At 39.7% G+C, this 57,425-nt stretch carries 52 protein-coding genes and 1 CRISPR repeat array (1 of these 53 only partly in view); of the genes, 15 read left to right on the forward strand and 37 right to left on the reverse strand.

Annotation, left to right across the window (positions count from 1 at the left end):
• Together DYI81_RS06185 and tsaD are read right to left on the reverse strand one after the other, a co-directional pair.
• Positions 1–1,109: the 5' portion of an esterase-like activity of phytase family protein gene (locus DYI81_RS06185; protein WP_117007001.1), read on the reverse strand. It extends 415 nt beyond the left edge of the window; the window shows 1,109 of its 1,524 coding nt (coding positions 1–1,109); the start codon lies at positions 1,107–1,109; the stop codon falls past the left edge of the window.
• A 498-nt stretch (positions 1,110–1,607) separates the two neighbouring features.
• On the reverse strand, positions 1,608–2,624 hold the full coding sequence (gene tsaD, locus DYI81_RS06190; protein ID WP_117007002.1) for a tRNA (adenosine(37)-N6)-threonylcarbamoyltransferase complex transferase subunit TsaD: 1,017 nt from the start codon (positions 2,622–2,624) through the stop codon (positions 1,608–1,610).
• Positions 2,625–2,770: 146 nt separating this feature from the next.
• Here tsaD and rpsU point away from each other — a divergent pair, with 146 nt between their 5' ends.
• Positions 2,771–2,986, forward strand: a complete 216-nt coding sequence (gene rpsU / locus DYI81_RS06195; RefSeq protein WP_001136722.1) for a 30S ribosomal protein S21 — start codon at positions 2,771–2,773, stop codon at positions 2,984–2,986.
• Positions 2,987–3,025: 39 nt separating this feature from the next.
• Complete coding sequence (locus DYI81_RS06200) at positions 3,026–3,472, forward strand: GatB/YqeY domain-containing protein (RefSeq protein ID WP_106986031.1); 447 nt, start codon at positions 3,026–3,028, stop codon at positions 3,470–3,472.
• 185 nt (positions 3,473–3,657) lie between these two features.
• Here DYI81_RS06200 and DYI81_RS06205 read toward each other — a convergent pair whose 3' ends face one another.
• The 14 genes from DYI81_RS06205 to DYI81_RS06270 form a co-directional block, all read right to left on the reverse strand.
• The gene (locus DYI81_RS06205; RefSeq protein WP_117007003.1) at positions 3,658–4,020 is read right to left on the reverse strand and encodes a hypothetical protein; all 363 of its coding nucleotides are present in this window, start codon (positions 4,018–4,020) and stop codon (positions 3,658–3,660) included.
• A gap of 65 nt (positions 4,021–4,085) precedes the next feature.
• On the reverse strand, positions 4,086–4,457 hold the full coding sequence (locus tag DYI81_RS06210) for a GFA family protein (RefSeq protein WP_117007004.1): 372 nt from the start codon (positions 4,455–4,457) through the stop codon (positions 4,086–4,088).
• A 38-nt stretch (positions 4,458–4,495) separates the two neighbouring features.
• Entirely contained in the window at positions 4,496–5,905 is a 1,410-nt protein-coding gene (locus DYI81_RS06215; protein ID WP_117007005.1) for a M48 family metalloprotease, read from the reverse strand.
• Between the two features lie 112 nt (positions 5,906–6,017).
• A complete protein-coding gene (locus DYI81_RS06220) occupies positions 6,018–6,986 on the reverse strand; it encodes a D-glycerate dehydrogenase (protein WP_117007006.1) in 969 nt (322 codons plus the stop codon).
• Complete coding sequence (locus tag DYI81_RS06225) at positions 6,983–7,648, reverse strand: hypothetical protein (RefSeq protein WP_117007007.1); 666 nt, start codon at positions 7,646–7,648, stop codon at positions 6,983–6,985. Before DYI81_RS06225 ends, DYI81_RS06220 begins: the two co-directional genes overlap by 4 nt.
• A 175-nt stretch (positions 7,649–7,823) precedes the next feature.
• A complete protein-coding gene (locus DYI81_RS06230) occupies positions 7,824–9,713 on the reverse strand; it encodes a M48 family metalloprotease (protein ID WP_205669739.1) in 1,890 nt (629 codons plus the stop codon).
• Positions 9,714–9,805: 92 nt separating this feature from the next.
• Positions 9,806–11,347 carry an amidophosphoribosyltransferase gene (purF, locus tag DYI81_RS06235; protein ID WP_117007008.1) on the reverse strand — a complete coding sequence of 514 codons (1,542 nt, stop codon included), beginning with the start codon at positions 11,345–11,347 and terminating at the stop codon, positions 9,806–9,808.
• A 24-nt stretch (positions 11,348–11,371) separates the two neighbouring features.
• On the reverse strand, positions 11,372–11,962 hold the full coding sequence (locus DYI81_RS06240) for a CvpA family protein (protein ID WP_106986037.1): 591 nt from the start codon (positions 11,960–11,962) through the stop codon (positions 11,372–11,374).
• Positions 11,963–11,966: 4 nt separating this feature from the next.
• A complete protein-coding gene (locus tag DYI81_RS06245) occupies positions 11,967–12,968 on the reverse strand; it encodes a quinone-dependent dihydroorotate dehydrogenase (RefSeq protein WP_117007009.1) in 1,002 nt (333 codons plus the stop codon).
• A gap of 89 nt (positions 12,969–13,057) precedes the next feature.
• Positions 13,058–13,537, reverse strand: coding sequence for a type II secretion system protein GspM (gspM, locus tag DYI81_RS06250; RefSeq protein ID WP_117007010.1), 480 nt, complete (start codon positions 13,535–13,537; stop codon positions 13,058–13,060).
• Entirely contained in the window at positions 13,537–14,682 is a 1,146-nt protein-coding gene (gene gspL, locus DYI81_RS06255) for a type II secretion system protein GspL (RefSeq protein ID WP_117007011.1), read from the reverse strand. Before gspL ends, gspM begins: the two co-directional genes overlap by 1 nt.
• Positions 14,683–14,712: 30 nt before the next feature.
• Positions 14,713–15,168: a phosphoglycerate mutase family protein gene (locus tag DYI81_RS06260; protein ID WP_106986041.1), complete on the reverse strand. Its 456-nt coding sequence runs from the start codon at positions 15,166–15,168 to the stop codon at positions 14,713–14,715.
• A 72-nt stretch (positions 15,169–15,240) separates the two neighbouring features.
• Positions 15,241–16,314 carry an NAD(P)H-dependent glycerol-3-phosphate dehydrogenase gene (locus DYI81_RS06265; RefSeq protein WP_117007012.1) on the reverse strand — a complete coding sequence of 358 codons (1,074 nt, stop codon included), beginning with the start codon at positions 16,312–16,314 and terminating at the stop codon, positions 15,241–15,243.
• Between the two features lie 32 nt (positions 16,315–16,346).
• Positions 16,347–16,922 carry a nitroreductase gene (locus DYI81_RS06270; RefSeq protein WP_106986043.1) on the reverse strand — a complete coding sequence of 192 codons (576 nt, stop codon included), beginning with the start codon at positions 16,920–16,922 and terminating at the stop codon, positions 16,347–16,349.
• Between the two features lie 208 nt (positions 16,923–17,130).
• On the opposite strand from DYI81_RS06270, the gene DYI81_RS06275 reads away from it, so the two are divergent.
• Positions 17,131–17,520, forward strand: coding sequence for a hypothetical protein (locus DYI81_RS06275; protein WP_117007013.1), 390 nt, complete (start codon positions 17,131–17,133; stop codon positions 17,518–17,520).
• Positions 17,521–17,584: 64 nt separating this feature from the next.
• Here the strand turns inward: DYI81_RS06275 and rhlB are convergent, their stop codons facing one another.
• Both rhlB and DYI81_RS06285 read right to left on the reverse strand, forming a co-directional pair.
• Complete coding sequence (rhlB, locus tag DYI81_RS06280; RefSeq protein ID WP_106986069.1) at positions 17,585–18,736, reverse strand: ATP-dependent RNA helicase RhlB; 1,152 nt, start codon at positions 18,734–18,736, stop codon at positions 17,585–17,587.
• Between the two features lie 96 nt (positions 18,737–18,832).
• Positions 18,833–19,045: a cold-shock protein gene (locus DYI81_RS06285; RefSeq protein ID WP_005177104.1), complete on the reverse strand. Its 213-nt coding sequence runs from the start codon at positions 19,043–19,045 to the stop codon at positions 18,833–18,835.
• A gap of 386 nt (positions 19,046–19,431) precedes the next feature.
• Here DYI81_RS06285 and DYI81_RS06290 point away from each other — a divergent pair, with 386 nt between their 5' ends.
• From DYI81_RS06290 to DYI81_RS06320, 7 genes are all read left to right on the forward strand, one after another.
• Positions 19,432–19,668 (forward strand): sulfurtransferase TusA family protein, encoded by a 237-nt coding sequence (locus DYI81_RS06290; RefSeq protein WP_106986045.1) that lies wholly within the window; start codon positions 19,432–19,434, stop codon positions 19,666–19,668.
• Between the two features lie 141 nt (positions 19,669–19,809).
• Entirely contained in the window at positions 19,810–20,679 is an 870-nt protein-coding gene (gene rpoH / locus DYI81_RS06295) for an RNA polymerase sigma factor RpoH (RefSeq protein WP_106986046.1), read from the forward strand.
• Between the two features lie 123 nt (positions 20,680–20,802).
• Positions 20,803–21,315 (forward strand): hypothetical protein, encoded by a 513-nt coding sequence (locus DYI81_RS06300; RefSeq protein ID WP_106986047.1) that lies wholly within the window; start codon positions 20,803–20,805, stop codon positions 21,313–21,315.
• Between the two features lie 153 nt (positions 21,316–21,468).
• On the forward strand, positions 21,469–21,834 hold the full coding sequence (locus DYI81_RS06305) for a DUF423 domain-containing protein (protein ID WP_117007026.1): 366 nt from the start codon (positions 21,469–21,471) through the stop codon (positions 21,832–21,834).
• A 27-nt stretch (positions 21,835–21,861) separates the two neighbouring features.
• Complete coding sequence (thiS, locus tag DYI81_RS06310; RefSeq protein WP_106986048.1) at positions 21,862–22,059, forward strand: sulfur carrier protein ThiS; 198 nt, start codon at positions 21,862–21,864, stop codon at positions 22,057–22,059.
• Positions 22,060–22,070: 11 nt separating this feature from the next.
• Positions 22,071–22,853 carry a thiazole synthase gene (locus tag DYI81_RS06315; protein ID WP_117007014.1) on the forward strand — a complete coding sequence of 261 codons (783 nt, stop codon included), beginning with the start codon at positions 22,071–22,073 and terminating at the stop codon, positions 22,851–22,853.
• A 129-nt stretch (positions 22,854–22,982) separates the two neighbouring features.
• Positions 22,983–23,627, forward strand: coding sequence for a hypothetical protein (locus DYI81_RS06320; RefSeq protein WP_147316028.1), 645 nt, complete (start codon positions 22,983–22,985; stop codon positions 23,625–23,627).
• Positions 23,628–23,716: 89 nt separating this feature from the next.
• On the opposite strand, the gene DYI81_RS06325 is transcribed toward DYI81_RS06320, so the two are convergent.
• A complete protein-coding gene (locus DYI81_RS06325; RefSeq protein ID WP_106986051.1) occupies positions 23,717–24,328 on the reverse strand; it encodes a glutathione binding-like protein in 612 nt (203 codons plus the stop codon).
• A gap of 215 nt (positions 24,329–24,543) precedes the next feature.
• Here DYI81_RS06325 and DYI81_RS06330 point away from each other — a divergent pair, with 215 nt between their 5' ends.
• Both DYI81_RS06330 and DYI81_RS06335 read left to right on the forward strand, forming a co-directional pair.
• Positions 24,544–25,986, forward strand: coding sequence for a SulP family inorganic anion transporter (locus DYI81_RS06330; RefSeq protein WP_117007027.1), 1,443 nt, complete (start codon positions 24,544–24,546; stop codon positions 25,984–25,986).
• Between the two features lie 154 nt (positions 25,987–26,140).
• The gene (locus DYI81_RS06335; RefSeq protein ID WP_106986052.1) at positions 26,141–28,084 is read left to right on the forward strand and encodes an ATP-binding protein; all 1,944 of its coding nucleotides are present in this window, start codon (positions 26,141–26,143) and stop codon (positions 28,082–28,084) included.
• Between the two features lie 102 nt (positions 28,085–28,186).
• Here DYI81_RS06335 and DYI81_RS06340 read toward each other — a convergent pair whose 3' ends face one another.
• Positions 28,187–30,598 (reverse strand): ExeM/NucH family extracellular endonuclease, encoded by a 2,412-nt coding sequence (locus DYI81_RS06340; protein ID WP_240627354.1) that lies wholly within the window; start codon positions 30,596–30,598, stop codon positions 28,187–28,189.
• A gap of 284 nt (positions 30,599–30,882) precedes the next feature.
• On the opposite strand from DYI81_RS06340, the gene trmB reads away from it, so the two are divergent.
• The gene (gene trmB / locus DYI81_RS06345; RefSeq protein WP_106986054.1) at positions 30,883–31,599 is read left to right on the forward strand and encodes a tRNA (guanosine(46)-N7)-methyltransferase TrmB; all 717 of its coding nucleotides are present in this window, start codon (positions 30,883–30,885) and stop codon (positions 31,597–31,599) included.
• Positions 31,600–31,656: 57 nt separating this feature from the next.
• On the opposite strand, the gene DYI81_RS06350 is transcribed toward trmB, so the two are convergent.
• The 9 genes from DYI81_RS06350 to DYI81_RS06390 form a co-directional block, all read right to left on the reverse strand.
• Positions 31,657–33,117 (reverse strand): coniferyl aldehyde dehydrogenase, encoded by a 1,461-nt coding sequence (locus DYI81_RS06350; RefSeq protein ID WP_117007017.1) that lies wholly within the window; start codon positions 33,115–33,117, stop codon positions 31,657–31,659.
• A 95-nt stretch (positions 33,118–33,212) separates the two neighbouring features.
• On the reverse strand, positions 33,213–34,826 hold the full coding sequence (locus DYI81_RS06355) for a choline dehydrogenase (RefSeq protein ID WP_117007018.1): 1,614 nt from the start codon (positions 34,824–34,826) through the stop codon (positions 33,213–33,215).
• 135 nt (positions 34,827–34,961) lie between these two features.
• Positions 34,962–35,633, reverse strand: coding sequence for a class I SAM-dependent methyltransferase (locus DYI81_RS06360; RefSeq protein ID WP_106986057.1), 672 nt, complete (start codon positions 35,631–35,633; stop codon positions 34,962–34,964).
• 35 nt (positions 35,634–35,668) lie between these two features.
• Positions 35,669–36,466, reverse strand: a complete 798-nt coding sequence (locus DYI81_RS06365) for a Rossmann-like and DUF2520 domain-containing protein (protein ID WP_276310162.1) — start codon at positions 36,464–36,466, stop codon at positions 35,669–35,671.
• A gap of 345 nt (positions 36,467–36,811) precedes the next feature.
• Entirely contained in the window at positions 36,812–37,855 is a 1,044-nt protein-coding gene (locus tag DYI81_RS06370; protein WP_117007028.1) for a DUF1311 domain-containing protein, read from the reverse strand.
• Between the two features lie 105 nt (positions 37,856–37,960).
• Positions 37,961–39,418 (reverse strand): OmpA family protein, encoded by a 1,458-nt coding sequence (locus DYI81_RS06375; protein ID WP_117007020.1) that lies wholly within the window; start codon positions 39,416–39,418, stop codon positions 37,961–37,963.
• A 188-nt stretch (positions 39,419–39,606) separates the two neighbouring features.
• Positions 39,607–40,842 (reverse strand): dihydroorotase, encoded by a 1,236-nt coding sequence (locus DYI81_RS06380; RefSeq protein WP_106986060.1) that lies wholly within the window; start codon positions 40,840–40,842, stop codon positions 39,607–39,609.
• Positions 40,843–40,852: 10 nt separating this feature from the next.
• The gene (locus DYI81_RS06385; RefSeq protein WP_106986061.1) at positions 40,853–41,869 is read right to left on the reverse strand and encodes an aspartate carbamoyltransferase catalytic subunit; all 1,017 of its coding nucleotides are present in this window, start codon (positions 41,867–41,869) and stop codon (positions 40,853–40,855) included.
• Positions 41,870–42,156: 287 nt separating this feature from the next.
• The gene (locus DYI81_RS06390; RefSeq protein ID WP_322898940.1) at positions 42,157–42,522 is read right to left on the reverse strand and encodes a hypothetical protein; all 366 of its coding nucleotides are present in this window, start codon (positions 42,520–42,522) and stop codon (positions 42,157–42,159) included.
• A 250-nt stretch (positions 42,523–42,772) separates the two neighbouring features.
• Here DYI81_RS06390 and rlmKL point away from each other — a divergent pair, with 250 nt between their 5' ends.
• On the forward strand, positions 42,773–44,977 hold the full coding sequence (gene rlmKL / locus DYI81_RS06395; protein ID WP_106986063.1) for a bifunctional 23S rRNA (guanine(2069)-N(7))-methyltransferase RlmK/23S rRNA (guanine(2445)-N(2))-methyltransferase RlmL: 2,205 nt from the start codon (positions 42,773–42,775) through the stop codon (positions 44,975–44,977).
• Positions 44,978–45,130: 153 nt separating this feature from the next.
• Here the strand turns inward: rlmKL and DYI81_RS06400 are convergent, their stop codons facing one another.
• From DYI81_RS06400 to crp, 8 genes are all read right to left on the reverse strand, one after another.
• Positions 45,131–46,639 carry a nuclease-related domain-containing protein gene (locus DYI81_RS06400; RefSeq protein WP_171356321.1) on the reverse strand — a complete coding sequence of 503 codons (1,509 nt, stop codon included), beginning with the start codon at positions 46,637–46,639 and terminating at the stop codon, positions 45,131–45,133.
• A 50-nt stretch (positions 46,640–46,689) separates the two neighbouring features.
• Positions 46,690–47,082 carry a hypothetical protein gene (locus DYI81_RS06405; protein WP_106986066.1) on the reverse strand — a complete coding sequence of 131 codons (393 nt, stop codon included), beginning with the start codon at positions 47,080–47,082 and terminating at the stop codon, positions 46,690–46,692.
• 143 nt (positions 47,083–47,225) lie between these two features.
• On the reverse strand, positions 47,226–48,392 hold the full coding sequence (locus DYI81_RS06410; protein WP_106986731.1) for an N-acetyltransferase: 1,167 nt from the start codon (positions 48,390–48,392) through the stop codon (positions 47,226–47,228).
• An 8-nt stretch (positions 48,393–48,400) separates the two neighbouring features.
• Positions 48,401–49,945, reverse strand: a complete 1,545-nt coding sequence (locus tag DYI81_RS06415; RefSeq protein ID WP_117007022.1) for a GH3 auxin-responsive promoter family protein — start codon at positions 49,943–49,945, stop codon at positions 48,401–48,403.
• Between the two features lie 3 nt (positions 49,946–49,948).
• On the reverse strand, positions 49,949–50,779 hold the full coding sequence (locus DYI81_RS06420; protein ID WP_106986729.1) for a hypothetical protein: 831 nt from the start codon (positions 50,777–50,779) through the stop codon (positions 49,949–49,951).
• Between the two features lie 216 nt (positions 50,780–50,995).
• Positions 50,996–53,575 carry an ATP-dependent chaperone ClpB gene (clpB, locus tag DYI81_RS06425; protein ID WP_106986728.1) on the reverse strand — a complete coding sequence of 860 codons (2,580 nt, stop codon included), beginning with the start codon at positions 53,573–53,575 and terminating at the stop codon, positions 50,996–50,998.
• 427 nt (positions 53,576–54,002) lie between these two features.
• Entirely contained in the window at positions 54,003–55,052 is a 1,050-nt protein-coding gene (locus DYI81_RS06430) for an NADP(H)-dependent aldo-keto reductase (protein WP_117007029.1), read from the reverse strand.
• Between the two features lie 230 nt (positions 55,053–55,282).
• Entirely contained in the window at positions 55,283–55,993 is a 711-nt protein-coding gene (crp, locus tag DYI81_RS06435; RefSeq protein ID WP_106986727.1) for a cAMP-activated global transcriptional regulator CRP, read from the reverse strand.
• Between the two features lie 147 nt (positions 55,994–56,140).
• Between crp and DYI81_RS06440 the strand changes: the two genes are divergently transcribed.
• The gene (locus DYI81_RS06440; RefSeq protein WP_106986726.1) at positions 56,141–56,569 is read left to right on the forward strand and encodes an OsmC family protein; all 429 of its coding nucleotides are present in this window, start codon (positions 56,141–56,143) and stop codon (positions 56,567–56,569) included.
• Positions 56,570–56,688: 119 nt separating this feature from the next.
• Positions 56,689–57,316: direct repeats of the CRISPR family, unit length 28 nt; unit sequence TTTCTAAGCTGCCTACATGGCAGTGAAC.
• The last annotated feature ends 109 nt before the right edge of the window (positions 57,317–57,425 follow it).

Raw genomic sequence — 57,425 nt, forward strand, 5'->3', positions numbered from 1 at the left:
GTATTATCTTTATAAAAATCACCATCTCGTTCTAAAACCAAGAATGAAGTATTACTTAAGGCTGTAATGGCAGAGTTGGAATACGCCAATGCCCCACCTTCTTGTTTATACAGATACTGTTTCACTTTCTTTGTGGCCAAATCAATGGTCACAATACGTGTCAGATCTGATTTATTGACGGCAGAAGTGGGGTTATCCATCGTTGACTGCATAATTCCAACCAAGGTTTTACCATCTGGAGTGATTGTTAGCCCTTCCATGCCACGGTTTGGTCGACGATTCGCAAACTCTGCAGGCAACAAATACCCTCCCGTACGTCGACTATCTTGCTCAAAGGCGTTAATTCGATCGAGTTCAACCCCTTCCGAACTATAGTGAATAATATGTGGGCCATATTCATCACTGACCCAAAAAGTACCATCTTTGAGTGCGACTAAGCCTTCAGGGTCTAAGCCATATTCATCGCTTTGTTTGGCCAATAATTTGCCATAAATATCGTAAGCAGCTTCTTTGGTTGAACCAAAATTTGCATTAGGTAAGCCTGAAATATTGCTCCCGTTACGGTCTTTCAACAAAATTTCTTTAAGCTTAGTGACTTTACCATTTCCTTGTACTTCAAATAACCCAATACGTGGTACATAAGTAGGGTCTGGAAACATTTTGCCATTGTCTTTATTTAGGTTGTAATCGGCATTTGGGCCACGGTCAGTCAAAGCATAAAACTGATTTTTGTTGCTTGGATGTGCCACCATATCTGAACCAAAACCACCACGTCGCACTTCTAAATTATTGCCTGCTTTAGCCCCATCGGCTATCCCTTTTAAATTGTCCATGACTTCATAATCAAGACGAATACCATTGGCAAAGACATTCTTGCTCAAACAAATCGTTTCAGTTTTTTCAACTTCATTGTCATCGAGTACAGCATTATTATTTTTATCTATACCGCTACGTTTTTCAGTTCCACCCAACCAACAGGTAGCATTTCCAAAAGTTAATGTCTGCTCAGACTGCACAACAGTGCTTGGCACATTTTCATCTTTAGAACTACCACATGCTGTTAAAAAAAGTGCCCCACATATCGTTAAGCTCAAACTTATCTGTTTCATTTTTTATTCTACATTCAATACATTAGGTGCAAAGAATAAGCATGGTAAATGTAGAATTCATGACAACCTCATGAAACTTTTTTGAATATTAAAGATCGAACATCCCAAAAATAACCTTAAAAATAAATTCGCTTGCACAATGCGTGGTCATTGTGTGCCAACTCAACTGAAATTATTATCGCGGACAAAACACCTATTTAAGGCACGAAACTAAAAAATAAATAGGTTGCAAAAATGGCCAAATGTACAAAGCCTGGCAACAGGTATGGCCAATGACCATGCAGGATTATGCTGATTTATCATTTTTTGCTCTCTACTTTTCATTATTTGCAGGCATTGCTTATATAGCACGCATACATTTTTATATTTATTTTGAATATTTTAAGGACTAGCTTTATTCATATTGCCTTAAGTGATATGAATAAATAGATGTATTTTGTTATTTCCAAGCACAAAAAAAGAGGCACTTGGCCTCTTTTTGAACATTTGAACTGTCTATTAAAGTTCAGTAGGATTAGTTAACTCAGTCATCGGCCAGCGTGGTGTCGTCGTAACAGACAAACCATCATGCTGACCAGCTTTTAAACGCTGATAACCTGCAAAAGCAATCATTGCGCCATTATCTGTACACAATGCAGGTTCTGCATAATAAACCGATGCACGAATTTTGGCTAAATCTGCTTCTAAACGTTCACGTAAGCGTTTATTAGCACTCACACCACCCGCTATAACCAAACGTTTTAAACCTGTTTGTTTCAGCGCCTTCACGGATTTTTTTACTAAAGTATCTACAATTGCTTCTTGGAAACTTGCAGCAATATCCGCATCGCGGTTTTCATCGCCTATTTTTTTCATTTGTACCGATACGGCTGTTTTTAAGCCACTAAATGAAAATTCCAAACCTTGATGCAACATTGGACGTGGAAATGCAAACGCATTTGGATCGCCTTGCTCTGCCAATCTAGAAATATTTGGCCCACCTGGGTACGGCAAGCCCATCATTTTCGCGACTTTGTCAAACGCTTCGCCTGCCGCGTCATCAATGGATTCACCAAGTAACTCATATTGACCAATGCCGTATGCAGCCATTAGCTGTGAATGACCACCCGAAACCAATAGCGCTACAAATGGAAACTCTGGAGGTGTTTCTGACAACAATGGCGCCAACATGTGACCTTCCATGTGATGCACACCAATAGCAGGTTTATTTAAAGCGAAGGCTAAAGTACGACCAAATAGTGCACCTGTCATCAATGCACCCATTAAACCCGGACCACGGGTATATGCGATGGCATCAATTTCAGATTTTTTAATATCGCTGTCTGCAAGCAACTGCGTTAAAAGTGGAATTAACTTACGCACATGGTCACGCGAAGCCAGCTCTGGTACCACGCCGCCGTATTCTGCATGCAGTTTAATTTGGCTATATAAGACTTGCCCGCGTAAACCCAACTCGCTGTCATACAATGCGAGTCCTGTTTCATCACAAGATGTTTCTAAGCCTAAAACGATCATTAAACTGCCTATAACCTGTATCAATTCTATTGCGAAACCTATTATAGACTTGTGGTATGAGATGTAAATGAGTAAAATACTGACCTTCACTTGTGATCGAAGGCAATTCTGCCTAGATCTTATCCATAACTTAATGAGGATTCTTCATGCCACAAGTTAAATTGAAAGAAGGCGAACCAGTAGACGTAGCTATCCGTCGTTTCAAACGTTCATGCGAAAAAGCAGGTGTTCTTGCTGACGTTCGTAAACGCGAATTCTACGAAAAACCTACTCAAGAACGTAAACGTAAAAAAGCTGCTGCTGTTAAACGCTACCAAAAGAAATTGGCGCGTGAATCAGTACGTACGACTCGCCTTTACTAAGATTAATTTGTGATTGATTGACTAACCTGGACAAGATAAATGACTACTTTAAAAAACCAAATAACTGAAGTTTTAAAAGCAACTATGCGTGCTAAAGAAATGGATAAGTTAACGGTAATACGTAGTCTACAGGCAGCAATCAAGCAAATTGAAGTCGATGAGCGCAAAGAGCTTGACGATACTCAAGTTCTTGCGGTCATTGAAAAGCAAATAAAACAACGTAAAGAATCGATCAAAGCCTTTAGTGGCGCTGGTCGAGAAGATTTAGCTAGTAAGGAACAAGCCGAACTTGAGGTTTTATCTCAATTTCTACCAGAAGCTATGACTGAGGAAGAACTTGATTCCATTATTGCGCAAACAATAGCTGCGCAAGAAGCTACTAGCATGAAAGATATGGGTAAGGTGATGAACTCTCTGCGTCCGCTCATAGCCGGACGCGCCGATCCTTCTCAAGTTTCTGCAAAAATTAAAGCAAAACTTGCGTAATTTCCCAATCTGATTCTATTTCTTTACTGTTGAACTGTCTTTTAATTAAAAGCCAGTTCATAAGTAATTTATATTAAAATACGTCTATTTTAATATTCTGTAATAAAATAACTCTAAAAAAATTCTTCCTATCTATTGCATACAACATGCCTAAATAAAACCAGTACAACCCTTCACCACAACATTTAATTTAAAGTACACTGCACATTATATTGCTTCAACATCTGCATTTCTTTAGCGCTTAATACCTGCAGATTTACATCTTGCTTGGTCAAATTTGCATACTTTGGATCTAAAGCTGAACGGTTTTTATCGGCAGCCACATATAAGTCCTGAACATATTGCGCAACAATGCCACAAAATTTCTCTTGCTGTGCTGCACTAAAGCCACGTTGCATTGGATCTAAAGTCACAAAAAAATTACGCGTATCCTTTTTATAATTCTCATTAATTTTTTCTACCGCCATGACATATTGCTCAACACTAGCAGCCTGAACTACAGAAAAACTACCAAGCACTACACAGGCCAAAGCTACAATTTTTTTCATGAAGTAGAATCTTTATCAAAATAATATTAAAAAAATATTGTAGCATCAAAGCAAAGGATATTCATTTATTCAGCAGTAACACATAAGAAATGCGGTTGATTTTCCGTATATGCGAACTCTATAGGTGCAGGAATATCGCCCTCGGTCACTGTGCCCAATCTCAAACGCAAAATGTCAGGTAAATCCAAACGATAAGAATAAATTGGACTCGCACAATTCATACAAAATACCCGTGCTTTTTGGTGCGTATGAAAATATTCTTTCAGAAAATCTGCACCTTGAAGCAACTGGAAATTCTGTTTTGGGATCGGGCTATTCCATGCAAATACCGAACCCTGTGCCTGCCGACAATCCTGACAGAAACACAAAATACTCATCTCAATTTCTCGATGAACCTGATACTGCACCGCACCACATAAACATTGCCCACGGATCATATCGACCTCTTTTTTAATTATAATTAGCCTTCTAATTGTTAAATTTTAAGCATTCTTGCTTTTTGCATTTCAGTTAAACGAACTTTGACCGTTGCCACTAAAGATTTATTGTCTTTGGCTAAGCGATGCGCATGAATGAGTGACTTAATTGCATTTTCTTCATAACCAGACCAAAACTCAACTTCTGCACGATAACGTAAAACATTTACCGCTTTATATCGATCCTCATTATTCACATTGGCAGAGTTTTGCATTAAACGCCAACCACTCAGATCACGCGTATTGGCACGTAAAAACCGCATCACAATTGCTTGTGCTTCCGATATCTTATTTTGTCTAATCAATACTTCCGCATATTTATAATTTAAAGCTCGATTCTCTGGCATGATCACGGCGGCACTTTGAATCATCCGCTGTGCATCGTCTAATTTATCTCGCCCCAAATACACATCCGTTTGTAGCAAGGTCATTAATACATGCGATTTTTTCTGCTTTTTGGCTGCATCTAAGGCCTGCTGTGCAAGCTTATAATCCCCTTGTTGAATTTGATAAGCTGCCATTGCCAACTGACCCGCGAATTTATTTTGGTTAACCGCAGTTTGCAACTGTTGTTCTGTCACTTGATGAGACAATACACGCGTGTACCACTTAATAATGTCGAATTCTTCATCCAGCAAATTCGGTTTAACCGCAGGCAATTGATTTGCACGAAGGCGTGCCTCGCTCATTCGCTCAGAAGTTAAAGGATGGGTAAACCAAAAATCTGGTAAAAAACTGACCCGCGAAGACGCGCGGTTCATCACTTCAAAAAAATCTGCCATGCTTTGCGGATTATAACCAGCAGCATACATATATTGCATGCCAATTCGATCAGCTTCGCGCTCCTGATTACGGCTATAGCTGAGTTGCTTATCCATAATGGCCGCCTGCGAACCCAGCATAACTGCCGTCCCGACATCACTATCTGCTTTAGACGCAACCAATGCACCCACCAGCAAACCCGCCAAAGTTAAGAAGCCCTGCCCCTTAAACGCTTCTTGCGAGCGACTATAATGGCGCTGGCTCACATGAGCAATCTCATGTGCCATTACACCAGCAACTTCATCCATATTTTTAGCTGCATTAATCAGACCCGCATTCATTGCAAATAACCCACCAGGCACTGCAAAAGCATTGATTTGCGGATCATTAATAACCAACAAACCAATAGGCTGGTTGAGTTTAGTCTGACTCAATAAGTGGGTAAAAGTACTTAATAAACGATCTTCCAGCCAAGGATTATGCATAACTGGCATTTGCTTATTCACTTCACGATAAACTTTTTCGCCAATTTCAGTTTCTTTTTGTTGGTCGAGTAAGCCAATACCGCCACCAATATCAGGTACAGACATCGCAGGTGCTGTATTAAATTCAACAGTCTGTGCTTGTACTGCCCATGGAAGGGTCATTAAACCGCACGCCAACAAAAAACGTTTCAAAATTGACCCCTCAAAAGCCCAGAAAGCAAAAGACTATAACATTGAAAATAGACTATTTTTCTAAGTAAGTGTTATAAAATTATTATTGGTATAACGGGTTTACAACATAAGTCGGCTGTCGACCTGCCAATGCTTCAAGCAAATTCTGATAGGCTAAATCAGCCATTCGCTTACGCGTAGCAGCCGTTGCAGAACCCACATGCGGTAAAGTCACCACATTATCCAGCTCAAATAATTCAGAGTGCTGCAAAGGTTCTTTGGCATATACATCCAAACCTGCTGCAAATATTTGACGATTTTTAAGTGCATGAATCAAGGCTTGCTCATCCACCACTGAACCCCGTGCAATATTCACCAGCACAGCATGTGATTGCATTAACGCAAGCTCAGCTTCACCAATCAGTGCTTTCGAGTCAGCATTTAAATCCACCGCAACCACCACAAAATCTGAACGTTTTAATAAGCTGTTTAAATCACAGTATGTAGCATTGAGTGCACTCGCACGTGACGGATTTTCACTGCGATTATGGTACAACACGTTCATATTAAAACCATGAAAGCCACGACGTGCAATTGCCTCACCAATATGCCCTAAACCAATAATACCTAATGTTTTCCCGTAGATATCAACACCAAATTGCGCTTCAGACACCGTCCGTTGCCATAAACCCTGCTTGGTCCATGCATCTAAAGAAGCTACTTTACGCGCAGCACTCATCAATAAAGTAAAAGCCAAATCTGCTGTGGTTTCTGTTAAAACATGTGGGGTATGTGCCAACCAAATTTGCTGTTGATTTAAATATGCCAAGTCATAATTATCATAGCCCACGCTGACACTCGAAATTACTTTTAGCTGTTTCGCTTGGCTTAAATTCGTGGCATTTAATATTCTTCCCGCCCCGATCATGCCATCCGCATCTCGCGTTGCTTCTATAATTTGCTGTTGAACATCGCCTAGCTTGGGTGATATTTGAACCACTTGAAATTGTTGTTGTAGTTGATAAAGAATGCTTTGATCGATTTGACTAAAAACAACAACTTTTTGCTTCATGATGATTCTAAGTCCTTGGGCTTACTTTGCATAAACTGCCATAAGCGTTTTTTTAATTTGGGTTCATCTAACATTTCTTGTAATGATGCCAGCTCAATACACTCAGAAGATTCCAAATAAGGAATTTTACCCAAGCACAGGATGCTTTTATGGCCTTCACGCATGCCATCGATAAAACCTTGCACGTACGAACTCGCACCACGACTATCTTGAAATTTAAGCCATGCAAAAGGCCATTGCAACATTAAAAACTCAGAAGCTAATGCACGTTGAATATTCGACCAGAGCAATTGCTGTTCTGCTGTTAAATTGGCAGCATCTGTAAGCACCACACAATGTGCCATATTTAATGCCTCAACCACAAAAGCATCTATATTTAAGCTCGGGCGAACATCAATCTCTGGTTCAGGTGCCTGCTTGACAGGCTCAGCAACAACTACAGCTTCCTGCTGAGCAGGAACCAATACTGGACTAGGTGATATAACAACTGAAGAGCGTGCAACTAAATGAGGTACAATGATTTCGGATACGGTGTCCGAGATGATTTCTGCTGGTGCTTGATCACGCCAAAGTGTTGACTGATGTGGCTGACACACTTCAGCCTTGGGAATCCAAATATCCATTCCCAATGCAGCCAGTACGTCACGCTGATGCCCTATCATCTTTTCATCATCACCTATTTCAGGTTGGATATTCTAACGAGAATAAGCTCGCTTTGCTGAACTTTTTAAAGTATTCGGCCTAATGATTGCGCAAGCACTTTGATAACAATCAGATTCGGATGCTCAGCCCTCTATTAGGGTATTCAATTCAACATCATGGCTAAATTTTTATTTTTTAAATAATCATTAAACTATTTTTCTTCTGCATCAACTCCACCACATCAGCTGACTCAAAACCTAAACGCCAATAGAGTAGCGCCAAAACATCCAATTCATCTTGGGTAATAATTCGATCATTCCATAAACAAACTTCAGCAACCCCCAATATACTGATGCGTTCACGTAATTGCAGACCCGAAATATCATTTAAAATTTCCGCCAAATCAATCGGCTCATCTGAAATTTCACTATATAACTCTAGCTCCGTTTGGCTCAATATGCGTTTTAAAATTTTCTCTCGAACTTCAAGCTGACTATCACTATTAATTTGCTGTACGTGCAATAATGCATCAATTAAACGCACAATGGACGGCTTGACCTCTTCCAAAGCCGTAGGTGTATGTACAGGCATCAAATTTAACTCAAATTTAACCCGCTCAATCAACAATGCATCGAGTAATCCAATTTCACCATCTTCTTGAATAATTCGTGCCAATTTCATTAAAAATTGACGTGATACTGTGGCTGGCACCCCCCCTATATTCTTACAAGCTTCATGGAATATCGCGATATGCACTCGACCATCCAAGTTTAATAAAGCATCGACAATGGCACGACTCACTTCTGCTTCTGCTGGTATGAATTCACGATATTGACGAATCATTAAAATCGCCACCATCACTTCACGTGAGCCTGTCGAGGTTTGTAAAGCACGATCTATCAGTTCTGGGCGCTTCCAGTTATCACGAATTTCAGGGTTTAAAGGCTTAATTGCGTCTTTAATAGCAAAACTGATTGGTGAAAGCCTTAATAAAGGCAAAGGCTGTGGCGAACTCCAAGGGATTGAAAAATCCACCATAGATTCTTCTAAAGATCGGAACAAATTAAATAAAGGCTGATTTTTCAGTTTTTTCAGGTTTTCCAACTGTAACTCATGAATAATGCCTGGGTTTAATTCAAAAATTCGTTGCCCTACACTAGGATGAATATTCATCCAGTTTTGTGGACTTAAAGCATTAGCAAAACACATGTGAGAAATAGATTCAGCATACTCACTATGAATTTGTGAACCCGAATGATGTACATAAATACGCATTAAGGTTTGAATATTGGCATCATTTTGAATTAAGCGTTTGGTTTTTTGGTCATTTTTATAAGTACGACCACCTAAAGTCATAAACTTAATTAAACGCGTAATGAGTACACCTAAACTACCAATTAACCAAATAATGGCACCCAAAGAAACAAACAGCGTTTCAAATTTATTTTCATGGATATAGCCATTACGATAAAAACCACGTTTGGCTAATTTACTACCCCACTGACTAAAAGTTGTCAGACTACTGTACAAAATTTTTAAGCGGGTATTTTCTGCAGCTTCACCAGACAAAATTTTATTAAACTCATGACTTAATAAGCCATAAAGCTCAACTTCATCTAAATTTTGTAGCGCACCCCAAGTTAAAATAATGGCGGTATCTTTAGGATAAAAACCTGCCGTTAAGGCATTTACACCCTCTTCACTTGGCAAGACATATAAAGCTGGTGTATCAATAAGAAAAATATCCGAAAGTTGCTCGGTAATTTTAAGCGCTATACTTTCTTCAGGCACACTCTCAACCAAACTTAAGCGCCGAGCACCCAATTGTTTGGCCAGCGAATAGCCACCCGTTCTAAATATATAAAACTCATAGATCACTGAAAGCGCCATAATGGTCACTACCAGCGTAATAAGATAAGGACTTAACACATGCCAATAGATGGGCTGTCTATAATCGATATAAAACATTAAAAGACCAACAATGGCATTAATGATCACCACGGTCAGCAATACAGCAACCAAGCAAAACGTTGCTGGCCAAAACATATTTTTATTTTTTATAAATGCATAGCCCACTTTTCTCAATGCAAGTTCCTATCATTACATTGCCTTTTCTGTGCTCATCATAAATGAAAAAAGCGGGAAATTCCCGCTTTTTTCTTAGGCTTTACAAACCATTATTCTTCACGAACACCTGTCAAATCGACAGATGCTGCATCGATATTTACATCGATATATGCATCTTTCTTATCAGCCTTAGCAGAGTCATTACGCTTTTTCTCTAAAGCCTCTAAGTATTGGGCATTAATACCACCCGCAACATACACACCGTCAAATACTGAGCAATCAAAGTCTTGTAATTCTGGCACTTTGGTCGTGCGTACTGCTGCCTTTAAATCTTCCAAATCTTGGAAAATTAAGCGGTCAGCTTCGATAATTTCACGAATTTCTTCGACGCTACGCTCTGAAGCAATAAGTTCAGATTTTGCTGGCATATCAATACCATACACGTTTGGATATTTCACCATTGGTGCAGCTGAAGCAAAAAATACTTTTTTCGCACCCGCATCACGCGCCATCTGAATAATTTCATTACACGTTGTACCGCGTACAATCGAGTCATCCACCAACAGAACATTTTTGTCTTGGAACTCAAGCTCTACTGGGTTTAGCTTTTGACGTACTGATTTTTTACGCAATTGCTGACCAGGCATAATGAAGGTACGACCGATATAGCGGTTCTTCATAAAGCCTTCGCGGAATTTCACGCCAAGCACATTGGCAAGTTCAAGCGCTGAAGTACGTGAAGTATCTGGAATTGGAATCACAACATCAATATCGTGTTCTTCTCCCCATTCACGCAAGATTTTTTGCGCAAGTTTCTCACCCATTTTCAAACGTGCTTTATAGACCGAAATCCCATCAATGGTTGCATCTGGGCGGGCAAAATAAACATATTCAAAAATACAAGGACGATATTCTGGGTCTGCAGCACATTGCTTAATCGACATTACACCATCAGCAGTGATGTAAATAGCTTCACCTGGTGCAATATCACGTTCAACTTTGAAGCCTAAAGCTGTAATTGCCACAGATTCAGAAGCAATAATATATTCCACACCTTGCTCTGTTTCGCGTGAACCATAAATCAATGGACGAATACCATTTGGATCACGGAAGCCCACTAAGCCTTGGCCTGTAATCATTGCTACAACAGCATAACCACCTTTGCAACGCTCATGTACGCGCGATACAACATGGAAAACATCTTCAGCTGAAGGTGAAAGTTTGGCACGCTTTTGCAATTCATGTGCAAATACGTTGAGGAGCACTTCTGAGTCAGAATCAGTATTCATGTGGCGTAGATCTGTAGTAAACAAATCATCATGAATTTCTTCTGCATTGGTCAAGTTACCGTTATGCGCCAATGTAATCCCATAAGGTGAGTTTACATAAAACGGTTGTGCTTCTGCACTGCTCGAAGAACCTGCTGTTGGGTAACGCACATGACCAATACCATAGTTACCTTGTAAAGCACGCATGTGACGTGTGTGAAAAACATCACGTACCATACCTGTGTCTTTACGAAGGAATAAACGGCCCTGATGGCAAGTTACGATCCCAGCTGCATCCTGTCCACGATGCTGTAACATCGTTAATGCATCAAACAACATTTGGTTAACTGGTGATTTACCCGCTATACCAACAACTCCACACATAGCAACCTCGCAGACCCGCTAGGATTAATAAAAAGGATTATTCGTAGATTCACCCGAAGCACGTCCACTCTTTTGAGTTGCTTCTGGGGCGTGCTCTGAAGACACCGGCTTTGCGCCATCTTCAGACTGAATATGATGCATGGCTTGATTTGCAGCATCCTTGGACAATTGTGTTGCCCACGGTGCATACGGCATCAAAACCTGGATAAATTTCGATTGTTTCCAATGCGGCGAGCTTTCAACCCACGGGCCTACACCCTGAATAGTGATTAATACCACCAACAGCCCTTTTAAGCCCCCAAACACACCACCAGCTAAACGATTTAGCGGTCCAAGTTTAAGGCGCTTTAAAACGCTATTCAGTATATAAGTTGCAACCCAAGTCAAAACCACGATGATCAATACAATAAATGCAAAGGCCGCAATTTTCTGAACCACTGGATCTGTACTGAGTGAGATCATCGAAGGTGCTAAGACGGACGCATATTTTGCGGCAACAATCAGTGCAAAAATCCATCCTACCAAGTTCGCAAAGGCTTTAATTAATCCTTGACGCAAACCGTTGAGCCCTCCAATGAGCAAGACAATCAGAATAAAGATATCAATGGTGGTCATAGGCTTAAAGTGCGTCTACACAATCTTTTACGAGTTTAGGTCCTGTATAAATGAGGCCACTATAAACTTGTACAAGGGTTGCGCCTGCATTTTTTTTCGCCAAAGCATCTTCGCCTGACAAAATTCCACCCACACCAATGAGTGGGATTTGACCTTTTAATACCTTTGCAAATGCTGCAAGACATGCTGTGCTCTTTTCAAAAACAGGCGCACCAGACAAGCCACCCGCTTCATCACCATGTTGCAAACCTTCAACACCTTCACGAGACAGCGTGGTATTGGTCACAATTAAACCATCAATTTTAATTTCAATTAATTGTTGAGCAATAAATTGGATATCTTCGTCTGTTAAGTCCGGTGCAACTTTAAGTACTAAAGGTACATAATGTTGATATTGGTCTGCGAGTTCTAATTGGCGTTTCTTGAGGGTTTCAAGTAACTCCGTTAAAGCATCGCCACTTTGCAGGCTTCGAAGGTTTTTTGTGTTAGGAGAGGAAATATTGACTGTAATGTATGAGGCGTAGTTATAAACTTTTTCAAGGCAAATTAAATAATCCTCAACTGCTTTTTCAACAGGAGTGACTGCATTCTTGCCAATATTAATGCCAAGTACACCTTTAAATTTAGAGGCTTTTACATTTTCAATTAGCTGATCTACACCGTCGTTATTAAAGCCCATACGGTTAATAATTGCTTTGGCTTTTGGTAATCTGAACAAACGTGGCTCAGGATTTCCAGCTTGAGGCAAAGGTGTAATGGTGCCAATTTCGATAAAACCAAAACCTTGGCTCGCCAATGCATCAATATACGCACCGTTTTTATCTAAACCCGCTGCTAAACCGACAGGATTTGGAAATTCAATTCCCATGCAGGTCACAGGTTTAGACGCTACAGATTGATGCATCAGGCCCATTTTATGGGAAGATTTCAACATCGATAGTGTCAGCTCATGTGCACGCTCTGGTGCTAGTGAAAACAACAAAGGGCGGGCAAGAGAATACAACATATCTGAAAAAGTCACTGCTTGCTAAGTCGGCATATTATAGGCATAGCATCACAAAAACACCATGCTTAGCAGTTCTTTATTTTTACCGATTATCGTACAGCCGCTGTTAATTTAATCTGCCCACTTTCAGAACTAAGTTCCATTTTTTCAATACTTAAGCCCATTTGAACTAACTGAGTTAAAAAATTAGCTAAAACTGCATAGTTTTCATGGCTCACAGCAATGTTGATTTGCTCACCCATTGCTTGAGAGGCTACAGACAAACCTTGCTGCTGTGCAACACGTTGCACTTTATCTGCAACCGACAAACCATTTTCTGTTGAGGCTTTCATGGTGACTGCATTACTTTGCATCCAAACTATCGTGTCTTTTAAACCATTTAAACGATTTTGTTGAAACTCTGCGGCTTTATGCATGTAAAACAGCGATGCCCCTACAGCAGATACCAGCACAAAAATTGTGGTAAAAATCACCATTACGCGTTCACGTGCAGACAAATGTTCTAAATAGTCAGAAATCCGTTCAATTTGACGGTCTAAACCATTTTGCATATTTTCAAGTGCTTTCATTATTGTATTTTCACCTGTCCAACAGCGCCGTTATCTTTAGGCTGAATATTTCCCAATTCAACTTTAAAGCCTTGCTGATTCAATTGCTCTGTTAATTGTTGCAATACTTGTGCAGAGCTGGCCTTGAGTTCCATATTTAATACAGAGGCTTCATAGCTCACTCGATTTGCCACCACTTGATGCTGCATGAGCACAGGCCCTACACGACTCAACAATTGCAATGCTTGCGTATTTCCCGTTTGATTAAGACGTAATTGCGCTTCAAATTGGCTTTTTAGGGTTTGCTCTGTAACAGGATAGCTCTGACCAAACCAAGACTTAAACTGATCTACAGCTTGTACTGCAGTTAAATCGGCAACTTTTTTATTTTGATACCAACGAATTGCATCATAACCAAATTGCACAAATATAAAGGCACAAAGTACGGCCGCACAAGCTTTCCAATAACCCGAAACACCAGATTGATTTTTTGCTTTAGGTAAAATATTCCAAGGATGCGTTTGTGGCTTTTTAAATGCGGGAATCACATATTGAAATGACTCCACGTGATCCTGTGTTGCCACTGCATTTAAACTTTGCAATTGAGCATTATTTAAATGACTGACTTTGACTTTTGTATCTTCAGCAAGTGTTTGATAGTCCAAATATAAAGACAAATCATCAATGGATTGGCCCGCATATTTATTTTCACGCACCAACAAATGCCCTGCAATATCAGCAATGATCAGTTGATTTGGTTCTGGTTCTGGTAGCACTAAGAAATCTGGCAATAAAGCCTGCACCTTGACTGGAATTAATGCTAAAGCATGTTGCATCGTTTCAGCTGTGCTTTGTGCAACACCCATCACAGAAAGCTGTTCTGGGTTTTCAAAATGATGAAAGACCTTCATATAATCTAATGGCAGAATCACATATTCTTCCAATAGATATTTCACACCCTCTGGGCCTAATTTTTTGTATTGTGCTTTGGAAAATTGCTGCTGGATGAGCTGAATATCACAGCTTGGGAAAAACACGGTCGCGTCCTTGCCATGATAGTCACGAATATCTTGTATTAACTGCTCTAGGCTAGAAGCTTGTTGCCAAAACTCCCCTTTAGACCATTGCCAAACCCCATTGGCTTCAGGCATCCATATATACAACATCGATTATTTACTGCCGTTTTAATTAATTTATTATGCGTTTGGTACAATTGCTTTTTTTTGTGTTGATAAACCTGCCGCAATCACAGCCTGATCATAAATTCGCGCTTCAGCCAATGCAAATGGTTGAAATGATTCTGTAGTTAAAATAGATGCAATATGTGCAACCACATTCATGTGACACACCACAGTAATCGAATCATAAGGCAAATAAGACAGCCATTCCACTGCGACTTTTGCATCATCATCTGGCTTGATTGCATCACACACCACTACAGGTACATTCGGAAAATAACGTTGTAAATGTGCCAAAGTTTGTTGTGCGCGTAGTAATGGGCTTACCACAAATACATCTGGTTGGGTTAATGCGCTGACTGCTTCTGCTGTTTGCTGTGCTTGCAAGTGCCCTCGCTCAGTCAAAGGACGTTGCGTATCATTCCCCATTACAGGTGGCGCTGCTTCACCATGTCGAATTAAAGTCAGTTGCATACGATTTCCCTATTTTTATGCATCATTATATCTATCGCTCATGACAAAATGATGTGCCATGAGCGACTTAATTTAAACGTGTTGGTGCGGTAACACAAACTCTACATCGCTACGATGACCATTTTTCATTAATGACAGTGCAATACTTAAAGGTGGTGCGCCTTCAAAAATAACATCATATAAAGCACTGGTAATCGGCATATAAACGTCTAGTTCTTCAGAACGAGCTTTAACTTGCACAATGGTATTAATACCTTCCGCTGTTTGCCCTAATTCTGTGGTCGCCTGTTCTAAGCTTTTACCTGAGCCCAAAGCAAAACCCACTTGATAATTACGACTGAGCGGGCTGTTACAAGTGGCAAATAAATCACCCACACCTGAAAGCCCCAAGAAAGTAAGCGGGTTTGCGCCTAATTTAACTGCAAAACGACTCATCTCTGCTAAAGCACGCGTAAGGATCATACTTTTCGTATTTTCACCTACTTTATAAGCAGCCGCCATACCCATTGCAACTGCATAAATATTTTTTAATGCGCCGCCAAGCTCTACACCATGCACATCATCACTAGCAAAAACACGAAATAACGCGCTGTGTAAGGCTTGCTGTACTGCATAACGAACTAACTCAGATTCACTTGCAATCACTGTACCTGCAGGCTGACCCGCGACAATTTCTTTGGCTAAATTTGGCCCAGACAAAACCCCATAAGGTACTTCTGGCAAAACTTCACGAATAATGTCGCTCATAAAGCTAAACGTTTTAGCCTCAATTCCTTTCGTTAAGGACACCACAGCTTGCGCACTAATAAATGGCTTAATTTGCTCTAAAACACTTCGAAAAGAATGGCTTGGAATTGCAACAAAAATAATGTCACGATCACGCACGGCTTTTTCTAAATCAGAAGTCGCTTGTAATCCAGCCTCTAACGTAAAATCAGGCAAATAGCGTTTATTAATATGTGTAGCATTAATATCAGCAGCAATTGCTTCGTCACGAATCCAAATCATAGTTTCGCAACCATTACGTACCGCTGTATTGGCCATAGCCGTACCAAAACTACCACCACCCAATACAGTCACACGTAAAGCTGTCTTTTGATTAACGACAACAGGTTCCACCAAGTCTGAAAATTTCAAATCTGACATTTTTATTATTTCCTAATCTTCTTTTGTCTATATTATTTATGCCATTCACTGACAAATTCAGTAGTGTGAATTTCTGCACGTGGTGGAATTGCCTTCACTGCAGTACCAATATAAATAATGCCTGAAATTAAATCTGCTGATGTTAAACCCAATGCTTGCTTAAACAATTTAGATTCAACCACCGCACCACTACGCCACATGGTTGAATAACCATGACTTTGTAAAGAAAGTAAAAAGTTTTGTACTGCAGCACCTGAACTTAAAATTTGTTCAAAATGTGGCACCTTAGGGTGATCTTGTAATTTGGTTAATGCCAGTACCAACAATGGGGCACGAAAAGGATGGTTTTTAACACGCTCTAATTGTGCTTCCTCAGTTTGCCCTGTATCTGCCAGTGCCTGTGACAACAAGTCACCAAATGCTTCGCGCTCAGTTGCAGGAATAACCACAAAACGGGTTGGTTTTAAACGATGATGATCTGGCGCAGTCATTGCAGCTTGAAAGGCTTGCTCAAGTTGTGCTGCATTTGGTGCAGGTTCCACCAAGTGCCCAATTGATTGACGCTGATGAATGTTTTGATGAACTATTTCAACCGCTGATTCTGACATTGACATCGATATCACTTTAAAAACTGTGCTCCAAGATTAGCATATTCTCAATGACTTACTCTAGAAGCTTTACAGAATGAAAACCACGATATTTCCAATCTGTTGAGACACACATTGAGCGCTCACTGTTGCAGAAGTCATACAGCAAGCTCCTTAATTGACCTAAAAGTTGTGTTCAAATATAAAAAACTCATTGAAAGGCATTCAAATGAAATTTAATCAACAACACTTATGGGTTACAACTTCTCTCGCATCTGTTTTACTACTTAGTGCATGTGCATCAACCCCAACACAATCATTGGCCATCCAAAAACCAAATAATCAATACGAAGTAACTGCCGTAGGTAAAACGCAACTTATTGCTAAAAATAATGCCATTTCAGCAGCCAATAGCACCTGTGGTAAAAGTGCATCCCCTGTGGTTGTAGATGAAAAAACCGAATACAACGGTGCACTCAAAGGCGTGCTTGATGAAAAAACAGGGCAAATGGTACAAGCTGCTGCGGGCATTTTAGGGAGTATTTCGGGCACCAACACGGGTTTAAATAAAGATGACGATTACCAAACCGTTTTAACATTTAGCTGTAGAGCAAACTAAGTTAAGCCAAGCATAAAAAACCGCTCATAGAGCGGTTTTTTGCCTTGAAAAACTATGCAATTAATTAACAATAACCATCCAAACGGGTTAATGGTAATTTTTGACCAATAGCTTTTTCAATTTCCGGCAAATAGAACGCATCATCTTCAGATAAGAAGCTAATACTTACACCACGTGAACCCGCACGACCTGTACGACCAATACGATGCACATAGTCATCTGACTGTTCTGGCAAGGTAAAATTAATCACATGCGATACACCATCCACATGAATACCACGACCAGCAACATCGGTTGCAATCATAATATTGTGCTTGCCATTTTTAAATTGATCTAACATTTTTAAGCGTTTGTCTTGAGCAATTTCACCTGACAACATCACCACTTTATAATCATCTTTTTTCAGATGATCATAAAGTTTACGCACTTGATCACGACGATTGGCGAAAATCATCACTTTCTCAATCGGTTCGTCACGTAAAATCTCTTGCAACAACTTATATTTATCTGATTTAGCAACCATATACACACGTTGCTCAACATCTGCATTGGTTTTCTTTTCTGGTTCGATTTCAACTGTAACAGGCTCAAACAACCACTGTTGTGCTAAGTTTAATACGTCATAGCTAAAGGTTGCTGAGAACATCAAGGTTTGACGTTGTTCTTTACGTGGTGAATAACGCACGATACGTTTTACCGATGGAATAAAGCCCATATCAAGTAAACGATCGGCTTCATCAATCACTAAAAATTCAATTTGATCTAGCCAAATTTCTTTTTGCTCAACAAAATCGATTAAACGACCTGGTGTTGCCACCATGATATCGACAAAGTTTTTATTCAATTCAGCACGTTGCTTATCAAAATCAACACCACCAAGCATTGTGACTAAATGTAGATCTGTAAATTTAGTTAATTCCTTGGCATCACTTTCAATTTGCAAAGCCAATTCACGCGTTGGCGCTAAAATTAATGCGCGAGGCTCACCACGGAAACGTTGCTCTTTAATTGGGTTATTTAATAAATCATTAATAACACTCACCAAAAAGGCTGCAGTTTTACCCGTACCTGTTTGTGCGCGACCAATGGCATCATGTCCCGCCAGCGTAAATTTCAAAACCTTTTGCTGAATAGGCGTCATTTTTGTAAAGCCTAAAGCATCAATCGCTTGTTTCAGTTTAGGGTGTAAATTTAAGGTATCAAAACCAGATGACATAAAGCTGTGCTCTAACTTGGTAATCGCAAAATATGATGCATTATAAACAAAAAACGCCCCAATATACATTGGGGCGTTTTTAGATTAATCTTTCGATTAGTCTAAAGGCTGAACTTCTTCAGCTTGGAAGCCTTTTTGGCCTTTTACAACGCTGAATTCAACGCGTTGACCGTCACGTAGTGAGCGGTGACCTTCGCCTTGAATAGCACGGAAGTGAACGAATACATCGTCACCGCCATTGCGTTGGATAAAGCCGAAGCCTTTAGTATCGTTAAACCATTTAACTACGCCTTGTTCACGAGCTGTCATTAGTTAATCCTCATAGATGTATAAGAAGGACCACCCGGTGTTGCAAACAGCAGACAAACAAGGTTTAAAACTCTTTATTTTTTTAAAACTTGTAATCATTCTGTAAAACTATTAACAAAATCCCGGTTATATCCATTTATATAGCAGGTGTTGAAACAATTTATAGTTGTTATAACTCCTAGTACGCCGTCGAGCTTAACACGGCTAAATTTCAAATAATAGATTTTTTTTCGACTTATTTGCATTTTAACTGCGCATTTTTTAACACATACTTTGCACAAATTTTGAGTTAGATTTTTGGCTAAATTTGGCATTTTTGTTTGGTTTTGGCATTCAATTTGCTAATATCTTTATTGCTATTATATTGATGATTGAACAACTGTTTTATGAGTGATTTTCAGAACACTGAAGCTTATATAGTAGATGCGATGGGAAAACCTTGCCCAATGCCATTGCTCATGTTAAAAAAAGCCCTTAAAAGCCAAACTGGAAAATTGTTGTTGCTCAAGTCTTCTGACCCGCATAGCCAACAAGACGTGAGTCGCTATTGTGAAATACACAATTTAAATTTCCAACTGAATAAAGTTTCAGATTCTGAGTTTCACTACTTAATTGAATCTTAAATATTTTCAGTTAAAATAATTTGCTTCAAATTTGAATAAAACTTTACATTTCTATACCCAATTTTCCATAATTTCCGGAAATATTGGATTAATATTGAAATCAATTACTGGGTAATTCCATCATACCCTTAAGGAGAATACATGAGTGACAGCAGCAATCAATTGATGCCCCTGTCATTATCGGCGCCTGGGGTGAATCTTGGTGCTTATATCAGTACTGTAAACCAGATTCCAATTTTGACAGCCGAACAAGAAAAAGCCTTGGCGGAACGTTATTACTACGACCAAGATTTAGACGCAGCAAAAATGCTGGTCATGTCGCATTTACGTTTTGTTGTGCATATTGCACGTAGCTATGCTGGCTATGGATTACCTCAAGGAGATTTAATCCAAGAAGGTAACCTTGGCTTAATGAAAGCTGTTAAACGCTTCGACCCTAATATGGGTGTTCGTTTAGTTTCTTTTGCTGTGCACTGGATTAAAGCCGAAATTCACGAATATGTTATTCGTAACTGGCGTATTGTAAAAATTGCAACAACCAAAGCACAGCGTAAATTATTTTTTAACTTACGTAGCCTTAAAAAATCGTCTAAAAAATTGACGCTAGAAGAAGCGCAATCTATTGCTAAAGACTTAAACGTTACCGCTGAACAAGTTTTAGAAATGGAAGGTCGTTTAACTGCATACGATGCTGCTTTTGAAGCCACTGGCGATGACGACGATGAAGGTTCAAGCCACGTTGCACCAGCGTTATACCTAGAAGATAACCGCTATGACCCTGCTCGTCTGATTGAAAATGAAGACTATGAAGAACAAAGTACATCTGCGCTTCATGAAGCAATGGAACAGTTAGATGATCGTTCTCGCAACATTTTACAGCGTCGCTGGTTAGATGATGAAAAATCGACTTTGCATGAACTGGCAGCTGAATATAATGTGTCTGCAGAACGTATTCGTCAGTTAGAAAAAAATGCGATGGAAAAAATTAAAGTGGCGATGTCGTCGAATTAATTTATTCCCTTTCGTCAGAAAAAGCGCTTCGGCGCTTTTTTTATTATTGCTATTTATAAGTTTAACTATAATATCTATGAAAATTATAAATATTAACTTAATTATTACTAACAAGAGCTTCTTATGACTGTATATAACAATAACAACTCTGTTTTAATTGACGGGTTAAATAGTGCTATTCGAATAAATCAAGCAAACCTTCTCATGAAAAACATAGATACCTTTAACAGTCTATCTGACCTATTAAATAACGGTGCCGTTTGCCATGATGCAGCTGCGTTAATTCATTTTCTAAAAAAACCGCATTTATCTGCCCATGATTTATATTGTTTAAAACATTACAACACAAAAGAATGGATTCATTATTTTTATACTTTTCACACTGAATGGGATGGTATTTCTGATATTCCAGCTGGAAAGGTTATTGGTTTTTTTAAAGATACTCACACATGGATTCCAATGAAAATTACGCACAGTGCTATTGCTGTCGGCGGAACTAAATTTCGAGGAATTAATGGAAAATCATTAGGAGAGTCTTGGTCACAAGTGAGTGATCTTAAAACTGTACTCACTTTCACACAAAATGGTATGGAACATGATGGAACTATAGTCAAAGTTTTAATTTCTGATAAATAATACAAAAAGGCTAGGTACAAAGCACTTAGCCTTTTTATAAACTCAAAATTAATAGTTTATAAAATAAGGATTAGAGAAACTCTTTAAATCGACTTAACCAGCTAAGCCTAATATGCTAAGGTAATGCGCAAATCTTATCAGGGTAACTTGCGCATGTGGATTGGAATCTCTGCGATTAACCTCGCCCTCGCTGTCATGCTTGGCGCATTTGGCGCACATGGTTTAAAAAAAATAGCCTCAATCGAGCAACTCGCATGGTGGCAAACCGCAACAGACTATTTCTTCTATCACGCACTAGGGTTATTAGCCCTTGCAATCCTGAGCAGAGTCATCCCTCAACTCCCCATTAAAGTCAGTTTCTGGCTCATTCAAATCGGCATCGTGTTCTTCTGTGGCTCACTTTACATCATGGCTTTGGGCTTACCGCGTATGCTAGGTGCAATTACGCCAATTGGTGGCGCACTGATGATTTTAGGCTGGCTAATTTTGGCTTGGAATGCTTTTAAATACGCAAAATAATATAGCAACTGCTTAGGAAATGAAGCCATGCAGATTTACTTAAATGGTGAAGTACAGCAAACGACTTGCACCACACTTCTAGAATTGATTCAAGAACTCGCTCTAGATGGCAAACGTTTTGCCGTTGAACAAAATGAAATGATTATTCCCAAAAGCAAATTAGCACAAAGCCCTATTTGTGATGCAGATCGTATTGAGATTATTCAAGCCGTCGGTGGCGGTTAATCGGAGCTCCCATGGAAGATACATTTAAAATTGGTTCACGTACCTTTAACTCACGCCTGTTAGTGGGTACGGGTAAATATAAAGACCTACATGAAACTGACTTAGCAATTCAAGCCAGTGGCGCAGAAATTGTGACCGTGGCCATTCGTCGCGTGAACATTGGACAGCACCCAGATCAACCAAATCTGCTTTCGGTTGTTCCACCAGAGAAATATACGATTTTACCCAATACGGCGGGTTGCTTCGATGCCAACAGCGCAGTGCGTACTTGTATGCTGGCACGTGAACTTTTAGATGGTCACAACTTAGTTAAGCTTGAAGTTTTGGGTGATGAAAAGACACTCTATCCAAATGTAACCGAAACTTTAAAAGCGGCGCGCACTCTCATTGACGATGGCTTTGAGATTATGGTCTATACCTCAGATGACCCAATCGTGGCGCAAGAACTTGAAAGTATGGGCTGTGTTGCCATTATGCCTTTAGGAAGCTTGATTGGTTCAGGTTTAGGGATCTTAAACCCGCATACACTTTCGATTATTAAAGAAAATGCCAAAGTGCCTGTATTAGTCGATGCAGGTGTAGGCACAGCCAGCGATGCAGCTATTGCAATGGAATTAGGTTGCGACGGTGTACTCATGAATACTGCTATTGCTGCTGCACAAAACCCAGTTTTAATGGCATCCGCAATGCGTAAAGCAGTTGAAGCTGGCCGTGAAGCTTTCCTTGCGGGTCGCATGCCACGTAAACGTATGGCCAATGCCAGCTCGCCTGAAACAGGCTATTTCTTCAAATAAATATTTCCTGAAAAGCGAATTTTGGTTATAAAAGAGGACTGCAACAGTCCTCTTTTATTTTGGATGACGCTTTGAATGCTAATAATGAAAAAAATAACACCACGCATATTTCCACTCTTATTGAGTAGTTTGCCTATTTTTGCTTTTGCACAAGTACCACAGCAATATAGCCAGCTAGCACCAATAGGCTGGTCTGTTTTATCTGGCGCTTCAGGTGATTTAAATAAAGATGGACGTAGCGATATTGCTCTCGTACTTGAAAAAAAGAAAACGGACCTTCCATTAACAAAGGACAATGGCGAAGCACTCCACAACAATGCCCGAAAACTCGTAGTATTTTTTAATACACCTCAAGGTTATAAATTAGTCGCAGAAAACCAAAGCCTTCCTGTAGCAGAACAGCCTAACTCGTGTTTACTTGACCCGCTTGCAGAATCAGAGGGTATCGGTATCAATAAAGGCGTACTTTCAATTGAGTTCAGTTATTTTATGTCTTGTGGTGGCTGGGAATGGCCAAGACACAATTATGCTTTTAGATGGCAAAATAATGGATTTGAATTAATTGGTTTTGATTACTACAGCTTTCATAGAGCCAGTGGTGATGAAACCAATAAGAGCTATAACTTTTCAACCATGAAACGTAAAGAAATTGTGGGGGGCAATATGTTTGAAATCCGAAAATCCCAAACAAAATGGAGCAATTTTAAAAGCCATCAAAAATTCACTTTAGCCAATATCAATTTTGCTGACTTTTACAGCCAATTTGAATATTAAATTTTATATACACGTTTCTAGTTTTGAACACTTCTAATCTAAGAATGAAAAAAGCCGCCACATTTGGCGGCTTTTTTATGCTGTCATGATTAAGGAATGAGGCCTTCATCACGCATAGCGATTTGCACGGATTGGCGTGCTGCTACATTATTACGAATAGCAATAATGTTTTTATACGGCGTTAAGTCGTGATGAATAACATTCGACCAGTTTGTTAAAACGAATAAATAAGCATCCGCTGGGCCAAAGTTATCATCAACCAAGTAATCGTTATCTGACTCACCAATTGCTTTATCGATGTATGTTAATAAACGATCAATCTCTTTATAGCCCTTTTCTTTGCCAGCTTCATCAAGTGCGCCACCAAAAAATACAGCATAGGCATCGTGTAATTCTGAGTTTAAGTAACCTAACCACTCAAGTACTTTGGCACGGCCTAAGCCTGAAGGTGGGATCAAATCTTGTTTTGGATCATGCTGAGCCAAAAATGGCAAAATAGCGACGTTCTCAGTAAGGATCAAGCCTGGGTTAATTTCAAGTGCTGGCACATAGCCTTTTGGGTTTACGTCGTAGTAATCGGTGCCCTTTTCTGTTTTATGTGTTTTTAGGTCTACGCGTACTAAATCAAAATCGACATTAATTTCATTTAAAATGATATGGGCTGCCAATGAGCATGCACCTGGCGCATAGTAGAGCTTCATATTTGATCCTTGTTATTTAACTATTAACTGTTTTAAATCTCTTCTAACAAACTTTCAAGTGATCGAACCTGTAAATTGCAAAAAGCATAAATGACTAAATTTCACCTATGCTTTGAATATTGTGCATAAATGGATTTTTTTCAAGTTAAACCGTCATGCTTTTTGTATTGAAGATGATTTAACATACGCAGGTTTTCAATTTGATGAAAAAGACTGTGCTAAAGCTTAAAAAAGATGAATGGTTTTCCAACATTCGTACCGATGTATTGGCTGGCTTGGTGGTCGGTTTAGCCTTAATCCCTGAATCAATCGCCTTTTCTGCCATTGCTGGTGTAGATCCACAAGTTGGTCTATATGCATCATTTTGTATTGCGGTGAGTATTGCTTTTTTTGGTGGTAGACCTGCCATGATTTCAGCAGCCACTGGTGCCATGGCCTTACTCATGATCACCCTAGTGAAAACACATGGCTTACAATACTTATTGGCAGCTACGGTTCTCACCGGCATTATTCAAGTGATTGCAGGCTATTTTCAAGTGGCCAAACTCATGCGCTTTGTCTCACAAGCGGTGGTCTATGGCTTCCTAAATGCTTTAGCGATTTTAATCTTTGTTGCTCAAGTGCCTGAAATGGCAAAAATGGATAGCTTAGGCTATTTATTTATGGCCCTAGGTTTAGCCATCATTTACTTATTTCCCTTTATCCCTAAAATTGGTAAAGCAATCCCCTCTCCGCTAATTTGTATTATTGTGCTGAGCCTGTTGGCATTAGGCTTAGGTGCCGATATGCGTACCGTCAGCGACCTAGGCCACTTCCCAGACACCTTACCAATTTTTTTAATTCCAGACATTCCATTAAATTTTGAAACCTTACAGATTATTTTCCCTTATGCCATCACTTTAGCCACCGTAGGCTTGCTTGAAACTATGATGACCACTACTGTCATTAATGAAGTGACTGGTACTGAAGGTGATCGCCATCAGGAATGCCGTGGACAAGGTTATGCCAATATTATCAGTGGCTTTATGGGCGGTATGGCAGGTTGTGCCATGATTGGCCAATCGATTATCAATGTGAGCTCAGGTGCACGTACTCGCCTCTCCACTTTGGTTGCAGGCGTATTCCTGCTTTGCCTTGTGGTGTTTTTTAAAGATTGGCTAGCTTATGTACCAATGGCAGCACTGGTTGCCATTATGGTGATGGTTTCTTTCACGACTTTCCAATGGGGTGCCATTAAGCAATTTAATAAGCATACACCTGCATTCAACATCGTGATGCTTGCAGTCGTACTCGTAGTCTTAGCAACACATAACTTGGCGCTTGGCGTATTTGTTGGTGTTTTACTCTCAGCTTTATTTATTATTAATCAATTAGAGAGTTCAGTGAAAGTTAGTGTCGACCATACAAATACTCACAGCAATTACACGATTTCAGGGCAAATCTTTTTTAGCAGTGCCGATAAATTTTATCAATTTTTTGATTTTAATCGCGCTGTGCAACAGGTGACCATTGACCTTAGCCATGCACATATTTGGGATATCACCTCAGTCAATATGCTCAACACAGTAGTCGAAAAATTTGAGCAACAAAGTATAAGCGTAAAACTCATTGGTTTAAATGAAGCCAGTGCAACCTTAATTGATCGTGTAAATAACTAAACATCTATCCCTGCAACTCAAATTTGATATTAAAAAGCAGAATCATTTATTCTGCTTTTTTAATGTTTTAGTTTAATTTCACAGATTTATTTGATGCTTTAATGTACACTTACATACAATAACAATTCATCTTGCTAAGGCTATTCTTGTACTCATGCTGAAACAGCACCCCATTTTTTTACATTTAACAGCATGGGTTTCTTTATTTTGCCTGTTTGTGCTCTGTTTTGGTCTATTTGGATTCAGTGCAAGTGCGCATGCAAATTTTGAACAAGCAATACTAAAACAAGAATGCACAGCCCACATCCAAAATATTTATAGTGCAAAAGGCTCAGCCCACTATCCTGAAAATATCCCTCAGCAAGGTTGGCAAAAGCTTCAACAACTTCCTGACCGTTGGCATGATCGCTGGCCCAACTATCATGGCAATGCATGGTACAAAATTGAATGGAATTACCAGTGCCCAAACCCAACTGTTGTTACGCCAATTAGCCTGAGCATTGAAAGTATTACTCAAACAGGCCAAGTCTTTATTAATGACAATTTGTTATGGCGTGATATTGCCACTACAGAGCCAATCTCGCGGAATCAGGTAAAACCGCATTTATGGAATATTCCAATTGCAAATTTGCATCAGGGTAAAAATATTATTTGGATACAAGTACAAGGCAATCAAATTCAAAAATCAGGTATTGGGCATGTCGCTTTAGGTGACTATACGCAAATGTACAAACTGTATAATTCTTGGTTATTAGAAAAGCAAACTCTGCCTTATTTTAATAGCATGATTAATATGGTTATTGGCTTATTTTGCTTACTGGTTTGGATGATCAGCCGTAAAGAATCTGCTTTTTTCTGGTTTGCAATGGTATCTTTTTTATGGGTAAGTTATAGCACACTGGTGATATATGCAGACCCAATTTCATTTTTAACAAGTGTGCAGCTAGAGCGCATTCAGAACATTATTTTCTGCTTTTATGTTGCTATTAGTTGCTTAGGTGCATGGCGCTTCGCGGGCTTTAGCTTTCCTAGAATTGAAAAAGCACTTTTCGGTTTTGCTATTATTGCATCAACGTGTATTGCCGTTAGTCCGATTGAATATGCAGCCCAAGTCATCCAAGTATTTTTTGGTATTACTGTACTGATTTTTATTGCTAAATGCATTAGCTATCCATACTTCGCCTATAAATCGCGCCTGCCTGAAACCTATTTTTTAGCCGTGACCTATGTGGTTTTTGTACCTATTGCCATACATGACGCTATTTTCATGTCCACGCTACAAGGTAAACCACTTTCACCTTATACAGCACCATTTTCATCGGCTGTGATTGGATTTGTCTTGGCATTTCGTTTGGCACGAAACGCCCGTGAAATTGAACGATTTAATCAAACACTCACACAAAATATTAAGCAAACTAAGCAAGAACTGACCGAGTCTTTAGGTTTGCAGCAAAAACTTGCAGTACAAAATGCACGTTTGCAAGAACGAATTAACTTATCGCATGATCTGCATGATGGTTTAGGTGGATCGATTTTCCGTTCAATGGTATTGCTCGAACAAAATGAAAAAATTGAAAAAAATCAGGTCTTATCGATTTTAAAACTGTTACGCAGTGATTTAAGACAAGTGATTGATTCGGGTGCGAGCTTAGGTGCAGAGATTCCAGCAACACCCATTGATTGGGCAGCCACAATTCGACATCGTTTTGTACAATTATTTGAAGAACTGGATATCCGTTCAACGTGGGAACTTCCTCAACATTGGGGTACTTCACCAACCGCATTACAATGCTTAACGCTGACCCGTTTAGTCGAAGAAGCTCTAACCAATATTATGAAACACAGTCAGGCGACCCAAGTGACGATTCGTTTACATGAAAATGACGTACAACAGCTGGTTTTAAGTATTATTGATAATGGTTGTGGCTTCACCCCGCAAGCGGATCAGTTTGGCTTACATGTCGGTTTACAAAGCATGCAAACCCGTATTCAGCGTATTGGTGGTACTTTTAGTATTGAATCTCAGCCAGGACATACGCAAATCCAAGCGATTTTACCTTTGCAAAACAATATGATAACACCCAAAATAGACCCATAAAAAAACATCACCAATGTCATTCACATTGGCGATGCATTAGTTGTTTTATTTATTTTAAAATCAATAAAACCATTCTAAATTGAGCTACAGTATATTACCCACTTATGACTTACGTCGACTCAATTGCGCATATAAGGCTAAGCCAAGCATGCTCAGCAAGCCCAATACACCTATGCTACCGCCACTGGTCTTATGATCTTCTGCGGGGGGTGTAACTTCATTTAAATCTAAATCCACAATTACAGGATCATGATCGGATGAGCGAAATGCATCAGCATTAAAGAATAATTGCTTTTGTTCTTCAGATTTAAACTCATCGTTATAATCTAATGCGGTAGGTTCATCGGCATTAATATGCCAAGCAAAAGTTCGCTTCACCATTGGATATAAATTTTCATCCGCAATTGCGTGATCTAAATTACCTGCACCCCCATAACCCTCGCTATTACTCGCCACCCCAAAGACATAACTATAGGCTGACTGGCCTTGGCCAATTTTTTCATCATTGAGCAAAATTTTATAGTTTGATTTTTCAAAGGCTAAAATTGGATCTTCTTTGGCATAGCTATTCATATCACCCAATAGCAACACGTTAGATTTTTGCGTCAAACTCACTTGTGCTTTTGCCACCCATTGCATCAACTTAGCAACGGACTTGGTTCGCAAATCATTCCAACACCCTTGTCCATCACCTTGATCTGCATCTAAAGAGGTCGCATCTGTGGGACAACTTCCCTTCGACTTTAAATGGTTCGGAATCACCGTAAACAGTTTGCCCCCTGCTACAGGCTTAAAGCTTTGTAAAAATGTCACACGGTTCAAATTTGTCGCATCATCATAAACAACAGGCTCAGCAACAGGCATTACACGCTTGCTGTTATAAATCACCGCCACAGCAATTGCATCGCTTCCGAGTTTATCTTTCGCTGGAACGACATATTTCCAATCTGCGCCTAAAGCCTTGGTTAAATATGCAATTGCACTTTTATCGCTATAGCCATTGTTTGCTATTTCCATTAAAGCAAATACATCGGCATCAATTTGCTTCATCGCACTGACAATTTTTTGATGTTGTTTATCAAACTCGGCTTGTGTTGTTGCGCCACGCTCGGTAGGAAAGCCCTTTTGCAAACCATTGTCATAGTTCAGCACATTAAAAGATGCAACACGTATTTGCTTAGTCTCTTTGGCTATAGGCACTGTACGTGGATTTAAGCTGGTCGTGAGCACAGGTACATCAAGATCTGGACGTGGCTGAATGCGCCATTGATCATAACGATATTCTAATATGCCCTGTGCATTTTGAATTTCATTGCCTGAGCGCAGGGTATTTTTTGCACTAAAATTCGCGGGTAACCACGGTGTTCTATTTTGGTTATTATAGCCATCATCAAGCACAATTTTTGATAGTTTATTTTGTTTTGCCAACGCGATTGCCTCTGGCGACTTGGCTGGATATAAATTCGTTGGAATAAATTGACGTGCTGTGCTTAACACAACAGAACCATAGCGACCATATTCATAATTTTCACTGACCGTTAACTTCTGTGGCAGTTTAACCAACATCCCTTGATAGCGTTTAGGCACATTTCCTGTACTCGCATCTAAGCTATCAAAAGGTAAATTGATACTTAGAGGCTGTACCAAAGAAGCGACATTTTCCTGACAAGCCACAATATTGCTACTTAAATCTTGAAGCTGTAATTGATTTTGATAATTGGTGAGCTTGCCTTTTAAAATCACTTCATCACCCACTTTTGCACCCTGAATCGTACTACTTGCGGGTATATACACAAATATGGCATTGTTTTGACCCGCTTTGGCCTTACTGTCCACGGTTTGTACATAAAAACCGTTAAAGCCATTGCTATATCTAAAATCTGCGGTCATTACACCACGTACGGTATATGACTGATTTAAGGGTGCCGTTTGTAGCTCAGCAATGGGGGTCGTTGTCGCGCTACAGCTCAAAGTTTCTAAGTCAGGTGGTACAGTGCTGTTCGCAAATAAATGGCGACTATATGCGCTACGGTCTGACCACTTTGTCCATTCGCTGTCTAAATCAAATACGGCGCTTGGATTTACCGATGTTGTATTATTGCTCTTCTGAATACGCGTTAAACTATTTTGATAGCTGGTGAGCGCAGTTCCCCAACCTGTACCTGGATCTTCACCAACGCGACCAAAACGATCCACTGCTGTATTTCCATTCATCAAAACCAATGCATCATCACCATTAAATGACAATGCTTTGGTCAAAAACTGAAACGGTGTAGTAATAGATGCTAAAGCCGTCTGTAATTCTGAGCGACCCACAATAATTTTCTGCTGTGGCCCTAAGCTTCCAGACAAGGCAAACGTATTTGTCGCTATACTCGCACCATTGCTATATTGCAAAATATTATAATTGGACAAATCCACTGTTTTTTGGTCTGGGTTATATATTTCGACACCTTTTTGGTTCGATACCCCATCAATATATTGACTAAACATAATCTCTGCATGTGCAGACATGTTATAGCCACTCAGCAATATACACAGCGTTAATAATTTTGGATTTAAATTATGGCTATGGCAATTTTTAGATGTTCGTATTTTCATGAATATTTGAAAAGTTGTTCAAAAGATCTACAGCCTAATCAGGCGAAATGACACGCCCATGAAAACTAAATGACAATTTAGCTTCGGCCTTACAACAAATTCAGGCGCTAATCTGCTCATTTTCGGCTAAAAAATTTGACTTGTTTCGCTCAGGACTTAAAATACCGCATTCTGAATTTTTTAGATTTGCCAAAGTTATGTCGAACGATCAATTAGACCAGCAAGTCGTGGAGCTGGACAACTTAAACGAACAGCGTGAAATTGTTACGTTTATGCGTCGCTCAGCACCGCTGAACACCTCTCAACGTACTGCGCTTGAACAATATGGTCACCTAATTTTGGAATACCCTGTGGGTGACTTACGTCAACACTTCGAACACCCAGAGCGCCCTTTAACTGTCGAAATCGGTTTTGGTATGGGTCGTTCATTGGTGCTTATGGCCAAAGCCAATCCTGAACGTAACTATGTCGGTATTGAAGTTCATGTACCGGGTATTGCACAGTGTGTATTTGAAGCAGGTATGGCAGAACTTAAAAACTTACGTGTTTTAGATGCTGACGCAATTCAAGTCCTTCGTGAAATGCCAGACAATAGCATTAATGCTGTACAGCTTTATTTCCCAGATCCATGGCAGAAGAAACGTCACTTCAAGCGCCGTTTTGTATCGCATGATCGTATGCCACTGGTTGAGCAAAAGCTTGAGCTAGGTGGTACATTCCATGCTGCAACAGATTGGGAACCGTACGCAGAGTGGATGATTGAAGTTCTTGAAGAACGTCCACGCTTAGAAAATCTTGCAGGTAAAGGCAACAGCTACCCACGTCCAGATTGGCGTCCACAAACTAAATTTGAACGTCGTGGTTTAGAAGCTGGTCATAAAATTAATGACTTTATCTTTAAGAAAATTTCTTAATCCAAATGTTTAAAAAAGCGCTCAATAGAGCGCTTTTTTTATTTTTTACTTGTTCGTTTAACGAATAAACATGCGATAAATAAACTGCTGAATCCAAGTACCATAAGGCGGGTAAATCAGCTTCATTAAACTAAACTTCGGCCTTACAAAGACAGATTTAGCATGACTAAAAGTTTTAAATCCCTCATGCCCATGATAATGCCCCATCCCCGATGCCCCAATCCCACCAAAAGGCATATCTTCCATGCCAGCAGTCATCAGCGTTTCATTTAAACACACGCCACCACTATGCGTGGCATGTAATACTTTTTGTTGCTCTATTTTGTTATAGCCAAAGTAATACAATGCCAAAGGTCGCTCATGCGCATTAATATAGGCAATCGCTTCATCAATATGCGTATACGTTTTGAGTGGCAAAATCGGTCCAAAAATTTCATTTTGCATCAATAACATATCATCGCTTACATTTGTGACGATCGAATGCGCCATACGGCGTTCATCATTTAAGATGTCATCATTAAATATGCTGGCACCTTTCACTTTCGCATCGCTTAAATAATGTTTTAGCCGTTCAAATTGGCGTTCATTCACGATAGCCGTGTAATCAGCATTTTGCTGAATGCTATTAGGATAAAAACCTCTTAAAGCCTCAAAATAGGCTTGAATAAATGTCTCTTGTTGGCTTTCATGCACAAAAGCATAATCAGGTGCAACACAGGTTTGACCTGCATTCATGGTTTTACCAAATGCCAAACGTCTTGCGCTTTCTTTTAAGTCTGCATCTACAGCAACAATCACCGGTGATTTACCACCAAGTTCCAAAGTGACAGGTGTTAAATTGTCTGCAGCAGCGTGTAGCACATGCGGTGCTATCGCTGTCGCCCCAGTAAATAACAAATGATCAAAGGGTAATTTCGTGAATTTTTGTGCTATTTGTGCATCACCTGTAATGACATTGACATGACTTTGTGGGTGCTTTTCAGCAATAAGCTTCTTAAACAAGGCTGAAAATTCAGGTGTGTACTCACTCATTTTAAGCATGACATGATTACCTGCTGCCAAAGCCTGTGCCAAAGGCCCCAAAGCTAAAAATAGCGGATAATTCCAAGGTACAACAATTCCCACTACCCCAACAGGCTGATACATCACATAACCAGATGCTGGCTGAAACAAGATACCGATATCACGCTTGCTGGGCTTCATCCATTGTTTCAAATGCTTCAAACTATGCTTAATGCCATTTAGACTGGTCATAATTTCAAACAAACGCGTTTCATCTACACTACGGTTGGAAAAATCACGACTAATCGCCTGTGCAATATCATCCTGATGTTCGACCAACATCTGCTGCAGTGTCAGTAAATGTTGCTTACGCTGTTCATAACTGGCATAAGGTTGCTGTGCGAAAGCCTGCTGTTGTAACTCAAAAATACCCTGTAGTTTTTCATCGTTTAACAATGTATGTTCTACTTTATTGATCACTTCAGTATGTTGATCTAAGCTGTGTGCTAGTGTCATGACAAGTATCCTTTTCTTTTTGTTTTAGCTGTGCTTTTTAACATAGTCAGTGTCCGATAAAACCAAATGTGATATCAGTACCACAACATATCTCTTTAAGCCACTTGTTGACGTTTATTTGCTTCGCGAAGTAAATCAACTGCCTTTTCGGCAATCATAATCACAGGTGCATTGGTGTTACCATTGACCACTGAAGGCATAATTGAAGCATCAATCACACGTAAATTTTGTATACCATAAACCCTTAACTCTGGGTCCACTACAGCCATTTCATCAATCCCCATTTTACAACTGCCCACAGGGTGATAAACCGTATCTACGCGATTACGCAATATTTCTCGAATGTCCTCATCCGTTTTAACATTTGAAGTAAATAAATCTTCTTTGTACATTTCTGCTAGGACTGGATCTTGCATCAATTGCCGAGTTAATTTAAAGCCCTTAACCAAATCTTCCAAATCTCGATCATCACCTAAAAAATTTGGATTAAGCAATAATGGATCTGAGATTTTATTGCCACTGAGTTTCACACTGCCACGACTGCGTGGATTTAACAAACATACATGGCACGACACACCATGACTGGCATGAAACTTACGAGCATGATCATCAACCAAAGCGACCACAAAGTGTAACTGTAAGTTAGGAATCTCTAACGCTGGATCACTTTTTAAGAAACCACCACATTCAGCAAAGTTCGAGCTAATCATGCCTCGACGTTCTTTACGATAACGCTGAATCTGCTTAAACATCGACATTGAACCAGGTATCGAAATACCAAAGGTATTTTGCGTATCATGTACACTATAACCAAAAATAAAATCAGGGTGATCATGGAAGTTTTTGCCCACGCCGGGTAAATGCTGCTTCACTTCAATGCCATGCTGTTGTAGCTCTGTTTGATCTCCAATCCCAGAGAGCATTAGAATCTGTGGTGACTGCATAGCACCCGCACTGAGTAAGACTTCTTTGCGTGCTTTAATGGTTTTAACTTGACCTGCATGCTCGACTTCTACCCCCACAGCCGTTTTATGCTCAATGATAATTTTGTGCGTCATGGCCTTGGTCCACACCGTCAAATTAGCGCGTTGCAAATGTGGAAATAAATAAGCACGCGCAGCACTACAACGTTCACCATTGATATGGGTAACTTGATATACCCCCAAGCCTTCCTGCTCTGCACCATTAAAATCATCTAAAATGCGATAACCCTGACTTTTGGCTGCCGCAATATACCGTGCATGAATTGGGTTATCTGTACGTAAATCAATCACAGATAATGGGCCAGAATTGCCATGATATTCATTTTGAATGCGTTCATTATTTTCGGAACAAATGAAATAAGGCAATACCTCTTCATAAGACCAGCCAGTATTGCCTTGCGCTGCCCATGCATCGTAGTCTGCGCGATGCCCGCGGATATAAATCATGGCATTAATAGCAGAAGAACCACCTAAGCATTTTCCTCGGGGTTGGTAGCCTTTGCGCCCATTAAGTCCTTTTTGCGGTACAGTTTCAAAAGCCCAATTATTAATTTTTGTGGGTAAACTCATTACACATGCAGCAGGTACATTAACCGTCCAACTATCTCCTTGGCCACCAGCTTCTAGCAGACATACTGAAATATTGGGATCTTCGCTTAAACGACTGGCCAATACACAACCCGCACTACCACCGCCGATAATGATGTAATCGAATTCCTGCTGCATTTTATTCTTCCTTTGGACTTTTTATTTTTTGTGTCTAATTATTTAATAGCACAGAATGCTCAAACACTACATCTATGTTTTTATATAAATCTCTCTTTTTTTAAAAGTCACCAATAAAAAAATTCAACAAGCTGTTTAATACTCTGCAATAAAGCCTTGATAGGATAAAACCTGAGTAAACGAGTGCACCTGTACAAAGCCAGCTTCACGTAATAGATTAAAAGTTTCATGCGTGCTTAATGCATAAAAATCATCCTGCATTCTGCTCTGCATCGCCTGCACTTGCTTCTCTAAAAGCCCATTCATCAAACACATTTGCTGTAAAGCTTCAGCTTCTTGCTTAAAAGAAAATTGAGTTAAATCAAATGTTAAAAAGATGCCATTCATTTTCATACAGCGTCTTGCAGCCTGCATAAACTCCAGCTTGTGTTCAAAAGGAATAAAGTGCGTGACCAAAATCGATAAAACTGCATCAAACTGAGGGGAATGTTCAAAATCTATATGACTACCCAAGATAAAATTGACCCGATTATCATTATTCCACAACGCCACATAATCTTTGGCTTTGTCCAGCATTGGCTGAGAAAGCTCTGTAACCGTAAATCTGCATCGCGGAAAAGCTTGTAGCAGATAGCCCAGTTCGTAGCCCGTCCCAACACCAACAATCAACACATGCGCATCTTGAGATAAATGCGCCTGCAGTATTGCCAAAATCTGCTGATGAACCAATTGATAACCGGGAATCAATTTACGGATATGCAGGTCATAGCCCTCTACCACCTGCGGGTTGCAAAAATCCTTTGCCACAATGCTTTCCTTTTAGATATTTAGTCCATTACAACTTAAATAGAATGATGACGTTTTAAAATTTGCTCACTCATCAATGTATACACTGCCTTTAAATCATCATGTCCTGCGTGTAGCAACATGTCACTATGCATGGCAATAATGTTTTGATCACCGCGCATCGCAGGGCCGGTTTGCATCATTCGGGGGTCTGACTGAGTGGCTTTTTGCGCGGTCTCCAATATTAAGGGATATAGCAAACTAAAATCGACCTGTTTGGCATCCACTACTTGCTTGGCCATGTCAAAGCAATAATTGCTAAAATTACAGGCATACACCGCTGCCAAATGCAGACTCAAGCGCTGTGCAGAGTCGTATTGATAAACACGCTGACTCAATTGCTGTGCCAGCATCGTTAAAGTCTCTAAGTCGGTCTGCTCAACAGCTTCTACAAACAAAGGCGTACTCAACCAATCGACTTCACGTTGCATGCTAAATGTTTGTAGCGGATAAAACACACCAGAGCGAGCATGCACAGTGCTTAACTGCTGGATGTCGGTACTGCCTGAAGTATGCACAATAAGCGTATGCAGTAAATATGGATGTACTGCTTCAATCACCGTTCGAATTGCACTATCGCTCACCGCAATAATCAATAAATCTACGTTTGGGTTTAATTGAGAGATGTCCTCCACGGCATCGGCGCCAACCGCTTGCGCAAGTTGCTTTGCGCCCTCAGAGCTACGGCTATAAATATTGATAATCTGATGATGTTGCTGCAATACATGCGCAAAATGATGTGCTACCCGCCCAGCCCCAATAAAACTAATTCGCATTTTATGCTTCTCATTCATCTTGAAAGCTAAGCATGCCAAGAAAAAAGGGATGCTTCAATTCATCCCTTTTTATTTATACAGATTTTAAAAGTAACGTGTGGTCACTTTTCTTATATATTCAAGCTTGAATATTCAATAAATCTCTTTCATAAATCATTTTTTGAACTATTAAAATTCATGATGTAAATTCCCTCTCTTTGAGGAGATGAGAAGCACTGATTCACAAGGGAGAGGTTTTTTAAACTTAAAACCCCTCATCCTCTTGCGGAATGTATTCCTCATCCCAAAGGGAGAAGGGACTTTCATTGATAATTTAAGTACCAATTAATGTTCATTTTTTAATTTTTGAAAGAGCGCTAATGCTTAATTAAATAGGTTATTCAAATATACTGTACGCTCTTTGGTTTTTTGCACAAAACACTGACTATATTGGATCGCTTGGTTTTGTTTTTCCATTACATCGTTCCAATAGCGATGTTGCTGTTGATAGGTTTCAAGCTCGCTATCTTTTAAGTCATATACACGTTTTTGCGAAATTACCTTACAGTCCACATCACGTTTTTCGAACCAATCAGACTGGTCTTGTTGTTGTGCCGTTTTTTGCTCTGGACTAAAACGATCCCATGTACTGTTCAAACGTTCCACCACAGCTTTTTGTTCTGCATCGACTTCTTTTTGACGAATATCGAGGGCTTTCTGCGCCAAGGCCGTTTGTGCAGCATTCTCTTTATTGTATTCCTCTACACTTTGCTGGTTGGCCTCAATATCGGCCTTATTACGTTTTTGATATGCCTCAAAATTTACCGCTAACTCTGAAATTTTAGCAGACAAACCCACTAAACTCGCACTTTCTACCGACAAACTAATTTCATCATTGTCTGAGCGTTCCAAGCTATATTTAAAGTCTGAACCACTAATCTTATCGTCTTGAAGTTTTAAAGAACTCCACTCATTCTTAATTGAATCTTGTAATGTATAAGAACTTGGAGATTCAGTGTCTTCGCCATCACACTCGTCACATGGTTCTTCTAAATACGCATTTTCTGCGCGCTTTTGTAGGCCTTTCGGCAAGATCGCCACCAGCAAGCTACTACATTCAAGTTGTTTTGCTTGCTCAGGTTGTTCTGTATGTGTCGCAATATGGCTAATTTCAAATTTAATATTTTTACGGATTTTTTCTAATAAAACCTGATCAGACTCATAGCCAGATTGGCGCAAGCGTTGATCTAATTGAGATAAATAATCTTCTTTTAAATGATTTTGAATTTGTTCTACATTCGCTGGCGCACTACAGCTCCAATCTTGTAATTTTGCTTTTTCATTTGCAGTTGTATCTTTTTTACGAAAATCACATGCAGTCAGTATCAAACTACTACATACCACACCTGCTATAAATACAGATTTCATTTTTTTAAACCAAACATTGTTATTATTCGTGGCCAATTTAAGCAAATTTTCACAAAAAAACAAGATCGCCCTCGTAACATCGAGAGCGATCTTATTTCACACACACTATTTCACTTCAGTGACACCTTGATTAGTGACTTCACGTACTTTACCCGTCTCTGTATTTAACACTTCAAATTCAATCCGACGGTTTTGGAATTGACCTTCTGGTGTTGAATTGTCTGCTTTTGGTTGCTCTTGGCCATAACCTTCGGCTTTCAATTGTGCTGGGTCGACTCCTTTTGCAACTAAATAATTTTTAATTGCTTCGGCACGTTTTAAAGACAAAGCTTTGTTGGCTTCAGCATTACCAACAGAATCTGTAAACCCTTTGATAGTCAGTTGTACTTGCGATGCACGTTGCATGAGTGCAGCTGCCTGATCCAAAATCGATTGATTTGCTTTTGGAATTTCACTTGAACCTGAAGCAAAATTAATAATTTGCATATTTAATGCAGTTGCTACATCCAAAGCATGGATTTTATCTGGATTAATGCTTGCCAAGGCTTTTTGTGCATTGCTAATACTGTTATCTACTGTACTGTTAATATCGACGGGTTGTTGCCCAACCACCTTCATATTTGGCACGAGACCTTGTACTTGTGATATCAACCGATTTGCATCTGCATTATTTGCTGTTTGTATAGAGAGTTGATCGCCCATCCATGTTAAAGAGGCATTTGGCACCCCTTTGAACAATTTTAATACCGATGGAATCGATTCCTGATCGATAAATTGCGTATGGTATGCCGCATCAGTTTCGGCACCACAACCTGTTGGATGGGTAAAAATTTGTTTAACCTCATTTTGTAAAATATTCATATATGAGGCATTATTAACATAAATCTGACAAGTCGATAGTTCACCTTGGGCATTGGTACTCAATTGGAATTTGGCAGGTTGATTACTGCTACTTTGTACAGGAGTAACCGTCTCCGCTTGCTTACGTTCAGAGCAAGATTTAAACCAAAAGCCTGCCAGCAAAGCCAAAATAACCAAGGCAATCAATGCGATCCAAGAACCTGATTTTTTTTCTTCCACAGGCTCTGTTACATGTCTTACTTCTGCCTGATGTACTGTTTCACCTATAGCCGTATTAATACCTAAAGTGGCCAACATTCCAGCTGCCCACTGTGGTAAGGCCCTTTTGATTCCATCAAAATGGGTTTCAATCAAATGTACAATCGCATCAGGGTCAGATGAGCCTGCTTCAGATTGTAAAAAACCCATTACTGGCATAATGGATTTATTTAAAGTGTGTTCAATTTCTGGTGCAGGTGCAGCACCTGAAACAGTGTCCAAAAACTTTTCTTTCAATCCAATATTAGACTGAAAGATGTCAATTAAACATGGATTGAGCTGATCTGCCAAACTGGCAATTAAGCCAGGCTTTGCTTTAAAAACACTGAGTAAAATAGGATAAAACTGGTTTAATGCATTATTTTTTTCAAATAAATGCTCACTTTCACCATCTAATACAATGGCTGAAACCTGTTGTTTTAACAGCTCTAATAAATCAGTCATAAGTATATTCCTTGTTTAGCCTTGTTCTTTTTTCATTTCTTTTCTTTCTAATCTTTTAAAGTGTATGCCTGAATATTTAAATCATTGTGAATAATTGTATTTCTTTGATAAGTGGTATTTACACCATAAAAAAAGCCAGCCGAAGCTGACTTTTTAAATACAAACTGAGCACACCATAAAGCGTTTAATTAAGCCTTAAAAGTCACCAGTGCTTTACCTTTTACTGTTGCGCCAATCAGTGGAGTATTTTTACCGTTCGACACAATACTGTCTTTTGTAATTGTCCATTCAAGCTCTGGATCAACCAATACCCAACCTGCTTCTTGTTCCCAACGCGTTTGCATTTGAGCAACAATTGCAGGCTGTAGTGTAACTTTTTTCACCCATTCTAGTGGCTCAAGCAAACCATCATTAACCAGTTGTACGCCAAATGGAATGAACGTATCAAATGCTGTAAAGCCTGGTTGTGTTTCAGCAAATGGCGCCATTTTGGCAGAACTGCTAAGCGGTTCATGATGCGTACAAATCGCATCAATCACCCCTTCTTTTACACCTTGACGTAATAATGCTTTGTCTTGTTCATCACGAAGTGGCGGACGCACATGCGCCAATGAATTAAAGCCATCAATCAATTGATCCGTTAAATGCAATTGATGCATAGCCACATCACAAGTTACTGGTAAACCTTTTGCTTTTGCATTTTTAATAAGTTCAACTGACGCGCCACAAGACAATAAACCAAAGTGAGCACGTACACCTGTCGCTTCAATCATTAATAGATATTTTGCAATCGCAACTGTTTCAGCTAAAGCTGGAATCATTGGCAACCCTTGACGAGATGCAATAAAGCCTTCATGCACACAGCCATCTTTCGCAATTTGGTGCTCTTCAGCATAGAATACTACCGTCATATTGACGCCAGCTGCATATTCTAAAGTACGAATCACCACATCATCATTGGCAAATGGCGCATTGGCATTTGAAACTGCGGTACAACCACCTTTTTTCAAGCCCGCCATATTGGCAGGTTGTTGTCCTTTCAAACCTTGGGTTTGTGCACCAATCACTTGTAAATAAATACCACCATCCAACATGGCTTTTTCAACTAAACCATGAATAAGGGCGCCATTGTCTTGCACAATTGGCTTTGAATCTGGTGGTGTAAATACATGCAAAATACCATTTGCAACGGCAGCTTTACCTTCTGATTTAAGCGTACCGTGTTGCTGCTGACCTGGTTCACGTAAGCGTGCACATAAGTCAACCATGGTTGGCATTAACCATTTACCTTGGCCGTTTATTGTTTCAGCAACATTGTCTGTCGCGCCAACCAATTGACCATTTTCAACATAAACCGTTTGCACGCTGTCAGTATTTTGAATCGGGTCTAAGACACGTACATTTTCAATTTTTACAATAGTCATGACTTCTACCTTATCCCGCAACCGCTTCTAACAAACCTTTCTCTTCTAATTGACCTTGCATTGCTAAAGCCAAAACTGCCATACGCACTGCAATACCGTTCGTTACCTGATTTAAAATCACAGACTGTGGGCCATCAGCAATACTTGAGTCAATTTCAACGCCGCGGTTCATTGGCCCAGGATGCATCACGATACAATCTGGTTTTGCCATCGCAAGACGTTCTTTGTTCAAGCCATACATTTTGTAAAATTCAGCTTGTGAAGAAAGTGCTGGTGAATCAATACGTTCATTTTGAATGCGTAAAGTAATAATCACGTCACAATCTTTAATGCCATCTTCCATATTATTAAATAGACGAATACCTTCGCCATATTCATCAAATCCATAAGGAAGAAGTGTATTTGGTGCAATCACACGAATATCTTTACAACCTAAGGTTTGCAGTGCAGCAACATCTGAACGCGCAACACGCGAGTGTTTAATATCACCAATAATGGCAATGCTAATATCTTCAAAATTCTTTTTAGTTTCACGGCGAATCGTTAGCATATCCAACATGGCTTGGGTTGGATGTGCATGTCGACCATCACCTGCATTAATAATGGCAATGTTTGGACAAACGTCTTTTGCAATAAAGTGAGCAGCACCTGAAGAGGAATGACGAACTACGAAAATATCCGTCGCCATTGCTTCTAAATTCCACAGCGTATCACGCAGTGTTTCGCCTTTTGATGTACTTGAACGTGCAATATCAATGTTGAGTACATTGGCAGATAAGCGCTTTGCAGCTGCTTCAAATGTGGTACGCGTACGTGTTGAATTTTCAAAAAACAGGTTCATTACCGTACGGCCTTCAAGAAGATTATTGGTAATAAGCTGATTTTGGTCATTAAAAAAGGACTGTGCAGTGTCCAATATTTTTGTGAGAGTTTCTTTAGAAAGACCTTCGATGGTAAGGAAATGTTTTAAGTGACCATCTTGGTTGAGTTGAATCTGGCTCGGTGTATGCAATGCCGCCAAGTGCATGAGAGATTCCTTATCGTTAAGTTAACGCATTATACAGAGAATCTAGCAAATTGGCAGTTGAAGTTTTCAGCAATCGCACCAAAGCTCAGCCGAAATAAAAAATAGAATTCTATATTCCTATGTATAAATTCAATTAGATAATTTAAACAAAATCATTATAATGAGTCCTTTGCTGTATTGTCTGATCGCGACTTAACGATCTAGCCCTCACTCTCTAAAGTAAGAGCTAAACGTATTAAAATTATACGTATCAGCGAGCAAAACAGCCTTTATATCTGCATCATGCTCTAGCGTAAAGCGCCAATATAATGGTGTGAAACTTGCGCCTTATAAATCTCATCCTCTGTTGCTTCGCAGTATGGATCTTCTTGATCCTCTTTCATTTCAGCCACAAGCGTATCAGCGACAGGCAATTCAACTTGTGTTTCATCTTCTACATCCAACTCCATCATCAACTGTAAACGAACACTTAAACGATCAAGTTCTGTATCATGTGCTTGTAAAGCCAACTTAATCACGTGATATGCATATTGTTTATTCTCGACCATATACATCACATCAATGACACGAACACCTAAACGGCGCATTCGTGCATATAAAAGTGTTGCAACTGAAAATATTTCTGAACTACTGGCTTGTTCGACATGTTGCATCATATTCCCCTTTTAATAAATGATCTCAAAAGCGCAAAACTCTGAATATCTGAAGATACTCAGGCGCGAGCAGTAACTAAGCAAAACACATACCAATCACATAAATTCTCACTTGATTAATACCAATATCTAATTTCAGCGATTGTGCTAAAAGTTGAATATTTCTTAATGATCCTATGCAGATGAAGCGCCCAAATAGTCGAAAATACGTTAAAATAGTCGATTGCTTTTTTTGCTTTTGGAAATTTACATGAATTCGAAACCGCGTCTTTCTACATATTGGGTCACCTGTGCAGATGGACTTGAAACCTTACTCCGCGAGGAAATTGAAGGTTTAGGTGTTCAAAATATTGAACAATTCCCGGGTCGTTTGGTTTTCAAAGGCACACTTGAAGATGCTTACCGCATTTGTATGTGGTCACGTCTTGCATCACGTGTATTAACACCAATCCATACACATGAACTTGATTTCACTCACGATGCGCGTGATGTTGCCGAAGAGCTCTATGAGGGTGCAATTAACTTTGACTGGTCGCTTATTTTTGCACCACAAAGTACCTTTGCTGTACGCCTACATATTGAGCGTGATATTAAAGTTAACAGCCAATTTGCAACTTTACGTGTGAAAGATGGTGTTGTTGACTCATTCATGGAAGCGGTTGGCAAACGTCCAAGCATCGATATTAAGCAACCTGAAATCACACTTTATGTATTGGCGGGCAAAAAAGAACACACCTACTGCCTAGACTTATCAGGTGACTCATTACATAAACGCGGTTACCGTCGTTATATGACGGATGCGCCAATCAAAGAAAACTTAGCAGCCGCTATTCTGCAAAAAGCAAAACTAAAAGAACGTAATCCTGAAATTATCCTAGATCCAATGTGTGGTTCTGGTACGTTTATTATTGAATCACTGATGATTTTGACTGATCGTGCGCCTGGTTTAGTGCGTCGTTTTGGTTTTAATGGTTGGAACGGTCATGACCATGAACTTTGGATGAGCATTAAAGCAGAAGCTGCTGAGCGTCATGCTCAAGCTTTAGCACAACCATTACCTCAGTTTTATGCTTATGATGCAGATTGGGAAGCCGTAAAAGCCACCAAACAAAACATTATTGCTGCTGGTTTTGAATCTGTACTCGATCAAATCAAAATTGAAGAACGTACTTTGGCTGACTGGCCAGACTTCCAAGCTGTTGGTAAGCGTTCATTCGTCGTAACGAACCCGCCATACGGCGAACGTTTAGGTGACAAAGCATCTAACCGTGCATTGTATTTGGGCCTTTCTGCACTCTTGCAAAAGAATTTCCCAAATCAATATGCAGCAGTTATTGCAGCTGCCGTTGAACAGGCCGATGTTCTGGCTTTTGATGAGCCACAAATTTTGCGCTTAATGAATGGTAAATTACCTATTTATATCCGCTTTGGTGTAATCAAACCTACTGCAGTTGCACAGCCTTTCTTGGCAACTTGGCAACCGCAACAGTTTGAAGCCATTGAAGGTGCGCAAGATTTTACCAACCGCTTGCAAAAGAACATGCAGAACCTGAAAAAATGGGCTGTGAAAGAAAATGTCTTCTGCTTACGCCTTTATGATGCTGACTTACCAGACTTTAATGTCGCTGTCGATTTATACGGTGATCGCCTGCATGTACAAGAATATGCGCCACCAAAAACAATCGACCCTGAAAAAGCAAAAAAACGCTTTAACTTGGCATTGGCATCTATTCGTGCTGTTACAGGTTTACCACGCGATGCGATCTTTATTAAGACCCGTGCACGCCAAGAAGGTAAAACTCAGTATACAAAACAAAGTACTGCATCGAAACGTTTTATCGTTCAAGAAGGTAAAGCTAAAATTTTAGTTAACCTCACCGACTATTTAGATACAGGTTTGTTCCTTGACCACCGTCAAATGCGTTTACGTATTGCTGCAGAAGCACGCGGTAAGCATTTCTTAAACTTGTATAGCTACACATCTACAGCGAGTTTACATGCTGCCTTAGGTGGTGCTGCCAGCACAACAAGTGTCGATCTTTCAAATACCTACCTAAACTGGTCTAAAGAAAACTTCGTGCTCAATGGTTTAACTGTTGATCATGCAGATGAACAACATCAATTCTTTGCTAGCGATTGTTTTGAATGGTTAAAAGAAGGTCATGAACAATATGACTTGATCTTTATTGATCCACCAACATTCTCAAACTCAAAGAAATTCTACGGTACCTTTGACGTACAACGTGACCACATTTCATTGATTAAACGTGCCATGAACCGCTTAACCACTGAAGGTACTTTATACTTCTCAAATAACTACCGTGGTTTTGAGATGAACGAAGAAATCGAAGCGATGTTTGATGTGAAAGAAATCAGCAACGAAACTATTGGTCTTGACTTCAAACGTAATACCAAAATTCACCGCGCATGGAAAATCACTCATCCGCCAGTGTAATTTAGATCGTCTTTAGATCTAAAAAAGAGGCCTATAAAGGCCTCTTTTTTTATGGAATGGAATGCAATTGCTTAAAACGATTTGCAAATACCATTCAAAATATGAGTGAACACATCTTTTAAAAGGCTTTTTACATCATTCTTTAAAACCTAATTAAAACAGCGCAGATGCTTGAAGCTCTTGCCCAACAATATGTTTCTGATATACCGATGGCGTCATAAATGTCACATGCACTTGAAAACCGCCCATGTGATATTGCACCACGTGGACATAATCTTGCTTACGCTTGAACGTTGCATACATGTCCCCCACGTGTGGAACTTCGCCTTTGAGTTTTTCAAACTTGAGCCGCTTCAAGGTCTGAGTTTGCGCATAAAACGTATCTTTATATTGGTCTTCAAATGCACTATTTAGACTAAAGCGTACTGCACTTAATACATGTTGTTGATCAAAAAAGAAATGTACTTGCTTTAAGCGCTCAAATTCTATGGCTGGGCCATTGATCAAAATTTGCTTCGGGTTAATAGCACTGGCAATCACAGTTCCCTCAAAACTATTGGCTTGCACATTTTTTAACTCAGTTAATTGCTGACTGACCTCTGCATAACGACTCTGACCGAGTACAAAGCCAAATATTGTATTTTGCTTAGAGTCTGCGTTTATAAATTGGGATAATTCAGAGATTGGTAAAGCCTTATGCGCTGCTTGATCACTCTCAATAGACTGAACCTTATTCGATGCTGGACTCTCTGAAACTGTTTGTTGATCAAGCTTTGCCTGCTTTAATTTGGACTGCGTAGCTTGAGTCACTAATTGTGTCGTTTCTGGCTCTGCATCCTCTATATCTGTCGTGTGATTTTTTGGCTTAGAAAAAGCTTGCCATACTGCTTGCAACATAAAGTCCTGTACACCATTAAACGCACCTTGACGATATAAACCACTAATCACAAAAGATAAAACAAGTGCCATTACCAAAGGCAAAATCACTTGAGTAACAAACACGGGCTTTGTTGCTTCAATTTCTTGAGTGAGGTCGTGTGTTGCAGTGACATAGGTCAAAGTGTTAAGTGGATCTTCCTGTACAGGGTGTTTAAACGGTTGGTAACGAATCTCTTGCGGTGCTTGATGTTTCCACTCATGTGGTGTCACATTTAAACGCTCAATCAGCGCCAACACTTCAACTTCAGTCAATGCGATTTGCGGAGAATGAATATGAGAGAACAACTCGCTAGCATGCGGAATGTCCGATACATGCAACCACTTCTGTACCGAATTAGAAAGCGCGAGATTAACCTCTATAAGTTCGGTAAAAAAAATCGCGCCAGAAATAAAGCCTAAATTATCTTGGCTAAAAAACTGCTGTGCATTTAACCACTCCATGACCACGTATTTATTTTTTCGGATTTGCACAAAAGGATTGAGTTGATTCCCTCCTTTTACTTCTATCATTTCATCACTGGGTGTAAGCATTGTCCAAGGGCCATTTTCTTTGCCACCCAACTTGCCTGTGTAATTTTTGAAATCGGCAACCACAATCGCATGTTCAGTAAAACAAACCATGTCAATTTCTTGACCATCCCAAATGGCATTATAAATGATATATATCCATTTATTTTCGGTCGCCCAATCGAGTTGTAATTGATTCAAAAATGAATCTAACATTCGCAGCTCTTGCGTATGCGAACTGAAATCTCCAAAGTAGCAATGTATACTCATGATGTGATTCCCTGTTTTGTGTAAAACAAGGTATTGCCACAATTTCGACAATTAAACATCAAGTATGATCCGTCGTTATAAATACTTTCTGTTTGAATCGATCGGCTCTTACAACGATTGCAACAAATATTTCCACCTTTACCATTATGCGAGTCTGGGAATTTTTGGCAGTACCAATCAAAGTTTTGAAGCTTAAGATAATGTTGTTGTACTTTTTGATCATAGTTTTGTTTTAACTGCGAATAGTAAAAATTTAAAATGAAATAAATAACAATAAACCCAAAGATTAGTCCAAAAGTATCCAATGCAGGAGACATCGCATCCAATACCTTTCCTGTACCCCAAGTCAGCAAAAGGCTATACAACACCATAATTAATACAACTTTCATTCTAATTACACTTTTTTAATCCCTGTTTTTAATTCTATTTTCTTATTAATTATATGTAAATAAATCAAAAACATTGATCCAGCATAAATACAAAAACCACCTAACGGTAGTTTTTGCTCAAACTGAATTTTACATAAGTTCGTTTAAATACGGCCTACATCAAAATATGTGATTCGACTACGATCTAATTTGTCATAGGGTTTCGCTTTAAAGCTATGTAAATAATGCTTAGCTTTTAAAATATGTGATGTGGTATTTTTCATCCATGCAATACGCGGGTCATTTTGTGCCAAAGTAATACAATAGGTTTCTTTACCACGGCGTTTAGTCTGCTCTTTGGCATGAAATACTAAGCTTGCAAACACGTCCGTATGCTCTGGATGGCATAAAGGACTGTGCAACATTAAATAGTCAAAGGTGCCGTTAATTTTAGGCAAAGAAAGCACGCCACGAAATTTTGCATAGGCATTATAAAAAGGCTTCATCATTTTAAGCGGGCGTGAATAATCTAACACACGAGTTTGCTTAAAACTTTTCTGATCCCACAAACCATAAATACCTACCAATTTATTGTTTTGATCACGCATCAAATAAAAATCATCTAATTGCATACCTTTCCAATAAGGATGATGGCCTTCGGCCAAAGCATTAAAATCATAATTTGGAAGAAAATTAAAATGCTCTTTCATTTCAATCATAAATGCATTTGCATGATCAATTTGGTCACGGGTTAATACACGAAATTGAAACTGGTGATATTGCTCTGGTTTTTGTGCCTGTGACACCGTAAAGGTCCGAATATCATCATAATAATAGGGTAAAGGAAAACCTTTACGTTCGTTATGCAAAATACCCGATGCCAATTTATTGTCTTCTAAAACCACACTTTGGAAAATCGTATCTAATGGGATTTCATCATAGACATAATCCATCAATAAACGCATGACCTTCGCCCCTCGATACTCTTGGTGCATACGCAGGTCTGCCACATAGCGCATTAAATCAGGTTGGCCATTGATATAACAGTAACGCCAACCTAAGTTCATCATCCCAATCACCAAATCAGGATCATCAACAGGAACCACAAGTTTAATATCAGGTCGATTGTACTGCGCCTGACTTGCATTGATATAGCTTGGTGCCCGTTCATAAGACAATGTAATCCCATTGCTAGGAACTGTTTCAGCAATCAAACGCATCAACTGTTGATCATCTGCTGGTGTTGCAGAGCGAACCATGAAGTTAGGTTCATTGTTCGAGCGGTAAAATAAGCGTTCTTCTACTGGATCTTCTAATACATCTATACTCATGAGTATTCTCAAATTATTTTTGTTTTCATTTTCTTTAAAGGCTCAGGCTTAATATTGCCTTCAATCATGCCATTTTTCATGGCTAAGGTTTTGTAATAATCCCAAGCATCGGCTACATGTTTAATTTCAGGTTCGTCTAATTGGCCCAAATCACGTGCCAATTCATAATGAAAATTTTGTTTTAACAGCTGGTCTAGCGCCTGCACACTCGGCACTTTAGCCTGATCACCCTCACTGAGCATGACGTAGTGCGGTTTTTTTTGTGTACAGTTTTCAATACCTAAAATACTAATTGGCAAATAGTCATCTTGTTTAAATTCGGCCAGTACTTTGATTGCAGCACTATGATCAAGCTTTTCACCAACCAAATCGACGGTCATTTTGCGCCCTAAAAAACGGAAGCATGGTACATCATGATAAAAGTCGATCACCTCTAATTCATCGTCAATCACATAGCGGGTCAGGCCAGAACCCGTCGTAATCACTGGACTTACAATATCGCCTTTTTTTAAGCGCCATGCAGGAATGGCTTGCACCGTATCTTGTAATAAAAACTCATAAAAATGCGACTGATAACTGAGTGGAAATTTGTCTGCAAATGGAATTGTCACCACGCCTTCAGTTGCCCATAGGCCTTTGCCTTCAAAAGCAACATCTGCAATGCGTTGTTGCAGTTGTAATGCCCATTGCTGTGCACTCGCAGTATCCCAGCTAGAAATCAAACTAAGCTTTGACCATAACTTTTTCCAGCACTTGGGGTTGGAAAAATCCATCAAGTTGAGCTTATAACTTTGCTCACATGATTTTGGTGCCTGTAAAAAATTTAAACCTTTGCGTTGCCATTGTCCACTTCGAAGCACAGCAGATATTTCCTCTTGGTGCTCCTGTACCATATCAAGTAATTGCAAGGCAAAGGTTGGACTCCATACCGAAATCATGCCCAAGTTTTTATCAGCAACCAAATAGGTCACCGTTGCAAACATGGCATCATCTGCTGTTTCCGCCATCGCAATTTCTACAGGCACAGCTTGAGTTACTTTACTTAAAAAACGCTTTGTCACATTTAGCAATGCACTATCATCATTTAAGTTACTGTTTTCGAGTAACTGGCGCTGACTTTCTGGCAACCAAGACACCGACCAATAATGTGTCGAATTTTTGAGTTGTGGATGTTGTCGATATAAACTAGTGAGCCATAGACCTATGGCTTCATCGAGTTCATTTAAAAAATTTTGCGTATAAGGAATGAACTTGAGTGCCTCACTAGAACCACTTGTAGGCTGAAAACGAATCACCTTACTGGCTGCCAAATGGTTTTTTCCACTTTGGCGCGACTGTTCAATTTTATCTTTCCAATCTGCATATCGCGTTAATGGAAACTTTTTCGCAAAATCTTCATAACTTAAATTTTGCGAATAATTTTCTTTTAGAAACTGTTTGAGCTTTTTGCGCTGTACTTTTTCTAATTGATCAGCCTGTAAGCGGTAACGTAAATACGCTTTACGACAGGCAAGCTCCAAAACCCGATGCGAGGCCGCAAGTATCATTCCCATAACTTATGCCACCTTCGAATCTGAACTCATGGTTTCAACTCGTAGCATTCGCTTAGGTATAAATTTACTGTCATGCTTACTCGCGCTCACTGTTTTGGTCATAAATCGACTAACGTAACGATATAAGTCACTCCAGCGTAACTCCCCAACACACGGTAATTCCGTACCTTGAACCCATGTTGGATTTTTCTCTTCAAAGAAAGCAATTTTTGTGTTGTTTTGACGCATCTCATTGGAAATTGGTGCGACATCGGCTTTTAGGGGTTGGTAATCTTCACCAAAATTCAGTAGCCCTGTTTCACCATTATAGTATTCTGCAAAATATTCTTTGCAATAAGACTCTACAAAATCTTTAAGATGACTATTTTTAGCACCATAGTGTGGATAGTAGCTGTAATAGTTATTGGCCAACAGCAGATAGGTTTTAAAGCCTTTGGAAATGAGAATCCAGTACACAGGTACCAATGGATAACGTAATTTAAAGCTCACAATATAGCGATACATTGCACGTGTCAGCGCACGATTGCCCCAATACTCTTTTTCAATAATGGTATCACCACTAAAAAAGGCATGTCGCGCTTTACCATTCACAACAAAATCACGCTCGGTTACTGTAGAAAAGCCCACAATTTGCTTATTAACAGGCTCAATAATTAAAAATACACCAGTTTTTTCGAGAAAGTCCTTTTCAAAAATTTCGTAGCGTGTATTGGCATAATATTTTTTATATATGCCATACATTCGTTTGAGCTCTTTCACTGTAATTGAATCTGAATTGCGGTATTCACTATATGGCTCGCGTTTCAGCTGACGCCAGAGTTTAAATTCCATCATTTTTCAACTTCCTTTTTATCTGCTATCCAGCAGGTTTTATTTTTTGTTTTTTATCTTTGGCTCATGTGGTCTCGACGACCGCGAATCATATTAGAGCGTTCAAATATTGAAATGCAATCTGCTTTACGTATTTCAACAATAAATGCGATGAATGTAAAAAAACCAACCTAGTTAAACTAAATTGGTTTCATGATTATTATTAAAAGTGTGATTTAGTTAACTTAATTTCATTTTTGAAAATTGAAGTTCACCATCTATACCTTGGATCAAAATCGTATCACCAGGAACAAATTCACCCGATAATATTTTTTGCGCCAAGCTATTTTCCACTTGTTGTTGAATCGCACGTTTCAATGGTCGAGCACCATATAATGGATCAAAACCTGCCTCAATCAATTGATCAAATGCACTGTCATCTACGGATAAACTCATATCTTTATCACTTAATCGAGCACGTAAACGATTCAATTGAATGTCGGCAATACCACGGATTTGTGCTTTTTTCAGTGAGTGGAACACCACCAACTCATCAATACGGTTAATAAACTCCGGACGGAAATGTTCACTCACTGCAGCCATCACCACAGCTCTGACTTCGTCATCGCTTGCATTGTCGCCCAGTTCTCGTACATCACTTGAACCTAGGTTCGAAGTCATGACAATCACCGTATTTTTAAAGTCGATTAAGCGCCCTTGTGAGTCAGTCAAACGACCATCATCCAAGACTTGCAATAAGATGTTAAATACATCTGGATGCGCTTTTTCAACTTCATCAAACAACACAATACTATATGGTTTACGGCGCACAGCTTCAGTCAACACACCGCCTTCTTCATAACCAACATAGCCCGGAGGTGCACCAACGAGACGACTCACCGAATGTTTTTCCATAAATTCTGACATATCAATTCGAATAATCGAATCGTCACTGTCAAATAGGAAATTACCCAAAGCTTTGGTTAATTCAGTTTTACCTACACCCGTTGGCCCAAGGAATAAAAATGAACCGCTTGGACGGTTTGGATCGGATAAACCTGCACGTGAACGTCGTACTGCATTAGACACAGCAACCACAGCTTCGTCCTGACCTACCACACGGTTATGCAAGAATGTTTCCATTTGGAGTAACTTCTCACGTTCACCCTGAAGCATTTTTGCCACGGGTATACCTGTAGCAGCACTGACGACTTCGGCAATTTCATTTTCAGTCACTTTGGTACGAATGAGTTTAGGTTCCTCATTCACTTCTGCGACTTCCTCTTCATTCAGGCGTTTTTGTAGCTCTGGAATCACACCATATTGCAAACGACTTGCTTCGGCTAAATCACCTTCACGTTGTGCTTTTTCAAATGCTGTACGGGCTTTATCTAACTCAATTTGAGCTTGATTGGTCCCATCAACTAAGCGTTTTTCAGCAATCCAAACCTCTTCTAAATCGCTATATTCTTTTTGAACTTCAGCAATTTGCTTTTCAAGGTGTTCAACTTCTACTTTAGATACAGAGTCTGCATCTTTTTTCACCGCCTCAAGTTGCATTTTTAACTGAATTAAACGACGGTCTAAACGGTCCAATGGCTCAGGTTTTGAGTCAATTTCCATTTTAATCCGCGATGCCGCTTCATCAATCAAATCAATAGCTTTGTCTGGCAATTGACGATCTGTAATATAACGGTGTGACATTTTTGCCGCAGCGATAATTGCTGAGTCTAGAATTTGCACACCATGATGCGTCGCGTATTTATCTTTCAAACCACGTAAAATGGCAATCGTATCTTCTACGCTTGGCTCATCGACCAACACCTTTTGGAAACGACGTTCTAAAGCTGCATCTTTTTCGATAAATTGACGGTATTCATCTAAGGTAGTTGCACCGACACAACGGAGCTCACCGCGCGCAAGAGCAGGTTTAAGCATGTTGCCTGCATCCATTGCGCCATCGCCCTTGCCTGCGCCTACCAGCGTGTGTAATTCGTCGATGAACAAAATGATTTCACCATCGTATTTAGCTAAGTCTTTCAAAACGGCTTTAAGACGTTCTTCAAACTCACCACGGTATTTTGCACCTGCTAACAACGCACCAAGGTCAAGAGATAATACACGCTTACCTTTGAGGCTTTCAGGCACTTCACCATTCACAATGCGTTGCGCTAACCCCTCAACAATTGCGGTTTTACCCACACCTGGCTCACCAATCAGCACAGGGTTATTTTTGCTACGACGTGATAACACCTGAATGGTACGGCGAATTTCTTCGTCACGCCCGATAACTGGATCGAGTTTCCCTTCTAATGCGCGTGCATTTAAGTCTAGGGTATATTTATTGAGTGAATCACGTTGATCTTCGTGGTTATTACTCATCACTGCTTCGCCACCTCGAATGTGTTCGATTGATGTACGTAACTTGTCTGCTGTTACGCCCACACTATTTAAAATACTTTTTGTTTTACCTGTTTCTACTAAGGCCAATAGCACCCAATCCGTAGAAAGAAACTCATCACCCGCTTTTTGGGCAAAACTATCCGCGAGGTTGAGTGCCTTTACTGCATCTGGGTTTAGATTAATATCCCCTGTTGGATTTGCCAGCGTAGCTGCATCTTTCATCGCTTGCTGTAGCTTGGCTTTAAGCTCAATTAAATTCGCACCTGCTTGCTGAAGTAGGCTTTGATTTGACGGCTCTTCAAGTAGTACCGATAAAATATGAATGCCTTCAATTGCCGTATGATCTTTGCCCGCAGCCAATGATTGTGCATCAGATAATGCTTGCTGTAGGCGGTTTGTGAATTTTTCAAAACGCATTCTTGTTATTCCTCACAACAAATTTTTAACTTGATACATATATGGGTGTGAAATTGGGTATTTCAAGATTATTTTTATTATATTTTTTAAAAACTTAATTTATATTTTAGATATAACTCAATATTAATATTGGTACAATTGATCATAATTTCAAGCAGTGGATTTAAAAAAATCTTAGCTCAGCCCTAAACCTTAGATTGGCACATCAAAATCTGTATCGCACTGTATAAAAGACGAGATCGTATTCGCTTAATATGCGCTTATATCCGCTAGACGACATTGGCATTTCAGTACAATCTTATGGCATTTTTTTATTGCACTGTAATGAACATGGCACTCACTTATGCTTCATTGATAAAAATGAAAATCAAAATTTAAAATGCCTTCTCAATTGGAAGGCATTTTAGCGGTAGACATCTACCTATAATTAAGGTGCTGGGTTTGGCTGTTGGCGATGAATTGCTTCAATCCCTTGTAATTGCTCTGCTGACAGATCTATGGTGAAGGCATCAATATTTTCTTTGAGTTGATCTAAATTGGTTGCGCCAATAATGGTACTGCTGACAAAGAACTGCTGTTTAATAAAAGCCAATGCCAATTGAGTCAGGCTGAGACCATGTTGTTCAGCAAGTTGCGCATACTGCTCGGTCGCCCATTCACTCTCTGGGTTGCTATAACGACTAAAGCGTGAGTACAAAGTCACACGTGCATTGGCTGGACGCGCGCCATGGCGGAATTTACCCGTTAAATAACCAAATGCCAAGGGTGAATAAGCCAATAAGCCTACGCCCTCATACTTAGCAATTTCAGACATACCAATTTCATAACTACGATTAAGCAAGCTATATGGATTTTGTACACTGACTATTTTTTCAAGGCCAAGCTTTTCTGCCAGATGTAAAAACTTTAAAGTGCCCCACGGCGTTTCATTAGATAAGCCTATATGACGGATACGGCCTTTTTTAACTTCGTCACTCAATGCAACTAGGGTTTCTTCAAGTGCTGTGACTTCTCGTGGATCATTGGCTTCTGCATTGCCATAACCCAATGTGCCAAAGAAATTGGCTGGGCGCTGTGGCCAGTGCAATTGGTATAAATCGATATAGTCTGTTTGTAAGCGTTTTAAAGAACCATCAAGCGCAGATTCAATTTCACTGGCAATAAAGCGGGTTTGACCATTTCGAATTTGACTACCGCCCTGTGAAGGTCCTGCAATTTTGCTGGCTAAAATAATTTTGTCTCGGCCACCATGCTGTGCCAACCAATTGCCTATGACTTGTTCGGTTGAACCTTGCGTTTCAGGCTTGGGGGGTACTGGATACATTTCAGCCGTATCCCAAAAATTTATGCCATGCGCTAAGGCATAGTCTAATTGTGCAAAACCTTCGGCTTGAGTGTTTTGTTCGCCAAAGGTCATTGTGCCTAAACAAATTTCAGGAACCAGAATGCCAGATTGGCCCAGTGCTTTATATTGCATATTGTTTACTTCCATGTTCGTACTCAATTCAATGAGCCTGAACTTTAAATAAGGTCTTGTTCAATCCAATTTAAGACTACTCTAATTATGCCCTTGGCAAAAATCATATTTTTATCCAAGTTTTGCAGAAATCTACACATGTGATGTCGTTGAATTTTTCTGCATTTAAAAATTCAAGATATAAAAAAAAGCAAATCCGAAGATTTGCTTTTTTAGTGATTCAGAAGAACTTATTCTTCGTCATCAAATTCTTCAGATGTGAAGTCATTATTTTGTTCTAATGAAGCATCAAAAATAAGAATTGCTTTACCATCTGTTTCGATCATGCCTTGTTCTTCAAGCGTTTTTAGAACACGGCCAACCATTTCACGCGAACAACCCACAATACGGCCAATTTCTTGACGTGTAATACGGATTTGACGGCCATTTGGAAGAATCATCGCTTCTGGCTGCGAAGATAGATCGATCAAACAGCGCGCGATACGGCCTGATACGTCAATAAATGCTAAGTCAGTCACTTTACGTGTCGTATTTTTCAAACGACGGACCAACTGTGCAAATACAGCATAGCTCAAGTCTGGATATTGCTTGCTGAGTTCGTGGAAGTTTTCATAAGTCACTTCGGCAATTTCACACACATCGCGCGTACGGACTTCCGCAGTACGTTGTGCATTCGTTTCGAATAGACCCATTTCCCCAAAAAAGTCACCCGCATTTAAATATGCTACGACAATTTCACGCTCATCGTCTTCACGAAGAATGATGGATACAGACCCCTTCAGAATTAAATACAAAGATTTAGATTCTGACCCTGCATCAACGATCGTTGTACGTTTTGGGTAACGGTTGATATATGCACGTTTTAATAATGCTTTCACTGAGTCTGGTAGTTGGCCAGGTGACAGTGCATCTGTGCTAAGTTGTGAAAAGTTTGAAGTCATGCTAACAGTTCCGAATATGGATAATTTATAGATCGCACAAGACCTAAAATGAACGTGTCACACGCAAGAGATGAAATTCCTTATCAGCTCAATTTATGTTAGTGTACAGGTACTTCGTAAATTTATAGCTTTTTTTAGGGACTTGCAATGCAAACAAGTGTTCATTGGCTAGAGAATGTTGCATTTGAGGCAAAAACTCAGAGCGGTCATAGCATAATCATGGATGGTTCGGCAGAATACGGCGGTGAAAATCGCGGTCCGCGTCCAATGGAATTGATTTTGAATGGCCTTGGTGGTTGCGCTTCTTTTGATATTGTGACCATTTTAAAGAAAGCACGCCAAGATATTACGGCTGTTCGTTGTGACTTAAGCGCTGAACGTGCAGATACAATTCCTGCTGTATTTACCAAAATTCATTTGCACTTTGTAGTTACAGGTAAAGGTGTAAAAGAAAAGCAAGTGGCGAAAGCGGTTGAGCTTTCTGCTGAAAAATATTGTTCTGCGAGCAAAATGCTCATGGACGGTGGCGTAGAAATTACCCATGATTTTGAAATTTTAGAAGCTGAAGCGGTTTAAAACTTAAACCCAAAGCTTGCATAAATTGGCCCTAATTCGTGTTAGGGCTTTTTTATGTTTGAAAATTTAGTTATCTGTAAATAATTAGGTTAGGAGTTGTAGGTAGTACCTTTGTGATATTTCTAAGCTGCCTACATGGCAGTGAACCAAGTTGGAGATGTTACTAAGTGGTACTCATGTTTCTAAGCTGCCTACATGGCAGTGAACCCAAAAAGCTGATCCCAGTACAAAAGCTACATTTTCTAAGCTGTCTACATGGCAGTGAACGATCAACAGGAAAATTTTCAAGTTTGACCTTATTTCTAAGCTGCCTACATGGCAGTGAACAAGTTCTTGAGTATCTTGGCAATGTTTCCAATTTTCTAAGCTGCCTACATGGCAGTGAACCTGCTTTCAGCAAATCCATGTCTTGCTGATATTTTCTAAGCTGCCTACATGGCAGTGAACGTCGGTATGCACTATCACTTGCATCGCCCTATTTTCTAAGCTGCCTACATGGCAGTGAACCACAGGCTAAGTACGACAACGACGATGGAGGATTTCTAAGCTGCCTACATGGCAGTGAACTATTTCATCGGTCGCCAAACTGTCCGAAATATTTTCTAAGCTGCCTACATGGCAGTGAACATTACTGGTCTTGCTGCTAATGCTCTAGGTTTTTTCTAAGCTACCTACATGGCAGTGAACCAAATTGTTGATCAAACCCATGATCTTGCTGATTTCTAAGCTTGAACCGTACCGGGTTTGTCGGAGACATTTTTATTTAAGTTAGGCCACGTGACCTAACGGGTTAATCTTATCATAGTACATTGCTTCAAACTCAAAAGGCGATACATAACCCAATGCGCTGTGTACA

It is taken from the genome of Acinetobacter sp. SWAC5 (genome assembly GCF_003419885.1).
Taxonomy (GTDB): domain Bacteria; phylum Pseudomonadota; class Gammaproteobacteria; order Pseudomonadales; family Moraxellaceae; genus Acinetobacter; species Acinetobacter cumulans.

What these genes read in the sequence shown, in the direction of transcription:
- tsaD (WP_117007002.1), bottom strand. Translation starts at nt 2,624, where the DNA reads ATGATCGTTTTAGGCTTAGAAACATCTTGTGATGAAACAGGACTCGCA.
- rpsU (WP_001136722.1), top strand. Translation starts at nt 2,771, where the DNA reads ATGCCACAAGTTAAATTGAAAGAAGGCGAACCAGTAGACGTAGCTATC.
- DYI81_RS06200 (WP_106986031.1), top strand. Translation starts at nt 3,026, where the DNA reads ATGACTACTTTAAAAAACCAAATAACTGAAGTTTTAAAAGCAACTATG.
- DYI81_RS06205 (WP_117007003.1), bottom strand. Translation starts at nt 4,020, where the DNA reads ATGAAAAAAATTGTAGCTTTGGCCTGTGTAGTGCTTGGTAGTTTTTCT.
- DYI81_RS06210 (WP_117007004.1), bottom strand. Translation starts at nt 4,457, where the DNA reads ATGATCCGTGGGCAATGTTTATGTGGTGCGGTGCAGTATCAGGTTCAT.
- DYI81_RS06215 (WP_117007005.1), bottom strand. Translation starts at nt 5,905, where the DNA reads ATGACCCTTCCATGGGCAGTACAAGCACAGACTGTTGAATTTAATACA.
- DYI81_RS06220 (WP_117007006.1), bottom strand. Translation starts at nt 6,986, where the DNA reads ATGAAGCAAAAAGTTGTTGTTTTTAGTCAAATCGATCAAAGCATTCTT.
- DYI81_RS06225 (WP_117007007.1), bottom strand. Translation starts at nt 7,648, where the DNA reads ATGATAGGGCATCAGCGTGACGTACTGGCTGCATTGGGAATGGATATT.
- purF (WP_117007008.1), bottom strand. Translation starts at nt 11,347, where the DNA reads ATGTGTGGAGTTGTTGGTATAGCGGGTAAATCACCAGTTAACCAAATG.
- DYI81_RS06240 (WP_106986037.1), bottom strand. Translation starts at nt 11,962, where the DNA reads ATGACCACCATTGATATCTTTATTCTGATTGTCTTGCTCATTGGAGGG.
- DYI81_RS06245 (WP_117007009.1), bottom strand. Translation starts at nt 12,968, where the DNA reads ATGTTGTATTCTCTTGCCCGCCCTTTGTTGTTTTCACTAGCACCAGAG.
- gspM (WP_117007010.1), bottom strand. Translation starts at nt 13,537, where the DNA reads ATGAAAGCACTTGAAAATATGCAAAATGGTTTAGACCGTCAAATTGAA.
- gspL (WP_117007011.1), bottom strand. Translation starts at nt 14,682, where the DNA reads ATGTTGTATATATGGATGCCTGAAGCCAATGGGGTTTGGCAATGGTCT.
- DYI81_RS06260 (WP_106986041.1), bottom strand. Translation starts at nt 15,168, where the DNA reads ATGCAACTGACTTTAATTCGACATGGTGAAGCAGCGCCACCTGTAATG.
- DYI81_RS06265 (WP_117007012.1), bottom strand. Translation starts at nt 16,314, where the DNA reads ATGTCAGATTTGAAATTTTCAGACTTGGTGGAACCTGTTGTCGTTAAT.
- DYI81_RS06270 (WP_106986043.1), bottom strand. Translation starts at nt 16,922, where the DNA reads ATGTCAGAATCAGCGGTTGAAATAGTTCATCAAAACATTCATCAGCGT.
- DYI81_RS06275 (WP_117007013.1), top strand. Translation starts at nt 17,131, where the DNA reads ATGAAATTTAATCAACAACACTTATGGGTTACAACTTCTCTCGCATCT.
- rhlB (WP_106986069.1), bottom strand. Translation starts at nt 18,736, where the DNA reads ATGTCATCTGGTTTTGATACCTTAAATTTACACCCTAAACTGAAACAA.
- DYI81_RS06285 (WP_005177104.1), bottom strand. Translation starts at nt 19,045, where the DNA reads ATGACAGCTCGTGAACAAGGCGTAGTTAAATGGTTTAACGATACTAAA.
- DYI81_RS06290 (WP_106986045.1), top strand. Translation starts at nt 19,432, where the DNA reads ATGAGTGATTTTCAGAACACTGAAGCTTATATAGTAGATGCGATGGGA.
- rpoH (WP_106986046.1), top strand. Translation starts at nt 19,810, where the DNA reads ATGAGTGACAGCAGCAATCAATTGATGCCCCTGTCATTATCGGCGCCT.
- DYI81_RS06300 (WP_106986047.1), top strand. Translation starts at nt 20,803, where the DNA reads ATGACTGTATATAACAATAACAACTCTGTTTTAATTGACGGGTTAAAT.
- DYI81_RS06305 (WP_117007026.1), top strand. Translation starts at nt 21,469, where the DNA reads ATGTGGATTGGAATCTCTGCGATTAACCTCGCCCTCGCTGTCATGCTT.
- thiS (WP_106986048.1), top strand. Translation starts at nt 21,862, where the DNA reads ATGCAGATTTACTTAAATGGTGAAGTACAGCAAACGACTTGCACCACA.
- DYI81_RS06315 (WP_117007014.1), top strand. Translation starts at nt 22,071, where the DNA reads ATGGAAGATACATTTAAAATTGGTTCACGTACCTTTAACTCACGCCTG.
- DYI81_RS06325 (WP_106986051.1), bottom strand. Translation starts at nt 24,328, where the DNA reads ATGAAGCTCTACTATGCGCCAGGTGCATGCTCATTGGCAGCCCATATC.
- DYI81_RS06335 (WP_106986052.1), top strand. Translation starts at nt 26,141, where the DNA reads ATGCTGAAACAGCACCCCATTTTTTTACATTTAACAGCATGGGTTTCT.
- DYI81_RS06340 (WP_240627354.1), bottom strand. Translation starts at nt 30,598, where the DNA reads ATGTCTGCACATGCAGAGATTATGTTTAGTCAATATATTGATGGGGTA.
- trmB (WP_106986054.1), top strand. Translation starts at nt 30,883, where the DNA reads ATGTCGAACGATCAATTAGACCAGCAAGTCGTGGAGCTGGACAACTTA.
- DYI81_RS06350 (WP_117007017.1), bottom strand. Translation starts at nt 33,117, where the DNA reads ATGACACTAGCACACAGCTTAGATCAACATACTGAAGTGATCAATAAA.
- DYI81_RS06355 (WP_117007018.1), bottom strand. Translation starts at nt 34,826, where the DNA reads ATGCAGCAGGAATTCGATTACATCATTATCGGCGGTGGTAGTGCGGGT.
- DYI81_RS06365 (WP_276310162.1), bottom strand. Translation starts at nt 36,466, where the DNA reads ATGAATGAGAAGCATAAAATGCGAATTAGTTTTATTGGGGCTGGGCGG.
- DYI81_RS06370 (WP_117007028.1), bottom strand. Translation starts at nt 37,855, where the DNA reads ATGAAATCTGTATTTATAGCAGGTGTGGTATGTAGTAGTTTGATACTG.
- DYI81_RS06375 (WP_117007020.1), bottom strand. Translation starts at nt 39,418, where the DNA reads ATGACTGATTTATTAGAGCTGTTAAAACAACAGGTTTCAGCCATTGTA.
- DYI81_RS06380 (WP_106986060.1), bottom strand. Translation starts at nt 40,842, where the DNA reads ATGACTATTGTAAAAATTGAAAATGTACGTGTCTTAGACCCGATTCAA.
- DYI81_RS06385 (WP_106986061.1), bottom strand. Translation starts at nt 41,869, where the DNA reads ATGCACTTGGCGGCATTGCATACACCGAGCCAGATTCAACTCAACCAA.
- DYI81_RS06390 (WP_322898940.1), bottom strand. Translation starts at nt 42,522, where the DNA reads ATGCAACATGTCGAACAAGCCAGTAGTTCAGAAATATTTTCAGTTGCA.
- rlmKL (WP_106986063.1), top strand. Translation starts at nt 42,773, where the DNA reads ATGAATTCGAAACCGCGTCTTTCTACATATTGGGTCACCTGTGCAGAT.
- DYI81_RS06400 (WP_171356321.1), bottom strand. Translation starts at nt 46,639, where the DNA reads ATGTTAGATTCATTTTTGAATCAATTACAACTCGATTGGGCGACCGAA.
- DYI81_RS06405 (WP_106986066.1), bottom strand. Translation starts at nt 47,082, where the DNA reads ATGAAAGTTGTATTAATTATGGTGTTGTATAGCCTTTTGCTGACTTGG.
- DYI81_RS06410 (WP_106986731.1), bottom strand. Translation starts at nt 48,392, where the DNA reads ATGAGTATAGATGTATTAGAAGATCCAGTAGAAGAACGCTTATTTTAC.
- DYI81_RS06415 (WP_117007022.1), bottom strand. Translation starts at nt 49,945, where the DNA reads ATGGGAATGATACTTGCGGCCTCGCATCGGGTTTTGGAGCTTGCCTGT.
- DYI81_RS06420 (WP_106986729.1), bottom strand. Translation starts at nt 50,779, where the DNA reads ATGATGGAATTTAAACTCTGGCGTCAGCTGAAACGCGAGCCATATAGT.
- clpB (WP_106986728.1), bottom strand. Translation starts at nt 53,575, where the DNA reads ATGCGTTTTGAAAAATTCACAAACCGCCTACAGCAAGCATTATCTGAT.
- DYI81_RS06430 (WP_117007029.1), bottom strand. Translation starts at nt 55,052, where the DNA reads ATGCAATATAAAGCACTGGGCCAATCTGGCATTCTGGTTCCTGAAATT.
- crp (WP_106986727.1), bottom strand. Translation starts at nt 55,993, where the DNA reads ATGACTTCAAACTTTTCACAACTTAGCACAGATGCACTGTCACCTGGC.
- DYI81_RS06440 (WP_106986726.1), top strand. Translation starts at nt 56,141, where the DNA reads ATGCAAACAAGTGTTCATTGGCTAGAGAATGTTGCATTTGAGGCAAAA.